46 protein-coding genes (1 of these 46 running past the window's edge) are annotated in these 57671 nt (G+C 45.5%); 9 read left to right on the top strand and 37 right to left on the bottom strand.

Going from position 1 to position 57671, the window contains the following annotated elements; all coding sequences use genetic code 11:
• Positions 1-883 carry the 3' portion of an RluA family pseudouridine synthase gene (locus tag WG8_RS07060; protein ID WP_007429451.1) on the top strand. 131 nt of this gene lie to the left of the window's left edge, so the window shows 883 of its 1014 coding nt (coding positions 132-1014); the start codon falls outside the window, past its left edge; it ends in the stop codon at positions 881-883.
• 79 nt (positions 884-962) lie between these two features.
• Here the strand turns inward: WG8_RS07060 and WG8_RS07055 are convergent, their stop codons facing one another.
• Complete coding sequence (locus WG8_RS07055; protein ID WP_007429450.1) at positions 963-1811, bottom strand: hypothetical protein; 849 nt, start codon at positions 1809-1811, stop codon at positions 963-965.
• Between the two features lie 564 nt (positions 1812-2375).
• Here WG8_RS07055 and speD point away from each other — a divergent pair.
• Both speD and WG8_RS07045 read left to right on the top strand, forming a co-directional pair.
• The gene (gene speD, locus WG8_RS07050) at positions 2376-3182 is read left to right on the top strand and encodes an adenosylmethionine decarboxylase (protein WP_007429449.1); all 807 of its coding nucleotides are present in this window, start codon (positions 2376-2378) and stop codon (positions 3180-3182) included.
• Between the two features lie 224 nt (positions 3183-3406).
• Positions 3407-4825, top strand: a complete 1419-nt coding sequence (locus WG8_RS07045; RefSeq protein ID WP_007429448.1) for an NAD-dependent malic enzyme — start codon at positions 3407-3409, stop codon at positions 4823-4825.
• Between the two features lie 83 nt (positions 4826-4908).
• On the opposite strand, the gene WG8_RS07040 is transcribed toward WG8_RS07045, so the two are convergent.
• Entirely contained in the window at positions 4909-5589 is a 681-nt protein-coding gene (locus WG8_RS07040; protein WP_007429447.1) for a hypothetical protein, read from the bottom strand.
• A 93-nt stretch (positions 5590-5682) separates the two neighbouring features.
• Positions 5683-6432: an HAD family hydrolase gene (locus WG8_RS07035; protein ID WP_007429446.1), complete on the bottom strand. Its 750-nt coding sequence runs from the start codon at positions 6430-6432 to the stop codon at positions 5683-5685.
• Between the two features lie 277 nt (positions 6433-6709).
• Here WG8_RS07035 and WG8_RS07030 point away from each other — a divergent pair, with 277 nt between their 5' ends.
• The 3 genes from WG8_RS07030 to WG8_RS07020 all read left to right on the top strand — a co-directional run bounded on the left by WG8_RS07030 (position 6710) and on the right by WG8_RS07020 (position 8899).
• The gene (locus WG8_RS07030; RefSeq protein WP_007429445.1) at positions 6710-7567 is read left to right on the top strand and encodes a hypothetical protein; all 858 of its coding nucleotides are present in this window, start codon (positions 6710-6712) and stop codon (positions 7565-7567) included.
• 112 nt (positions 7568-7679) lie between these two features.
• Positions 7680-8435 carry a threonine/serine exporter family protein gene (locus tag WG8_RS07025; protein ID WP_007429444.1) on the top strand — a complete coding sequence of 252 codons (756 nt, stop codon included), beginning with the start codon at positions 7680-7682 and terminating at the stop codon, positions 8433-8435.
• Between the two features lie 20 nt (positions 8436-8455).
• The gene (locus WG8_RS07020; protein WP_007429443.1) at positions 8456-8899 is read left to right on the top strand and encodes a threonine/serine exporter family protein; all 444 of its coding nucleotides are present in this window, start codon (positions 8456-8458) and stop codon (positions 8897-8899) included.
• Positions 8900-8996: 97 nt separating this feature from the next.
• Here WG8_RS07020 and WG8_RS07015 read toward each other — a convergent pair whose 3' ends face one another.
• Positions 8997-9518: a GNAT family N-acetyltransferase gene (locus WG8_RS07015; protein ID WP_007429442.1), complete on the bottom strand. Its 522-nt coding sequence runs from the start codon at positions 9516-9518 to the stop codon at positions 8997-8999.
• Positions 9519-9720: 202 nt separating this feature from the next.
• Between WG8_RS07015 and WG8_RS07010 the strand changes: the two genes are divergently transcribed.
• Positions 9721-10449 carry an MBL fold metallo-hydrolase gene (locus WG8_RS07010; RefSeq protein WP_007429441.1) on the top strand — a complete coding sequence of 243 codons (729 nt, stop codon included), beginning with the start codon at positions 9721-9723 and terminating at the stop codon, positions 10447-10449.
• A 68-nt stretch (positions 10450-10517) separates the two neighbouring features.
• Positions 10518-11606 (top strand): M24 family metallopeptidase, encoded by a 1089-nt coding sequence (locus tag WG8_RS07005; RefSeq protein ID WP_007429440.1) that lies wholly within the window; start codon positions 10518-10520, stop codon positions 11604-11606.
• A gap of 144 nt (positions 11607-11750) precedes the next feature.
• Here the strand turns inward: WG8_RS07005 and WG8_RS07000 are convergent, their stop codons facing one another.
• The 30 genes from WG8_RS07000 to WG8_RS06845 all read right to left on the bottom strand — a co-directional run bounded on the left by WG8_RS07000 (position 11751) and on the right by WG8_RS06845 (position 52682).
• On the bottom strand, positions 11751-12773 hold the full coding sequence (locus tag WG8_RS07000) for a sigma-70 family RNA polymerase sigma factor (RefSeq protein WP_083837551.1): 1023 nt from the start codon (positions 12771-12773) through the stop codon (positions 11751-11753).
• A 23-nt stretch (positions 12774-12796) separates the two neighbouring features.
• Positions 12797-13144: a hypothetical protein gene (locus WG8_RS06995; protein WP_007429438.1), complete on the bottom strand. Its 348-nt coding sequence runs from the start codon at positions 13142-13144 to the stop codon at positions 12797-12799.
• Positions 13145-13209: 65 nt separating this feature from the next.
• Positions 13210-13545 carry a hypothetical protein gene (locus WG8_RS06990; RefSeq protein WP_007429437.1) on the bottom strand — a complete coding sequence of 112 codons (336 nt, stop codon included), beginning with the start codon at positions 13543-13545 and terminating at the stop codon, positions 13210-13212.
• Between the two features lie 38 nt (positions 13546-13583).
• Complete coding sequence (locus tag WG8_RS06985) at positions 13584-14036, bottom strand: hypothetical protein (RefSeq protein ID WP_007429436.1); 453 nt, start codon at positions 14034-14036, stop codon at positions 13584-13586.
• A 168-nt stretch (positions 14037-14204) separates the two neighbouring features.
• Entirely contained in the window at positions 14205-14741 is a 537-nt protein-coding gene (locus tag WG8_RS06980) for a sigma-70 family RNA polymerase sigma factor (protein WP_043890851.1), read from the bottom strand.
• Positions 14742-15656: 915 nt separating this feature from the next.
• On the bottom strand, positions 15657-19661 hold the full coding sequence (locus WG8_RS06970) for a DNRLRE domain-containing protein (protein ID WP_007429434.1): 4005 nt from the start codon (positions 19659-19661) through the stop codon (positions 15657-15659).
• Between the two features lie 36 nt (positions 19662-19697).
• Entirely contained in the window at positions 19698-22502 is a 2805-nt protein-coding gene (locus tag WG8_RS06965; protein ID WP_007429433.1) for a GLUG motif-containing protein, read from the bottom strand.
• Positions 22487-23104, bottom strand: coding sequence for a hypothetical protein (locus WG8_RS06960; RefSeq protein WP_007429432.1), 618 nt, complete (start codon positions 23102-23104; stop codon positions 22487-22489). The genes WG8_RS06965 and WG8_RS06960 overlap by 16 nt, the downstream gene beginning before the upstream one ends.
• A gap of 43 nt (positions 23105-23147) precedes the next feature.
• The gene (locus WG8_RS06955; RefSeq protein WP_007429431.1) at positions 23148-23642 is read right to left on the bottom strand and encodes a hypothetical protein; all 495 of its coding nucleotides are present in this window, start codon (positions 23640-23642) and stop codon (positions 23148-23150) included.
• 261 nt (positions 23643-23903) lie between these two features.
• Positions 23904-25124, bottom strand: a complete 1221-nt coding sequence (locus WG8_RS06950; RefSeq protein ID WP_007429430.1) for a hypothetical protein — start codon at positions 25122-25124, stop codon at positions 23904-23906.
• Between the two features lie 132 nt (positions 25125-25256).
• Positions 25257-26090, bottom strand: a complete 834-nt coding sequence (locus tag WG8_RS06945; RefSeq protein WP_007429429.1) for a hypothetical protein — start codon at positions 26088-26090, stop codon at positions 25257-25259.
• Between the two features lie 14 nt (positions 26091-26104).
• A complete protein-coding gene (locus WG8_RS06940; protein ID WP_007429428.1) occupies positions 26105-27190 on the bottom strand; it encodes a hypothetical protein in 1086 nt (361 codons plus the stop codon).
• Positions 27191-27204: 14 nt separating this feature from the next.
• Entirely contained in the window at positions 27205-30765 is a 3561-nt protein-coding gene (locus WG8_RS06935) for a hypothetical protein (protein WP_007429427.1), read from the bottom strand.
• Between the two features lie 30 nt (positions 30766-30795).
• The gene (locus WG8_RS06930; protein ID WP_007429426.1) at positions 30796-32631 is read right to left on the bottom strand and encodes a hypothetical protein; all 1836 of its coding nucleotides are present in this window, start codon (positions 32629-32631) and stop codon (positions 30796-30798) included.
• Positions 32632-32668: 37 nt separating this feature from the next.
• Complete coding sequence (locus WG8_RS06925) at positions 32669-34093, bottom strand: hypothetical protein (protein WP_007429425.1); 1425 nt, start codon at positions 34091-34093, stop codon at positions 32669-32671.
• A 39-nt stretch (positions 34094-34132) separates the two neighbouring features.
• Positions 34133-36451, bottom strand: coding sequence for a PKD domain-containing protein (locus WG8_RS06920; protein ID WP_007429424.1), 2319 nt, complete (start codon positions 36449-36451; stop codon positions 34133-34135).
• A gap of 17 nt (positions 36452-36468) precedes the next feature.
• Complete coding sequence (locus tag WG8_RS06915) at positions 36469-36855, bottom strand: hypothetical protein (RefSeq protein WP_007429423.1); 387 nt, start codon at positions 36853-36855, stop codon at positions 36469-36471.
• 3 nt (positions 36856-36858) lie between these two features.
• The gene (locus WG8_RS06910; protein WP_007429422.1) at positions 36859-37278 is read right to left on the bottom strand and encodes a hypothetical protein; all 420 of its coding nucleotides are present in this window, start codon (positions 37276-37278) and stop codon (positions 36859-36861) included.
• Between the two features lie 114 nt (positions 37279-37392).
• Positions 37393-40878 (bottom strand): peptidoglycan DD-metalloendopeptidase family protein, encoded by a 3486-nt coding sequence (locus WG8_RS06905; RefSeq protein WP_007429421.1) that lies wholly within the window; start codon positions 40876-40878, stop codon positions 37393-37395.
• Positions 40879-40889: 11 nt separating this feature from the next.
• The gene (locus tag WG8_RS06900; protein WP_007429420.1) at positions 40890-41939 is read right to left on the bottom strand and encodes a hypothetical protein; all 1050 of its coding nucleotides are present in this window, start codon (positions 41937-41939) and stop codon (positions 40890-40892) included.
• Position 41940: 1 nt separating this feature from the next.
• Positions 41941-42558 (bottom strand): S-layer homology domain-containing protein, encoded by a 618-nt coding sequence (locus WG8_RS06895; protein ID WP_007429419.1) that lies wholly within the window; start codon positions 42556-42558, stop codon positions 41941-41943.
• A 55-nt stretch (positions 42559-42613) separates the two neighbouring features.
• Positions 42614-43405 carry a hypothetical protein gene (locus WG8_RS06890; RefSeq protein WP_007429418.1) on the bottom strand — a complete coding sequence of 264 codons (792 nt, stop codon included), beginning with the start codon at positions 43403-43405 and terminating at the stop codon, positions 42614-42616.
• 65 nt (positions 43406-43470) lie between these two features.
• A complete protein-coding gene (locus WG8_RS06885; protein WP_007429417.1) occupies positions 43471-43689 on the bottom strand; it encodes a hypothetical protein in 219 nt (72 codons plus the stop codon).
• A gap of 125 nt (positions 43690-43814) precedes the next feature.
• Positions 43815-44249, bottom strand: a complete 435-nt coding sequence (locus WG8_RS06880; protein WP_007429416.1) for a hypothetical protein — start codon at positions 44247-44249, stop codon at positions 43815-43817.
• A gap of 22 nt (positions 44250-44271) precedes the next feature.
• Positions 44272-45324 (bottom strand): hypothetical protein, encoded by a 1053-nt coding sequence (locus tag WG8_RS06875; RefSeq protein ID WP_007429415.1) that lies wholly within the window; start codon positions 45322-45324, stop codon positions 44272-44274.
• A gap of 536 nt (positions 45325-45860) precedes the next feature.
• Complete coding sequence (locus tag WG8_RS06865; RefSeq protein ID WP_007429413.1) at positions 45861-46559, bottom strand: queuosine precursor transporter; 699 nt, start codon at positions 46557-46559, stop codon at positions 45861-45863.
• A gap of 198 nt (positions 46560-46757) precedes the next feature.
• Entirely contained in the window at positions 46758-48155 is a 1398-nt protein-coding gene (locus tag WG8_RS06860; RefSeq protein WP_007429412.1) for an L-cystine transporter, read from the bottom strand.
• Positions 48156-48390: 235 nt separating this feature from the next.
• Positions 48391-50295, bottom strand: coding sequence for a beta-glucoside-specific PTS transporter subunit IIABC (locus WG8_RS06855; protein WP_007429411.1), 1905 nt, complete (start codon positions 50293-50295; stop codon positions 48391-48393).
• 165 nt (positions 50296-50460) lie between these two features.
• Positions 50461-51294: a BglG family transcription antiterminator LicT gene (gene licT / locus WG8_RS06850; protein ID WP_007429410.1), complete on the bottom strand. Its 834-nt coding sequence runs from the start codon at positions 51292-51294 to the stop codon at positions 50461-50463.
• A 221-nt stretch (positions 51295-51515) separates the two neighbouring features.
• Positions 51516-52682: a PTS transporter subunit EIIC gene (locus tag WG8_RS06845; RefSeq protein ID WP_007429409.1), complete on the bottom strand. Its 1167-nt coding sequence runs from the start codon at positions 52680-52682 to the stop codon at positions 51516-51518.
• Positions 52683-53139: 457 nt separating this feature from the next.
• On the opposite strand from WG8_RS06845, the gene WG8_RS06840 reads away from it, so the two are divergent.
• Positions 53140-54840, top strand: a complete 1701-nt coding sequence (locus WG8_RS06840; protein ID WP_007429408.1) for a methyl-accepting chemotaxis protein — start codon at positions 53140-53142, stop codon at positions 54838-54840.
• Positions 54841-54940: 100 nt separating this feature from the next.
• Here WG8_RS06840 and WG8_RS06835 read toward each other — a convergent pair whose 3' ends face one another.
• The 3 genes from WG8_RS06835 to WG8_RS28140 all read right to left on the bottom strand — a co-directional run.
• Positions 54941-56560 carry a cobyric acid synthase gene (locus tag WG8_RS06835; protein WP_007429407.1) on the bottom strand — a complete coding sequence of 540 codons (1620 nt, stop codon included), beginning with the start codon at positions 56558-56560 and terminating at the stop codon, positions 54941-54943.
• A 37-nt stretch (positions 56561-56597) separates the two neighbouring features.
• Positions 56598-57479, bottom strand: coding sequence for an adenosylcobinamide-GDP ribazoletransferase (gene cobS, locus WG8_RS06830; protein ID WP_007429406.1), 882 nt, complete (start codon positions 57477-57479; stop codon positions 56598-56600).
• Positions 57476-57671: bifunctional adenosylcobinamide kinase/adenosylcobinamide-phosphate guanylyltransferase (locus WG8_RS28140; protein ID WP_007429405.1), on the bottom strand; the 196-nt coding region annotated here is incomplete at its 5' end. The genes cobS and WG8_RS28140, both read right to left, overlap by 4 nt.

Genomic DNA, 57671 nt, shown 5'->3' with positions numbered 1-57671 from the left:
TTTTGATAAAACACCTGCAAAAACATACATCGTACAAAAACCTGCCGAGCTGCTGAGCTTTTTGGTAGAGCATGTCACCGGCATGGGACGTAATTCCATCAAATCAGCGCTTGCCCGGGGACAAGTGTCTGTAGACGGCGTGGCACGCACAGTGCACAACTTCCCGCTGGAGCAAGGTCAAACCGTCACACTCTCCAAGGAAAAAATTGCTCCCGAGGTGCCGCTGACCGGGCTGCGTATTTTACATGAGGATGAAGCCATCATCGTCATTCATAAAGATGCCGGGCTTCTGTCCGTCGCCTCTGCGCAGGAAAAGGAAGTGACCGCCTACCGCCAGCTTACGGCCCATGTGCGGCGAGAACATCCGTACAATCGTATTTTTGTGCTGCATCGTTTGGATCGTGATACATCAGGAGTCATGATGTTTGCCAAAAGCGAAGCCGTACAGCAGCAAATGCAGCAAGCATGGAAGGAAGTTGTGTATGAACGAACATATATTGCTCTCGTAGAAGGTCAGATTAAAAAAACGGAGGGCACGATCTCCTCATGGCTGAAGGAAAGCAAAACGCTGAAAATGTACTCCAGTCCTTATCCAAATGACGGGCAACACGCGGTCACTCATTACAAGCTGCTTCAGGCCAATCGGCATTTTTCCTTGCTGGAAGTACGTTTGGAGACCGGACGCAAGAACCAGATTCGCGTACACATGGAGGATATCGGTCATCCGATTGTTGGAGACAAAAAATACGGCTCCAAATCCAAGTCGATTGGCCGCCTTGGTCTGCATGCGCGAGTATTGTCATTTGTTCATCCCGTTACCGGGGTATTGCTGCGTTTTGAATCCGACACGCCTAAGACCTTTTTGAATCTGTTTCGAGATTAAAATTGTACAGGGCATACAGAGATTGGATGGAAATATGAATGGAGAACCAGGGGCTGTGGGCAGCTCCTGGTTTTGAGGATTAAGCGGTATGCTTCCGAACACCGTCAGCCATTTTCATCAGCTCATCCCATATGTAAACGGGAGTATTGCATACTGGACAATTTAGCCAGCCGTTTAAATAGGGCAGATGGCTTGGAAGCTTGTTTTCTTCGATTTTCAGAGCATACTCATGTAGCCATTGTACATCAGAACCTCTGTGATCCAATAAACCGGGGTGAATCGGATGGGGAATCAGGCTGTTTGAATGCACAGGATCTTTATCGTAAACGATCAGGGCATCACTCTGTTCAGCAGGCCAAATATAGAGCGGAATACCGCAATGTGGACAATCCAGCGTATATTCATCACCTGTATCGAAACTTTGAAGCATATAAGCTATACTGCGATAGCCTTGAAAGGCAGCAGCTGCAGCCAAAACATAACGTTTGCCTATATTTCCCTCGTGTTCTTTCGCATAAAGCACCATTTCTTCGGTCATCTGTGCAAGTCGGACAATGGCATGTCGATATTGCTCATAAATATATTCCGCCACACTAGAATCCACTTCTATCTGATCCCTTGCAAATTCCAGTGGAACTTTGGTATGTAAGGGATTGTAATTTTTCGCCTCGAATATTCCGCAAATGTTATATATATCCGCACGAATACCTACATCAGAGCTGTTTAATGCAATGTCTACAAGGTAGGGTACGGCTGCAAATGTACAAGAATACAACGTGTTTTGGTGATACAGTTCCTCCCAATACAAGGTGTCAGCTATCTCGCCGTCATATCCGGCTTGGAGCTGGTTCAACATTTCCGGAACGTATTGAGAAGAACCGTAAGGGCCTTGGAGCAAATTCCAGACCGGATCGGACAAAGCCAGCATCTTGATACTCCTTCCACCGTTTTTCTTACAGTAACATAGGCTAGGGTTGTACAGTTCCTTTTACGATCAACATTCATTTTAACTTCATAATTCTTAGCTTCTTACGTTTATTCCATTATACGCATATGATTAGCTGAAGTTGCTTTTCTTGTTTTATGCAATATACAAAATCACTGTTCCGGTGTCTATAATCATATTCGGTTAAATTTTTAGTATTGTGAAGATGACATATGCTTTTTAAACGTCAAAAAATGAAGTGTGTTTAGAATGAGCGACCACTAACCCGGATTTTCTGTTTTACTACGAGTCCATTGTTTATTCTGTTCCAAAAACAGAGCAATCAATCCTCTAGCGTACCATTTTTCCACACTTGAGCGGAGGCACATATAGCCTTTTTCCTCATGTGCATACTCAACATTATAAATCCTGTTACTTAAAAATCACTGAGGAAGAAATAAAGTATATACATAGCTACATAACTGAACTGATTTGATGAATCGGTATATGAACAGAAACGTTGGGAATATTATGTATGAATACTGCAACCATAAGGGGAAATAGCCTATGACCATCACATCGGAACAGCGGATTACCCTGCACGGATTTAACAATCTGACCAAATCATTAAGCTTCAATATGTATGATATCTGTTACACCAAAACCAAAGAAGAACGTGAAGCCTATATTGAATATATTGATGAACAATACAATTCGGACCGGCTGACAGCTATCCTGAAAAATGTATCCGACATTATCGGCGCCTATGTGCTCAACGTGGCCCAGCAGGACTATGTTCCTCAAGGAGCAAGCGTAACAGTGCTTATATCGGAAGGGCCTATTGTGGAGATGCCAACTGAATCATACGCGGAATCCCCCGGCCCTCTGCCTGACTCTATCGTAATGCAGCTGGATAAGAGTCATATTACTGTCCACACCTACCCGGAGTATCATCCAGACGAGGGGATTAGTACATTCCGAGCAGATATTGATGTCTCTACCTGTGGAGAAATTTCCCCGCTGAAGGCACTCCATTATTTGATCCATTCTTTTGACACGGATATTATGACGATTGATTATCGGGTACGCGGCTTTACGCGTGATACGCATGGACACAAGCTGTTCATTGACCATGACATCGCCTCCATTCAAAACTATATCCCTGACGAAGTGCGCAGTGAGTATGACATGATAGACGTGAACGTGTATCAGGAAAATATTTTTCATACCAAATGCAAGCTAAAGCAATTCGATTTGGACAATTATCTGTTCGGGTATACCAAGGAAAGCCTGAGCGTGAGCGAGCAGCGAAATATATCAACACGCCTCAAAACTGAAATGGACGAAATTTACTACGGTAAAAATATGATGTGACCAAAAAAGGACGATCGCTTGGGCTGGGATATAGCCGGGCTTTTGTCCTTTTTTTGATACAAAGTCATCGATATCTTCCAGCTTTATCTGTACAAGTGGGAGAATGTTCAATATGATAGGGGAAGAAACCACTAATTTGAAATATCAACAGCCAGTTTTAAGCGCACTATCGATTGTAAGCGCAATCAATTGATTTTGTTATGCAACATAAAGGAGGAATTTGTATGCAAGGCGGTATTGGCGGTAAAAACATCATTTTACGACTGGAAATTTCCACCGAGCACATCCAATTTGGTCAATTGATTACGCTGGTAAACGAACATGGCGGAGATGTAATTGCGATTGACGTCATTCGTACCTCTGAGAAAGTCACGGTGAGGGATATTACGGTTACCATGGCCGATCCAGCAGAAATCGACCGAATGATTGCCCGGATCAAAAAGGCACAAGGCGTAAAAGTATTGTCCATCTCTGACCGTACCTTTCTGCTGCACCTTGGGGGTAAAATTGAGATGCAGCCCAAGGTGCCGATTCAGAATCGCGACGATTTATCCAGGGTATATACCCCGGATGTGGCACGTGTATGCATGGCCATTCATGAGGAGCCGGACAAAGCCTTTCGGTTGACGATCAAGCGCAACACGGTTGCTGTCGTCTCTGACGGAAGCGCCGTTCTCGGGCTGGGTAACATTGGTCCCTATGCAGCTATGCCGGTCATGGAAGGCAAAGCCATGCTATTCAAGCAGCTCGGTTCCGTTGATGCCTTTCCGATTTGCCTGGATACGCAGGATACCGAGGAAATCATCAAGGCCATTAAGCAAATGGCCCCAGCTTTTGGCGGCATTAATCTGGAGGATATTTCGTCACCACGTTGCTTTGAGATTGAGCAGCGGCTGCGTAATGAGCTGGACATTCCTGTTTTTCATGACGATCAGCACGGCACAGCTGTCGTTCTATATGCAGGCCTGATCAATGCGCTCAAGGTCGTCGGCAAATCACTGTCCGATGTTAAAATTGTCGTGTGCGGTATCGGGGCGGCAGGTGTGGCTTGCACCAAGATTTTGCTATCGGCGGGAGCTGTCAACATCATCGGCGTAGACCGTCACGGAGCGATTACAGCTGATGAGGCCTATGAGAATTCGATGTGGAACTGGTATGCGCAGCATACCAACCCTGAACGGCTGTCTGGCACGCTATCTGAGGTTCTGAAGGACGCTGACGTGTTTATCGGTCTATCGGCAGGTGGAGTGCTGCGACGAGAAGACGTGAAGCGTATGAACAAGGCTCCTGTGCTCTTCACCATGGCTAACCCGGTGCCCGAGATTGCGCCAGAGGAAGTCGAGGATATTGCAGGTGTCATCGCCACAGGACGTTCTGACTATCCGAATCAGATTAACAATGTGCTTTGTTTCCCCGGTATTTTCCGGGCAGCGCTCGACTGCCGTGCCCGTGAAATTAACGAGGAGATGAAGTTGGCGGCAGCAGAAGCCATCGCAAACACCATCCGTCCCGAGGAATTAAACAAGCTGTATATTATTCCCGGTGTATTCAACGAGACTGCGGTTCAGCGGGTACGGGAAATGGTCATTAAAGCCGCCATTGCGAGCGGTGTTGCCAGAAGAGTGCCCCGAGATTTCAGATAAAAGAAAAGGATTGCTCCCCTATTACGGGTGCAATCCTTTTTTTATGAAAAATTCAGGCGCTAAATGGGTTATCGCAACAGCTGCTATGATCTCCATTTAGAGAACAATTGACTGGCCCGCTGGGCAAACTCCTCCAGATTGAAGCTGGAGTTATCCAGCCTGTAATACCACTTTTTGATCGTATCCAAAATCCAGGACGGGACTTTAACCCCTGATATACCTGAATAAAACGTGTGATACGCCCATACCAGATGCTCCCATCGTTTGTCATCGCCTTCCTTGACATACTCGGATACATCCAATACCTTGGCTCGTCCATCTTGCATCAGCACATTCTTGAGGTGAATATCACGCGGGTTCAATCCCTTGGATCGGACAAATTCCCTCGCCTCTTCCACATCCAGAATGACCTGTTCCGGCACCGGAATCCCTTGCAGCAGACAATCTAGCAGCGTAATGCCGGATTCATAGCTGATAACAATGTATTTATCGCCCTTCCCGTAATAACGAGGAAAAAAATCGGACCCCTGCAAAAGCTCATATACATGGGCCTCCGCATCTTTTTTCTCGATCGCCATGTCTGAGTACACCTTGAACGCGTAGCCGGGTAATGAATCAAGTGTAAATACGGCCGCATCGGTCCCGATGCCAATACAGCGGACGTCCTGAGTGACTGTTTTAATGGTAACCGGGTCATTATCCTCCGTACTGTAAACGGTCACTTGACGTATGATATCGTCTGCTTGTCTCCATTGTTCAACCATGTGCAACCCCTTCCTTCTCTGTTCTATACCACTTCAAATGAGGTTAGACATATGCCGGATAAGTTGTATTACGGGTCATCCTCAGAAACGGATTCACAATGATGCAGGATTGGTTTGGGAACATGGCAGCAGTAATTTCTTTAAATCCGCATAGCTGGACGCTGTTTCATAGGCTCCCAGCACGTCAGATTCCGGGGAAGCATTCCGGTGGTTGAACCAGATCGTCCGCCAATTCGCGGCTGTAGCTCCCGCCACGTCATTCCGCCAGGAATCCCCGATATAGCAGCAATGCTCTGCCAAAGTTCCTGTCCGCTCGTTCACCACTTCAAAAATGCGTGGATCAGGCTTGGCATAGCCAACAGTTCCAGAGACAAAGATATGCTCTGGTGCAACATGATTTTCCAGCGCCATCGCCTTGATTTTGCTCATCTGGTGCTCTTCAAGACCGTTCGTAATCAAGCCGACCAAATATCCAGCCGAGCTCAATGCATCCATTAAGGAAGTTGCTCCTTCAAAAGGCTCTATCCGATACTGACGATCCAGGTATACTTTTTGAACATGTACTGCCTGCTCACGGGTGATATTCACCCCGAATTCCTGTAAAGCCAGGACGAAACGCCCCTCCCTCATATCGTCCAATTCATCCGATCCTGCCTTTCCTTCCAATAGTCCTCCTTGGGCCGACAATAGATCACTATAATAACGGATACGATGATAGGCTTCCTCATAAGGAAAACGCTCATTTAATCCTAATACTGTACGCAGCGCGTCACGTGTAGGGTGCAAATGATCATACATGGTATCATCTACATCAAAAAAGACTGCCTTCTTTTGCAAATCCATATACCCACTTCTTTCTGTAAAATCTTTGGATGATGCTCATCTTCACCTTGTCCTGATATTATACCCGCCCACCTGTTGCGTTGCACCCTGCCCTTTCACATTCTGTCTATCGCATTCACGCTTCACAGCTGCCAACATACACTGAAAAGACCACACACAGGTAAAAGGTCACATTTTTGTTAAAGTTCCATTATACAGGTTTACATTTCGTGTAAAATCACGTACCTTTTAGGGATGAACGCTTTACGGATGTACTTGGAAAAGGGAGGCATACACGATGAATTCCGGTTCTAACTTAGCCTATGGATCAGCTACACCTTTGATTGAGGCACTTATCGAATTTGAACAGGAGCTTGAAGCGAACCGGCATTCTCTGGGTTTTGATTTGGGACTGATTATGGAGCAGGGCCCGGCACCCCGATATATGGCTACACCGCCAGATGTCATTCCTTTTGCCCATGCAGGTGTAGACGGAATACATTATGGATTTTTAACCGATTTTGGACTTGAAAAGGATCTTTTACAGACTCCCATTGTGTGCGTATCCCCTGTTGATTGGACAGGTGTATGGGTGGTTGCCCGCCATTTGCAGGATTTTTTAAGCGTGGTTTACACAGAAAATAGTTCATTAAAACGGTACTTCGCCAATGGTGAGGACTATTCTGGATATGTGGGTCAGCGAGTGCCTCAAGCTACAGATGAACGAACGCAATTTGTACGCGAATGCTTTCGGGAACGCTTCGGGATCCAGCCCATTCGGGATATGGCTGTCTACATCGACCGTTTGCGATTGGAACGGAAGCAAAATGAAGCGGCTCCTACGTTGAACGGCTTGGGCATTCGGAGATTTTCTACTGCAAAGCATCACTCTTTTAATGCAGAAGGCGCCCTTTTGAGCGTGGCAGAGCCCTTCCATTGGGAAGAGCAAGGTGAAGCTGTGCGTGAGTTGTTTCGCAGCGGATCGTATGAAGCCAGGCTGGCTTTTATTCGGGATGCCCAGACACGGCATCTGTTCACCCATTCCGCCCTTCGTGCTTTTGTCGCAGGACAGCTTAAATCTATGGGCCTGTCTAAAGCCGCAGCATATTTGGAAGAGTCCTATTATACAGTTATTCCGGACACGGTGGAATCTTAAACGAATTCTTGAATTTCCCCAGCATCACCGCCTCTGAAAAGGCGGCTTTTTGTGCTACAATAAATGAAAATAATAGGGTCAAACGACCCGGTACGCATGAAAGAGAGCGAGCATGAATAATCATTCCTATCCTACTCCTGAGATCGTCGAGGTTTGTCTGTTGGCCGGCAAACTCATGATGCAAAATGGAGCTGAAACCTATCGCGTCGAAGACACAATGTCCCGCATTGCCTTGGCCTACGGTTTACCGGAGTCCCATAGCTATGTAACACCGACCGGGATTTTTTTTGCCATTAACAACTCGGAGCCTGCCAAACTCATCCGCATCGTAGAGCGGACCACCGATTTGCACAAGGTGACCGAGGTGAATTCCATTTCACGTAAAATCAGCACAGGTAACTTGTCTCCCCGCGATGCCGTAAAGGAGCTTTCGGAGATTGAATGCGGTCCTCTCCGCTATTCCAATCGTGTACAGCTGGTAGCCGCGGCTCTGGCTAGCGGTTGTTTTATGATTATGTTTGGTGGAGTCTGGCGAGACTTCCCCGCAGCCGTGCTGTGCGGCGGTATTGGCTTCGCATCCGTGCAATATTTTCACAGGCTCGTTAGGGTTAAGTTTTTCTCAGAGTTTTCCGCATCTTTTTTGATCGGCTTGCTGGCGGCTCTGCTCACGATAGCAGGCTGGGGACAGATGATGGACAAAATCATTATTGGCTCTGTCATGCCACTGGTGCCAGGCTTGTTAATTACCAATGCCATCCGTGATTTAATGGCCGGACATCTCGTTTCGGGACTTTCCAAGGGTGCTGATGCATGCCTGACGTCTTTTGGCATCGGGGCTGGCGTTGCAGTTATCATTACGTATATGTGATTCGGAGGAGATCCAGGCTTATGCTTGCACAATTATTCACAAGCTTTATTGCCACCGCTGCTTTCGGCATTCTTTTCCACGCTCCCCGGCGCTCGCTGCTGCAATGCGGTTTTGTCGGTATGCTCGGCTGGCTCGTCTATTATTCAACCACGGGTAGTATGGGACCTGTGAGTGCAAACCTTTTGGCAACGGTCCTTATCGGCATTGTCAGTCAAGGCTTTGCGAGACTGTACAAAATGCCCGTGATTATTTTCAGCGTGGCAGGCATAATTCCACTCGTTCCAGGGGGCATGGCCTATAATGCCATGCGTCAGTTTGTACAGCATAATTATCCCCAGGCACTGGAGCTGGCCATAAGCACATTGATGATCGCAGGGGCCATTGCTGTCGGGTTAGTGTTATCCGAAGTAATCAATCAAATTTTTCGCAGCATACGTTTTAGACCTCACATTAAAAAGCAATGAAAATAGGCTGCTTCCAAAATCACGCACCTTTCAGTGTATGAGCCTTGGAGACAGCCTTCTACGTTAACTATCTTTGCACGTTCGTTTGTTGTTCCGGTTATCCCTCAACATCATCCACTCGTCTACCCAATATTGCCAAATCCCGCTCAACGTTATCCAGTATGGCAACACGTGGATAATAACCCCATTGTTCAAATCCAAACTTCCGTAGCAACGCAATACTCGGCTCATTGTGACCAAATACAAATCCCAACAGCGTTGTAACACCAAGTCTTGGGCATTCATGTAGCATATGCTGGACCAGACGACTTCCTGTTCCGGTTCCACGGGAAGTTTCGTGAACATAAATACTGATTTCTGCCGTACCGTTATAAGCTGGACGCCCGTAAAAGGATTGAAGACTGGCCCACCCAGCAATGCCCCCTTTTTGCCTCAAAACCCACAACGGCCGATGGTTTTCCTGATGAGCTTCAAACCACGGAATACGGCTTTCCACCGTCACCGGCTCCAGATCTGCTGTGACCATTCGACTCGCAATCGTAGAATTATAGATGTCCACAATATCGGGAAGGTCCTCCCTGCGTGCAAATTCAATGGAAAAAGATTGTTCCTGATTCATTGTTCATATCCGCCTCCCGTAGTGGTGATTTATTCATTGTACAAGATAAGCGCCGGAACAGCCATATCGAGTTGTTTTTGCGGATTAGATACAAAGGGTCCTATAATAGAATTTAAGATGTACAACAACATAGTCAACCCATTTAACAACATGAGACAAGGAGGTATGCTTCAGAATTCAAAGGATTCTGGGGCAACTTGACATGAATATTGGAACTCAAATCTTGATTCTGGAAGTACCTATGGAATCCTTTTTTGGAAAAACAACCATTTATCCTGTGCTGCTCAAGGATGAGGACGGACTTACGCTGATTGACACAGGGATGCTCGGCCAATTGGAACCATTGCGCAAAGCCATTGCTGATGCGGGGGAAGATATCAACCGCCTGAAGAGAATTATTTTAACACACCAGGATATTGACCATATCGGGAATGTTCACGCATTGCTGGACTTGCTGCCGAATACGGCTCTGCTGGCTCATAAAGATGACGTTCCTTACATGACAGGGGAAAGGCCGTTTGTGAAGCTGACGCCGGAACGGATAAATCTGATGGATATTGCGCTCAAGCAGCAAGCCGAGGATATGATTCGACGCCTGCCAGATTTGCGCTTTGCTCATATTCTTGAAGACGGCGAGCATCTGCCTTATGGTGGAGGAGTACAGATTATTCATACACCAGGCCACACACCAGGGCATATCAGCTTGTATGTACCCGCACAAAAGCTGCTTTTGGCAGCGGATGAGCTGCGTGTAGTCGAGGGTGAACTGGTTGGCCCCGCTGAATCGGCTACGCCGGATATGCCACTGGCCTTGAAGAGTCTAGATAAACTGACTGTATTGGATGCTGAGAAGGTACTCTGCTACCATGGTGGTTTTTATGATCGGAATGTACAGGCTCGCCTCCAAGCATTAAGCCAGGAACGGGGATAAGTGATTCAAAGCTACAAATCGTTATACATGAAGAGCTATAATGAATAAATAGAAAGGAATGAATCTGAATGAATGATAAAATAACCCGGCTGTATAATGAACTAAAGTCACAAGCATGGGACGGCCTACTCGTAACTGATCCCAAGCATATTTACTACCTGACAGGCTTTGCCAGCGAGCCGCATGAACGCTTTCTCGGTCTGGTACTGCTTCGCGATCAAGAGCCTGAACTGATCGTCCCTGCCCTGGATGCAGAGGCCGCCCAAGCGGCTTCTTCCGTAACCCGCATATCCACCCACACCGATACGGACAATCCATATGATCTGCTGCGTCAACGTGCAGGCAGCGGAGTGAAAGCCTTCGCACTGGAAAAGGAACACGTCTCTGTTCTCCGTTACGAACAACTACATACTGCCATTGGTGCCGCTCAATATGTGGATTTGGGTCCTGTGCTTCAAGAAATGCGTGTGCGAAAAACTCCTGAGGAAGTACAACGACTCAAACATGCCGCCCGGTTGGTGGAAGATGCTCTTCGTCACGGCCTAACCCATGTACGTGAAGGCGTGACGGAAGTCGAGCTGGTGGCTGAGATCGAATACCAGATGAAAAAAATCGGAGCAGACGGTCCTTCCTTCGACACCACGGTGCTGTCTGGACCCAAAACAGCTCTCCCCCATGGTGTTCCAGGCACCCGCAAGCTGCAGTACGGCGATCTGCTCATGTTTGATATGGGTGTGTACTCCGATGGATATGCTTCGGATATTACGCGTACTTTTGCTTTTGGAAAGCTGTCGGCTGAGCTGGAAACGATATATAATACGGTTCTCCGCTCGAACGAAGCCGGGATTGCCGCTACTCGCCCAGGAGTAACCTGTGCATCTGTAGACCAGGCCGCAAGGGCTATTGTTGAAGCCGCCGGATACGGTCCTGCCTTTAACCATCGGGTTGGACACGGTCTTGGCATGAGTGTTCATGAATACCCCTCTGTTCACGGTGGCAATAATGACCTGCTTCATGAGGGCTTCGTGTTCACGATAGAACCAGGCATCTACGTGCCAGGTCTCGGCGGTGTGCGGATTGAAGATGACGTTCTGGTTACCTCTGATGGTGTAGAAGTACTGACCTCTTTTCCAAAAGAGCTGACGGTGCTGGGATAAGTTTGATTTCTTTTTTCATATTAAAGCTCATGCTTAAAATGCATGGGCTTTTTCCCCCTTGGTCCCAGTACTCAATGAAAATACACTTTATTTTCCTTATTTTATCCGAGAGCAGTTGTGATTTGTGTGTAACTTTGCTATAATTCAGATAGCTAGTTTTGCTTTTTTACGGATATAGTAAAGAATTCGCTTTGAATACTTTGAAATATCGTAGCCGGATATTTCAAGTGCATCTTGAATGTCTGTAACATTCAACACCTGTTTTTGCTCTTTACTTTTCTCTACAATTAAGTCAATTTCATCTCTGTATTTGGATTGAGTTTCGATTTGGGGATTCTCTGCATCCTGTTTTTGCTTGTCTATTTTGTTCCTGATGCGTGTTAATGTCCTGCTAATTGTCATCGGGTATACGTGGAGTATTTCCGATATCCGGGAGTTATTAGCTCCTTGCATAATTAAGCGCATTACCGTTTTTTCGTGTTCTGTAAATAGAGAACTACATAACAGTTGTTGAACATAAACCCTATTAATCACATGCTCATCGATGTTACTTTGTGAGTTGTCTGTAGCTTCAAAGTTATCTATGGATTCAATATGTTCCATTGCATCACTGAATTGAGCAACTTCTCTGTAACGCTCTATAGGAACTTGAAGAAACTTCGCCATTTTTTGCTCACACGGCCTGTAGCCTAGCGTGTCTTCAATTTCTACCATCCTTCGGATCATATCAATAGCTCCCCGACTAAGTCTTACCTCTTGTGAGTTGCTATATAATAATTGATTAACCTCCCATAAAATAGGCCGTACTACATACGTAGTAAATTTAATTCCTCGATGAATATCAAAATCCTTGAGTGCCGTTAGTAATCCTATACATGCATGCTGGTATAAGTCGTCTTCAGTAACCTTAAATTTCATTTTTAGCTCTTCTATACTTCCCTTATATCGCATAATAATCGAAAACATAAACTTCCGATTCTCTTGCAAAAATTCTCCAAGAAGGTCTTTGTTCTCTTTACAAGCACAGATCAGCTTTATATTATGCATATCCTTCACAGCAGGTTTTCTTAATTGTACATACGTATCACTGAGCAATTCGTTCACCCCGTTTTCTAGCGATATCAGTATAATGAATATCCTTCTACATTGATCACGTTCAAATTTCACTAGCTAGTCTACCTTTTTAAAATTTATTCATCTGAATAGTTAATGAGATACGTATGGCCGGAATCATCCAAGTATAAAAAATTCTTTGAACGCGCCTGATTCGTTTGCATAGAATCCAATACATACTCACGCTGGGTAAGAAGCTGCTGCTCCATTTCCTGAGCTAGAGACATATATTCATTCATTTGTAGTTCAAGCAACTGATGACGGGCTGCAAGTTGTCTATTTTGGGAAATTAAGTGATGATTTTTCCTTTTAAGCTCCTTATTCTCTTTAACAACTCTCTGAATTTTGCTAATAATTTGCATAAATTCTACTGAATCAGAATCTTCCCCATCTGGCTGATACATGTTGTTGTTCATATGGTTCATATCATTTCCTCCACAGTTGATTTAGCTGCATTTTAAAATTTATATGGTGATACAATTAACGCTGTCTACTGTGTTTCTTTAACATCAGTGTAGTGGTAATTCGTAAAATCCTTGAGATGTATTTCCACCCGATTCAGGTTACAGTCAGGTTCATTTGCTAGCGTTTGTTCCAGCTTTTCAAACTTCAGCAGGGTATTCTTGCTCACCGGCGGCTTATATGCATCTTCGCCTGCGTCGTATCTTGCCCACCACCTTCTCAGAGATTCCAGCGTTATGGTCTGATTAATATAATCCCCACAGTGCTTACACCAAAGAACAAGGGATTGATCACATTCCATCTCTTCAGGAACAAAAGAAGATTCCGCCCCACAGAGGGGGCATTTATTCATATAGCCGATCATGTTCTTTAACCTCCCTAGACCACTTTTTTTAGACCCGGTCAGATAGAGAATAGATCATAGCTTTGGTCCGTTAGACCATTCAGATGAAGAACAACCTCCGGGTCTATCAAAAAATAGTAGGATGTTTCTATTCTTTTGCGTTCAGCACTCTCCGTGTAAAATTCAAAACGAAATTCTCGCCCTCCCTTTACAGGATGAGCTACTTGAAAATAGAGGCCTTCACTATAATCTTTACAATAAACGTGGTTAACAATTAGCTTTTCATCAACCACTAGGGACCAGTAATCGGCAGGGGTAATCGTATCTGCCTTTATTGAAATAGCGAAAAATTCCAGATCATTGGATATCTTAAAGGTGTCTGCTACCATCCTTTTACTTTCTAACGCCCTTAAACCATCTATATCAACTCTTCGGCTTGCTATGCAGGGCTTTGTTTTGGTAGGATAGAAAGGTGGATCTAATCTCCCACCAACTATATAGCGACTCAGCATGTAAATTCCCCTCCTCTTTAACAATTTTCATTAAATTTTCAGAATCATTCACTTGCAATGCCTCAGTCAGATATGTATACTAAGAATGTATAGTAAGGGGCAGTGCGTAGTGCCTTTCTATTTTCTTTTGGATTGGATTTTTTTTCTGATAGTCGTATATCAGATTATTTATTTTTCAAGTTCAGTTTTATAGAGTTCTCTTAGTTTTTTCATAGCTCGACAAGCATGGGATTTATGAATATCGAGATAATGGGCGATTTCTGTAGGTTTCATGTCCATTCCCTCTTCAGTGAATAACATAAAATTTAAGATTCGTTGCTCCTGTTTTGTGAATCTGTCACGATTGCTTAAATAGTCTACTTTTACGTCTGTTAATTTAAACCCGTAATCATTCACTTGAACCGAGTAATAATTGGCCATTGAGTCTTCTTCATCTACGCCATCGCAAAAGTTAACGATTGTACTGTATTGTGTAATTTTACGTTTTTTTTTACGATAATAATCAACTACAGAACGTTTAATGACTGTATGTGAAAAAGTAGATATATCCTTTTTTATGTTGCCTTTGTGGATTGCTGTCAGAATTTGAACGATAGAATCCTGTTTCACATCTTCTCGATCCTCCTCGTTAACACCACGAAGTATAAAGTTAAAAATATGATTTAAGGTATCTGGGTTAAATGAACTAACATTTGTCGTTATCATTGCGGCTCTCCTATTTTAGTTTATTTTAATTAAATAGGTTCAATTCACTTTGTTCCCTCCCCAAGAATGTGTATCACGTCTCCTTTCTGGATTTCAACATTCGGCAATTAGTTTCCACTTTTTTCTTTATTATACCTTACTCTTTTTTAATACGTAATACATTTGTATCAGTTCCAATTACCTAAAAAAATTTATAATTTTTAGGATGCTACTCTAATAGTCGTCATATCTCTCAGAAGAGTTGCAATATATCTATTACTTTTTTTAAAAATGCGAACCTTTGTTCTCATTCTAATAGGTATATATAACCTTGTCAATTCCTAGAATTGGTTGATGTTATTTCAATTGGTTATATTGTTCTACTTTTTTTGTGTATACAACCTTTTGAAATAAGTCTTTTGAATCAATCAAAAGAAACGTTTCATGTTTCACAAGACCTGTTTCAATATTTTAATAGAAACAGAGGGGATATATGGATATAACCCTCTATTTCCAGCTGCCAACCTAAAAATCTGCTACCTATCCACCTTCAAGTCTGGCTACCAATGCCTCTACCTTTGCATTCAAGGATCTATTTTCTGCGATCAAGCTTAAATTTTCAGCCTGAAGCACCGCTACCTCTTCTCTTAAGCGATGGATTTCCTCCCTATGGCTCGACAAGGCATCCATTAAGGAAACCCGGAAAGCCTGCTCATCTTTGGACAATAGCTCTCGATCTGTAACCTTATTATTACTACGACCGCTGGCGTAGCCTATGACTCCTGAAATGGCTGTACCGATGACTCCAATAACTGCGGTTATTATATTTATGTCCAGCTCACATCACCTACCTGTTGTCTATTTTCTTCCCGTCAGGATCAATATAAGTAAAAATCGGTAAAAATTAACCCCTACTACGGATAGCAGGGGTTAATTTTACATGATATAGCAGTATCCGTATTCGGTAGCCACTTCTATACTGGATGCTACATCGTCATAAACCTGAATCTGTATAGCTCCAGAAAGCAATGATTTTTGCCATACGGAAATATGACCTTTCATTATAGATCTTTTCCAAATATCCATGGAGCCGTGAAGATCATTTTGTCGATACTGTCTGATCACCACTGAACCAGTGAAAACGGATTTCTCCCACACATTCATACCACTTTGTAAGCTTTTCTGTGCTGTCCTTCTCACAGTAAGATAGCCTGTGATATGACTATGCTCCCTAATCCCTAAATCTGCTGGAAGCTCTGTTTGCTCTGAATGTCGAATGGTAACGTGAGAAATTTGATCATACGCTGCATCCCGTCTAATGCCCACTTCAGAATTCAGATCATGGTGTTCCATAATACGAACCGATAGCTCGCTATCCCAATCCTGCTGATCGGAAAGACGCACCGAGATTCGAAACCATCGATCAGATTCACGGCTTTTCCGTGCACTGATCCTGCCTTTAAGTTCAGATTTCTCCCAAGTTTTTACGTAAAGCTCACTTAAGATATTGTCCAAATGACTACGTCTGATTCGCAGGTGAGAAGGCTGATCCGTATAGCTGTCCACTTGAACCTTTATGTTAGAGCCTAAATTGCCGGATCTTACTCCCACTGCAATTTCCAGATCAGAAATGAGCTTCACTCGCACTGTAATCCGTGACTGCATATCCATTCTTTGATGGTACGGGATGGATATAGAGGCCTGCAAATTTCCTGAAAGTACAGTGAGGCTTGAAGGCACATCTTTTTTCGGCCAAATCGCTATACATGATCTCAAAGAGGCATTCTGCGGTATCGTGATCGTTGAAGGCAGCCCGGAATGTGCTCTTGTTCTAATAGACAAATCGGACATGAGCTGACTACTAAACACAATTTGAAGCCTGCCGTAAAAATCAGGATTGTGGACATTCATATCCGCAGGCATATTTTGTCTATGAAGTATATGCCCCTCCACCATCAGATCCGCCTCACGAGATCTACGGACGGAAATAGAGCTTTTCTTTACTACTCCCTGGAAGACGGTTATGCTCCCCAATATATTAGGGATACTCAGCTTCATACCAGAAGTGATATCCTGATGCGCTGTCCTTCTTACACGGATCGACCCAAGCGTTTCCTTACGGTTGACAAGAATCTTTGCCGGAAGTTCGGGAAACGGAGCTGCCCAGCGGGCAACGCTCAGCCTGGAAGCCATGTTCTCCCTGTAAAAGACATACATATTGGAAGGTATTATTTTCCTACTCACCCATAGAGCGCTGTCTATTGAATGCTCACGTGCAACAGCAACAATAAGCTGAGCCTCTAAAGAATGATTATCCTTACGTCTTACGGACACTTTACCGTTTACGTTAGGTACCGTCACTGTAATATCGGCCAGGATCTCCCTTTGGTTATGGACAAACAGGCTTCCCTTCCAAACCGTTGCTCCATAGGACTGTTTAATGCGTAATGAGCCTTTAAGCTGCGACCCTTTGCTTACACGAGTGGTAAGGGCACCTGCCATACTATTTCTGCCTAAACTATAGATACGAGTATCATAGTAGCTAATCACTAATATAGGACGATACGACTTTTGCTCCTTGGTAAAAAAACGAATACTTCCATGTTCAAATTCATCCAGAGCTTTAAAGATATATCCAAAATTCGCCCTTTTTCCTTCATACCATGCACGAATGGAATCCGTCACATCAAAAGAAATGTACCCTGAATCTCCACCTACATCCTGAACGATGTTTATACCGTTATAGGTTGAATCCGGGTTGCTAAACCCAAACGGAAACGGTTGATTTTGCCATGTAACTCCATATTCTGACCATTCTTTGGATGCTTCAATTAGCTGTATCCCTTTTAGAGGTACGTTGCGGCCATCGAAATACACTTTGAGCTCGGCTGATTTAATCGTCGTATTTTTCTCGGGAATAGAAGCAGTATCCAAATCAAAGCCGACATAAGCTCGATATCTCTCCTGCGCCGATGCAGAATATCCGACATACATTTGTTCCTCAACACCATAGTTTAATCTGGGCTGAGACTCACGAACAAAAGCATCTTTATTAGCATAAATGCTCGTCGTGTACGCCGGAGGCTCAATAACATCATATCTGCCTTTCATCCAGGTATAAGGTGCAACTCCTATGGATGAGGCCATATTCGAAACTTCCCGAACCGTCATTGCAGATGGGAGATCATCATAACTTCGGGAAGTTATCCGGTATCTGCCGGTAGACTGGGTACAGGATGAAACAGATAAGAATGAAGGTAGATTCTCCGTTTTCTTAATTTGCAGACTAGAATCTAAATCTGTAACATGACGCTTATGAATATGGTAGTGCCCCATGATTCGGGTATGAGTGCCTATCTGAATGCTACTGTGTAGTTTGGATATATGGGGTACCGTTAGGAGGGAAGTTAAATCTCCATCCCCAAGTGGCTCTATCCCATATTTCACGACCAGGTGAGTATGCGTTTGTACAGACAATGATGAATGTACTTGATCAATAGACTTAATTTGCAGGTTGGAGCTGAGATTAACAGACTCAATTCTCCGTACCTGATATTTTCCGTTGCCTCTTGCTTGAAAATTGACTATCAAGCTGCCGACGATATCATTCGGCTGTTTGACCTTGATTACAGCTTTGAAGTTTTGCTCCTGAACAGCATGAATCTGATATTGAGCGGCTAATATAGTATTGACTTGCACCAATATCCAGGAATGTAATCCCTGCTGCACAACACTCAGGCTGGATCGTAAATCATCCGGTATGAGCCGCTTCACATCGTACCTGACTATGGCAGTAGCTGTTGAATTAACACTAAGCATAGCAGTGAGATTATCGGACACCATAACTGCCATCCTGCCTTGAACATCACTGTGATCCACAGGCAGGACACCATAACGAGCCTTTACTTTCGTTTTCCCCGATGCACTAACACCCAGCACAGCTACAAGGTTATCCGCTGTCTTTACTTCAATAGCACTCTGTATATCATCCTGATCCACGGGATGGATCGCATAGTGCGCTGTTACGGAAACATGAGTATTGATACGCATATTGCTGACTACATCAATAGGCCTTCTAACTACTATATGTGAAGACATGTCAGCCATGTCGGCAGGAATAATGGTCTGCTTCCCTTGAGCTCCCGAGCTAATTCCCACTTGCAGGGATGCTGTGAGATTCTGCCTTTCTGGTACGCTCGCGTGAATGCGCATGTCAGAATGACTTATCCCCAAAAGGTAACCAGCCATATAGTTTTCAACGATTTCATCCATAGTTAGCGCAACATTGTACAATCGTACAACGGGAATATAGCCACGAAAACCTTGGTTATTTTCTGTATTCTGCTTGCCAATAAAAAGTCCATTGGGCCGTTGGCTATGTTCAGCAAATTGGGCTTGCACAATTCCCTGAGGAGCGCCATTCAGAAAAGTAGCTAGATTGCCTGTAATTTCGTCATATGAGCCAACGATATGATACCATTGATTTCGGGGTAATCTGCCTAAGTTGGCATACGCTTTTCTCGTGTCGGTCGCAATCTGAAGCTCCAATTCCCCTGTAGGATTAAACTTGACCGAGATGCCCTGGGTATCGTTCCCCTCAGTATTATCCAGTTTCCCCCCGGAGGACAAAACAACGTTGCCCCCGATATAATACATCCAAACTTCAAAGGTAACGCTGGTGATCGGCTTAGAGGTATCCGCGCCTGCACATTGGATATATTGACTCGTCCCGTTAAAAAACAGGGCATAGGGCTGGATGGGAGTGTTTTTTCCTACCCAGCCATCATTTTTCGTAAATTGGAAGCCGTTCAGTATGCCGTGATTTCCTTTACCACTCAAATCATGCCATTGCGAAGTGGGTTTTGAGTTGGAGCCAAACTCCAAACCTTGATCTGCAAGGGAAGCGTGAAGGGAAAGGATTAATCCTCTCTTGCTAAACATTAACATCACGCCCTATTCCATTGTATTGGAACATCATTACATGGGGCTTGCTTTCGCCCTTAGATCAAACGTTCCACCCGTCTTCACTGTAATATCCGACTTGATTCGGACATAGAACTTTTCCGCGCCGCCCCTGGCCAAGATGCCATTAAAGGCTAATTCCTGAGCAGGTAAAAACGGAGTATCCGACATGCTTAAATCAATTTCCATCCCTTTAGCTACCGTCGCACTATCCACCCATGCTTTGAGTTGATTCACCGGGAAATCAGCATTGTTTTGCACCCATACCGGTTTGGGAGAAGAGGTTTGGCTGGCGACTAATGTACCGAACTCCAGGTAGCGCAGCCGCTCTCCTGCATTATCCGTATAGTATTTGCCAAATTCATTTCTAAATCCTAAAATAGGGGTATCAACAGGTAAAAGTTTACGTAGAACAGGATATCCATTATTATACTTTTGCTCTAACAGCCATAGGCTCGTAAAATCCCAACCACTAGAATTATTATATGTTCCAAGGAATTTCAGCTCAGCTGTTGTTATTCCTGCTGCTCCAAAACTCGTCGCTGCATTTGAGTTTAGTGTCCTATCCCAAAAATTTTGTGTCCAGGAAGCAGGAGATTCATAAGTCGATTTACTCGCCAAAAAACCTGAAAATCCTTCTGAATAGTATCCTTTACCATAAGCTATACTGCGTCGTACAATAGCTCCTTGTGAATATCTCCCAACATATCCGCCAAAGAGACCTACGCTGGTACCATTTAACTCTGTATTGGTGAAACAGTCTTCAACTAAACAAGTGGAGGAATCTTCAATATTCCCAAAAAAACCAGCTATATATCCACCCGTATTCTCACCTTTACCTGATGCATAGCATCTTCTGATAATAGGATTTCCACCAAGGGATGATACAAACCCGCCGCCATAATTGGTTGTTGAAATGTTCACATTGGAGGAGCAATCCTCAATAATTGCTCCTCCATGTACTTGACCTACTAAACCACCTACAAAAGTCCCTTTTATCATACTTGAAGCAAAGGTGTCTGTATGACAGTTAGAAAGTTTAGCATTACTAACATAACCGAAAGGAGACACATATTGTTTTCCAGTAAGGTTGGGATCTATAATATCCAGGTTTTCAATTAAACCACCACTGATAACTCCAAATAAACCCACATGAGTGTTAGCAGGCCTGTAAATAAACAAATTAGCGATACTGCGATTATTACCATTAATATAAGCCTTTACATACTGCTCTTTACCAACTAAATCAAAGCCAATGGGCATGAAGCCATTATCTGTCTGATGCTCTGTCATCTTAATATCATCTTCAAAACGAAAATAGTAGCCCTGTCGAAACCATCTCATCTGATTGAGATCAAATTCAGTGGTTATAATAAACGGGTTAGCTTCTTCTCCAAGTCCTTGGCTATATCTAATAAATTGTCTATGCTCTGGATAACCCTCATTATAATCTTCACTCATGTACCAATAGATATCAAATGACCAGTTCAAGAAGGAGCTCATATCTTTCATTTCTGACGTAGACAAACCCTTACCCAGTGCGCTATACGTACAGGTTGACTTCTCCATATCCCAAAATCCATTTGTGAAGCTGGAGCCGCTGTTAAAGCCTATTAATCCTCCAATACCAGTTCTTTCTTTAGCTACAGTAATATCCTCGACCAGTCCAGTTGAATACACGTTGGTTATTCCAATATACCCGTTATATCCATTAGTCAAATTCCCGGCAATACCCCCTGCATTGTTTCCTGTAGTCCTAATAACACACTTATAATTATAACAATAGTAAATTTCTGTGTTTGTATTTAAGTAACCTGCTTGTCTTAGATCACTGCTACCGTATCCAACAATGGCACCTACATTGCCCCCGCCGATAATCTCTCCTCCAACTACATTGCAGTTATAAATTTTGGCATTATACGCAGTTCCTATCAATGCCGCAACATTAGATTTAGAAGAAGAGATATTGGGATCTATCAGCCTTAAATTACGAATAAGCCCGCCCCAGCCACAGATACCAAATAATCCAGTTTCAGAGGTAGAAGAGTTAATATAAAGACTCTTTATATAAAAACCACCTCCATCATAAATTCCCGTAAAGCTCTTTATGGGCGTAAAGCCTTCTCCGCTCTGAAAGCTTCCCATCACAATGTCCCTATCCTGCAAATACCAGGCATTAGGTTTTTTACGGACATCGTTCAAGTCCTGCTCAGTAGATACAATATAAGGATCGGCCTGCGTACCTCCGCCGCCTGAGAAGTGATCCACATAGATGTAAGTCTGTCCGTCCTGCTTCTCATAGTAGGGTCTTATTCCTTGGGTTTCTTCTTTTGCCTTCACATAAGTCAGCTCAGCGATCCCATCCTCATCGGCATCACTCACTACATATACATCCGAATAATCATCATATGGCAAAATGATAGTACCACTAAGGTTGGAGGCTCCGTACACATAAGCAAATTCCCGCCCGTAAGGAATATCCTCCCGAGTTTCGGCATCGATTACGTGTTGGACACGATCTCTGCCTACAATTTCAATCCCTGAGGGGTCATCTGTATCAAATATAATCGTGGAAGCTATTTTATTTTCGTAAAAGGAAAGAGCCAATTGCTGATATTGTTGATGCAATAGCTCTTCTTCGGGCGTTAATGTATAGTTGCTATCCTGCGCTTTTTCCTGGAGTCCTTCGAATTCTTCCTGAATATTATCCCACCCATAGGGAGTTAAAATCTCTACAGGATGCGGGTATATGCGGAAAATAGATTTTTTACGAATCTTGTCAACTTCAATAGTATAGTTGCGAATTACTGAACCAGCCAATTCAGCTCACCTCCGATATTGGGTTTTAAAGGGGCCTGAAATTCCTTTGTCACGAATCCATTGACCTTAATCTGCAGCTTGCCATCCAGCTCAGTATCTGATACCACTCGCAAAGCCATGTGCACAGGGGCATGAAATGGAATTTTACAGATTGCTTTGAGATGGAATTGGACACCATGGACTACAAGCTCCGTCTTATAACCAAAATTAAACTGGGTAATTGTATTGCCCATTATGCCTTTTTCCCCAAGTGCAGCAGGGCTGTAATTAGGTAGTCCGATAGCCTCCGCATCTTTATAGGAAATGACATCTGAATAGGACTGAAATATATTGCCGGTCAGGTTATAATCTCTGTCCGGTGTCGAATAGATTAACTCCACCATTCGGCCTGCCAACTTGAAAATGCCATCTCGCTCAAAGTAAAACTTTTGACCATGTCCTATCAAGCCGAATCGAATCAATTTATCCTTTTGAAGCTTGTAAAAGCTGTTTTCATCCTGTGTGTCAAAATCATATTCAGATAGGTGAGTACCATCTGTGTACTCACCCAGCCAAATAAAATCCTGCGATACAGGAGAATATCCATTACATTGTGCAAACATAGATATTCTTCCTCCCATTGTATTGGTTGTTGTTTAAATGTTGTTAGACGTATTGATAGGCTACACGGGTCAGAAAATTAACATTGCCCGCCGTCGCTGTAGCCGGTACGCTAGCTTGCAATGTAACTTGTGTGTAGTTGCCTTTGGAGTTTCCAACTGAGCCATCGTTGATGACACCGAGAATTTCCTTATTTCCAGGAGAAAATGTACCTTTTGCGTTGACTGTATTTCCTCCAGCCTGAATAACTTTGGTTGCTGTACCTCCAATAGATGTAAAGCTAGATTCCCCCATACTATCTACACGTACCTGGATCCAGGTGTTAAGGACTAACTCCCCGCTGTCTCCACCTGAGCTATCCTTGGTTGTAATGGTACAATTGGTCATGGTTGAAAAATCGTTATTTGCATTCCCACGGTTGTTCCAAATAAGTACACCCAAAGATGGGGAAGAAGATCCCGCGTCTATCGTCCCGATCTCCCATTTTGATAGTGTTGTTACGTTGTCTGTTTTAAGCCATGATACAGCTGGTGCTGGCATGTTTTTTCCTCCTTTATTTTAGAAAAGATAAAATAAAACCCTTCGCCACTTTTTTCATGGCATACTCAATATAAGTAACTTGAATCGAAAACTAACATTGTGCGGACTTAAAACCTACAAAATTCTTTGGAGGTGGACACAAGTACACCCCTTAGATGCTGCGAATGAGCATACACTCGATTCAACGCTTCCAAGGGGTGCTGCCATAACTGATATAAAGAGCTATTTTCCAAGAAAATAGGAATTAAAATTGCTTATTGTTTATTCAGCCTTTTGGTACTGAATGAACAGAACATCCGGTACATTTTCGACAACCTTCAACGTATCCGGCGTAAAGTTAAAGCCTGTAATCAATCCGCCTTCATCCTTGATATAGGTAAAGTTAATACCTGGTGTTTGGAGCTGCCCGTTGATGGCCAGACGTACCGTTTTATCTTTGGCTTTTCCCTTTTTTAGCGTGTATTCCGTCTCGCCCCCAACGGCTTCAAATACCTCCTCTTCAGCCGCCGCTTCGATCGTGCCCACTTTCACACTCAATGCTTTGAATGCAGCATCCGCCGCCTTCTCCAAATCAAGAATACGACCTTCTGCATTGCCAAAAGCCCCTGCTTTGAAATAGCCGCTGGCGGAATCCGCGTCCCGATCACTGATCCCATCCATCAAATCCTCAGAAGATTTCAAGCGCTTCGCTAAATTGCTCAGAGCAGCTTGTAAAGTCACTCCGCTATAGTTGGAATCTGTTGCAACCCCGATCAATTGTGCACCGGCAGCAGAAGCCAACCGATCCTGGATCGCCTGATCTGCGTCCTTGCGATCTTGTACCTCCTGGCTAAGCTGGTCTTGAATTGAAACTCCCAGATTCGAATTACCGTCATTGTCAAGCGTGCCTGTCGAGCCATACACATCCTTCATCAACTGAATCAGATTCATATAGGCTTTGGCATCAGTGGCCCCTTCCACGAAACCGCTGCCGCCTCGAATGATTGCATCCGAAGGAATGACAGACAAATTCGTGCGAATGACAAAACGATAATCAATCTTGTCCGCTTTTGCAGCAAATGTGTACGGCTGCTCTTTGCCTCCTTCTACACTATAAAATTTCAGAAGGTAGCTGCCTTTACTTTCTTCAAGACGACCGTATACCACGTCAGAGTCGCTGTCTCCGATCGGGCTATCTGTACCTGTGGCGCGAAGCTGCACCTTTTCGGTCAGCACGACACCCTCCACTTTGTCTCCGGTCGAGACAGTTCTTGTGCCGATATCGCCCGATACATCCAGTTGTGTGCTGCCGGCAACCACTTTTTCATTAACCTGTACAAATACATCGATCTTGGTGTCTTCCAAAATTTCACGGTGATTATGAAACTGGAGGTCAATGTACTTCTCTGCAATTTTATTCGCTTCATCAAAATGTTGATTCCGCAACAGTTTGTTGTTCAACTGCTCACCACGGAATCTGGCAATACCTCTCGTTCCTGCCATAACTCATCTCTCCTTGTCGGGATTTTGCAAAATCCTCTTTTATGTTTTGTTACGAATGCAATATAAGTTTTCTTTATGCATTTCTATCCGATATTGCAGTAATATTTTGTTGTAAATAATTTAATTTCTACCTTATATAATAACGACGATTTCCAGCGTCAAGCCTTTTAATCCTTCACCTACCGCATGAGTGTTAATGCGAAAATGATCGTTCTTGCGAATCACAGGATCAGAAAGAATATAAGGTAAATTGCTCGTATTGCTGGATTTTTCACCTGCCTGGATGGTCAGGTTGCGACTGAGAATATTAGTCCAGCTCGGTAACGTTTCATAGTCGAGCTGTGAGCATTTTTCAATGGAAAATTCACTTTTACTCGTCCCGTATACTCCGCAGGAGGCATATATTTCTTTGATCTTCCCTTCAAACGGGAATCTCATTTCATATTTGCAGGGCCCTAGCGGAACCCGTTCCAGCACAAATACCATCGTTTTGGCCTCTGCCCGCTCCTGAATATAATCCAGCCTGTCATCCAACTGGTGAAACTGAACATCACGCTCCGTGTATTTACGGGCCGAGACGATCTCCTCCTCCAGCCTTTTGAACCTGAGATCATCAATACCACTTCCGCCCCCCTGACGATACTCAGGCTTCCAGGTACGGATGTATATTTCATCATCCATCACAAGCGGAATGTGCTGTCCTGCCAGTGGATGCTCCTGCGGATAAATGCCCAAATCGAGGCGAATCGTGTTTTCGTCTACTTCCTCATATCCGCCCTGAGCCAGCAAATGCTGCCCATTCAAATATACATCCAGCATCCTTGTACCCAATATATAAGGATGTGTCAGACGGATGTACAAGTCTTTATGCTGGTCCAGGTAGGCCTGATCCACAATAATCTCCTGCTCGTCCCAATAGATGATTTCATTTCCATATCTGCGCAACATCATCTTCGTACCTGCCAAAATCCAACACCTCCTTATACATGAGTAATATCCAAAATAAAATGAAGGGGCTTGATGCCAAAGTGCTCATTTTTGCGCTCTACCTTCATCCAGAATTTCATCCTGCCTTCGGGTGGCAGAGTCCCCATAGGGAGCTGCTGCATATAATCCCCTTGCGGATGGTCCGTTCCATCATCATGGCTCAAGTCCGCCCACTCATAACCAAATTTCTCCAGATATTTCAGTATCCCCATCGTAATTTGCTCAGCCTGCTTATTTTTTGAGGGATTATATAGCTCCAATTGCACCTGAATGGTATTGTCATACATCGTGCCCAGGTAGGTTTCCCCGCTTAAGCTAAGCTCTTTATCTTTCCACAGCACACGAAGATCAGTACCATACAGATACAAATCACCACCGTACATATCCATAGCGCCAAGGCTGGATAAAAGAACTCCATTTTCATCATAGACTCTCAGCATTCCGCTAAAGGGCACCGTCGGAAGCTCCAACTGCACCCCTGTCCACGTGGGCTCTACTTTGGAGGAAGCGACGGTATATCCATCGGGATCGCATAAAAATACGGAATAGCCTTCCGGCAAATTTCCCAGCGTTATTTTGTTGCTTTTGCATAGCACAAGCCTGTCTAAACCGAGGTTCTCGTATTCATCACGTTGTGGATTTTTTAAGAGGACACCTATTTTTTCAGCTACCAGATCAGCCGAGTCAAATAGCTCCCACCCCAATCCGCGATTGGCATAAAAGGTCCATCGGTTCCCCTTCTTCTCTGCCCGCCATCGACTATACTCCCGAGTTGTCGTGTCCCTACTCTCCAGGAATTCCAGCCGATGGTAGCCATCCTGCCAGATGACAATCCCGCCCTCGTCGCCGTATGCAATAGGAACATAGTCAGCAGTCACTTCTAACAGCAGGGTAGGCTCATCCTTAGGTGCATCAAACAAAAGCATGGTTTCCTGTTCTGTGTGGGACATGATTAACTGCTGCAAGCCTGTATTCAAGGTACAAGCCGTTGTCGGAGATATTTGGTAGCGGGAGTGGATTTCTCCACTTTGAAATGTGTCATCAAAAATCAATCCACTCCATTTCTTGTAGATCCCCATGAGATTTTTATCACCTACCTTGTCTTCTTCCAGTTCCAGATGTTCCAAGAAGCGATCTTACCCATAATCATCCATATTTTTCGTTTGGACATGGCCGGTATCGATTGATTCGTTGCTTCGGATGGGGCCTCAATCACCGTCTTCAAGGTTTTATGACGCTTGGCCGACTCTGGGGCTTCGATACGAACAGCAGCTATTTTTTTCAAACGAGTACCATCTTCTGCATCTGGAATCTGGGTCTTTATTACCTTTTTCTTTCTGACAGCTTGTTCGTGCTCATCCTCGATATTTGTAGACATGACCTTCTTCTTGCGAGCACCTTCAGATATAGCATGTAGCTCGGTTTCTTCTATTTCAAAAACAGGCTCTGCAGCTGTATGAGCAGGTATCACTGCTGGCAGCGTTTTTTCGATGGCTTGGCCTTGCTCCAGCTCCGGCATATCCACCATTTTGCTGATATCTCCCGGCTGGGCAGTTTCAAGACCATCTCTGACACCGATGTATTCCTTCTCCTCACCACTGGCACGTTCCTGATGAATCCATATTGCTTCAAGCACATTTTCAACCTGGTTACCTATTCCATTCGTCTGCTCAACCACAGTCTCATTCGTTCTCATAATGCTGTCCGCCCGATTGATCTTATCAATAATCGTCTCCTGAACGGATTCCATAGGGACTGCTCGATCTCCGTCAAGGAGGATAGCGTCGGAGATCTGGTTATGCTCCTGATTGTCAGCGTAAGTGCCGCCATTGATAACGCCCTCTTGAATATCCTGATAAATAAGCGCGCGCTCTGATGAAGTAACGTCAGCTTCCTTCGTTTGCTCTAAAAGCTCACCAGCCTTGACCTCATACCGGTCGGCTTCCAGGCTTACGATGCTTACACGTTCAGATGGAGCCAGCGCGACTTCCTCCGCCTCCAGGCTTTCTATACTTGTCCGCTCTGCTGGATGCAACGCTACATTCTTGGCTTCCAATTCGCCAATATACTGTGCGCTTTCCAGTGGTCCTGATTCCGCTGCATCAAAGGTTCCTGTACTCCTAGCTGCCCTCTCCAAATGACTATATTCACCATCAAGAAGGGATTGAGGAAGAATCCCCTGCTCCATAGACTCCGTAACACCTGTAATGCTGGAGAAGGTTCTGCCTGTTTCCATATCCTGTGTTATGGCATTCGTACTATTCGAGCTCATAAGCGCCTTATCCAACGCCTGGATTTCGGCTTCGGCAGACGTGTGTCTTTCTGCATCTCCCATCACATGATATGCACCTTCGTAGGAAGAGAAGGAGTTACCAGCTTCGGAGTTGATAAGCAGCCCCTCTTCAGCAGGAGACTTGCTGCCTTGCTCAGCGCTTGTTTGCAGCGTCCCTTCGGTATGCTCGATATGGGCTTGATCCGAACGAACCTGGATAGCTTCCAGCGAACCACTGGCCAATGACGTCTCCAACTGATGAATGACGCTATCTGTAATTTGATGAATCGAAGTCGGAGTTGTCCCTTCCTTCACAGCCTCTGCCACAATATTTTCAATGCCTGCTTCAATCAGTTCCATCGCCTGCTCACCATACATAATCCGGAGCATTCGAGCCATCTTGCTGATTTCAGGAGAATCTGCAATGATTTCTCTCAGGACATCGGCTGCAAGCAGCTCTTCATACTGCCCCTCGAGCTCCAATCCATTTAAACGTGCAGAACCAAGGTCGTCCAACTCACCTTCTTGGCTGACGAATATCCGCTCTCCACGCTGAGATTCATCTAACGTTGCATGATGCTCAGGGATACCAGAGCTTAGATGCTCATTGTCGGCATCTGCCGAGGAATGGATGTAGGCTGTAATGCTTTGCTCCTCTGGCACCCCTTTAGAGTCATCGTAGTTTGAAGCTACTCTATATTGATCTGGACTAGCAGGACAGACTTGTTCATTATTGTAGCTGGCTACGCTCGTAGATTCGTTCAAGCTGTTCCCGCTTGAAGATGCGAGACCGCTAGTAACCGTTTCAGTCTGTACACCTATCCTGCCATCAGCGAATTCCATGCTGCCTGCTATTGAATGACCTTGAAGCCCTTCAAGTGAGCCGCCGTTCGAAGTCTCCTGCATTCGATGAATCACGCTTTCAATCGAGCTTGGTGTAGCTGGTACATCAACGTGCTGCAAGCCCTCTGGCAGGTTATTTTCCATTCCCGCTTCGGCTATTTCGGCCGCGTACTCGCCATATACAGAGCGGATTCCTTCAGATAACGTGCCCACCTCGGGTGACCCGGTGACCGATCCCATCGTTGGGTCTGCTGTAATGGACGAAGTGTTCTCCGGTTGTATAGAAAATACGCCATGCTCCGCCTTCAGCGTGTCTTGGGGCTCCGAAACATCTGGAAGATATATACGATCACCTGTCCCGGACTCATGAATCATCATGAACTTGTCCTGTTTCAACTCCGTTGCGCGCATTCGTTCATGCCCAGCACCAGTGTCAGAACGCATCGATGCAGCAGTGCCATATTCGTTGGTGGAATCCATAAATTGGCGCTGTTTGACAAGCATCTGCCAATCTATGATGGTATCCACGCTTTTGTCGGCCTTCGCAGTACGTGCTTCCACGGGAGCATTATCATGCTTGGCGCTAGCCTCGGTCTCCAGCAAATCATTAGGCGTAGTCCCGGCTACCCGTTCAAGCTTTCCGGCTCTGGTTAAAGCGTTGATTTCATCCGAATCCAAAATCTGTTCCTTCACACTGGACCGTGATGTCTCAATCAGGGCATCGCGAATATCGGTTCGATAGGGCAAGGCCTCACCTGCCGGCTGGAAAGTAGATTCCATCGCAAAGCTTTCAGCCGCGACTGGCAGTTCTACCACCGCTTCTCGATCCTGAAATATCTGTTGAACAACTGTCTGTTGTTCAGCGGTATCTCCCTGCTTCACAGTTTCTCCGTGAATTGCAGACTCAGAAGAAGGCGATCCGTTACCCTGACGCTGCTCAGATTCAGAGCCTGCATCAAGAAGCCCCTCATAGACAGGCAAAACATTTGCGAATTCGTAAGCATCACTTGAAGCCTCTGCCTGTGGCCTCATCTGGGAAACTGCGTCTTCCTCCTGCACCGCATTCAAAATAAAATCAGCCTGAATAGACTTCTGCTGATCTCCCTGCAGTATAGAATCTGCATGTTCCATGGAATGGATCTTGCCGCCCATTTTCCAACGAGCCTCTGACGCTGTAAAACGTGAAGGCTGCTGCGCCTTCTGTCTGATTTCTCCTCTAAAATGCCTGTGAATATCGGATAAGTAAGATACAATGGTCGAGTGAACGGCTTCCACGGTTTGACCCTCGAATTCACCAGCAATCGCTGCCTCTCTCCAATCTCCCCCGAATAAACTTGTAGCGGAATAAGGAGCTTTGGATGCATTCTTTAACGTATCCTGTCTCAGCGTTCGGTACGTGCTATTCACAGGAGCAGACAGATGGTAACGCGTATCCCGCTGTGTATCCAAGATCATGTCTGTACCAAATGCCAGTTCATAGCCCTTTTTAGAAAAAAGGGCGGTGATACTGATCAGGTAAGATTTTTTACCGTCCAGCATGTCACCGCCGACCTCCTTTAACCCTGTAGGTTAACTGTTCTTAACAAGCGTTTCCTTCAGAATACCCAAGCCGATCGGAGCGAATGGACTAATGGTAGCCAACGTGAACGGACTCACAGGTGTATCCGCCAAGGTGTAACGGTAAATCTGCTTGTATTCGTAGGTGGCCAGAACCTCTTCATCCGCTTTCGGTGCTTTGTCATCCAGGAATGTAATTTGCTTGGTTTCCAAATCCAATGTGTAATCCGTGCCGAATTTGACCTCAACACAATTCACTTTGATTACCAGATTAAATGGTGTACCATCATCTTTTAAGGAAGGCTGATGAGATAAATGGAACACCTTGTTTTTCCCATCACCTGTGCCCAGCATTTCATGATCTGTCGTCTCTACGACCTCCAGCTCATCGAGCTGAGAGATATTTTTCGGATGAACAGCATAGCACTCATCCAGCTTACCGACAAAGCCGTCATTTGGATGAACCACATACATAGGAGAAATATGGTATTTCCCGCTGTAGACCGAAGGATTGAACCGGGACTCACCCGCGTCCACCTGCTTGTCATGTGTAATGAAGGCGAGATAATGCTGCTGATAATACGTTCCGCCAATGGACTGTTGAAGCTGTACCGAGCTGTTACCGTTCGAGGTATTCAGTCCATAGTCTACGTATGTGGCACCTAGCTTCATATCCTTTCTCCATTTCACTTCGTCCTTTTCACGGCATCCGGAGATCAGAACGTGATTTTTTCTTGGCGATTTGCCAAGCGTGGTCATTTTGCCAATATAAAGTGGTGCAAAGTATGTGTTCTCCGGACCCGAGGTAGGATCGGGACGCAGGAACATGACAATACGGTCTTTGTTGAAGTTTCCCCAATAATATATGCTGGAGTCTCGCTGCCAGCCCCGTGTATAATTATCCAGTGAAGTAAAGGACAAGGCTGTTGGCAACGAAGGATAAATATAGTAAATGCAGGAGTATACAGCGTCCATTAAGCTCGCTCCGGAATCCGGGTCAAAGTTCCGGGTAGTCACATCACCGAAATTAATCATTTCTGTGCCCGTACCCGCCAGTACTCTGATGTAGGAAGCGTGAAGCTCACTGCCAGCGTCCGGTGCTTTAACTGTGGTTGGAATTTTAATCGTATTCGTTGCATAGTCAACCGTAAAATCGGTAGGAGAAACCTCTACCTGATTAATATATAGCCGGACGCTTCCTGCCTTGATGGTCGTGTCCGCAGGGATTTTAAATTCCCGACGAGTTCCATCTCCATCAGGAAGAATGGATTCTGGATCGCCTACCCTGATTCCGTTATTTACAGCTTCTACAATTTTTTCCGAGCGTACATCATCAAAGGTAAAGAAAAATAATCGCTTGGGCAGACTCGGAGCATTCGCAGCAGGCGCATAGGATACGGTAAATTGATCGCTTGCCAGTGCTGCTTTATTGAGCTTAAATACGCCACTGTAAGGTTCAAAAGTATATTCCGTTTTTTGGACGAATACACCATTTTTATATAGCATCTCAGAATCCGGCTCTACAGGGCGCACAACGACCTGCAATTGAGTGTCACTGCCTTCTACCCGCTTAGCTTCCCCAAGCACGGAGTTTTGCGAAATGAAATCCATCTCCCCCGGCTGCTTGACCGTCCCGCCGTAACCAAAAGCCATACCGAAGTTACGTATCTGACCGTCACTGCCCGTGGATCTGAACAATCGAACGTCAGCGAATTTTGTCGCCGTATTTCTAGGGTTCCCGGTTACTGCCCGGTATTTAATAAACGTGTTCCAGCCATGAGCATTGAATTGTTTCTCCAATTCCTGCGGAAACAGTTGAAAAGTAGCATCTCCATCAAACCACGACACAATCAATCACCTCTAATATTAGATTAGCCAAGCTACACTACAGGGTAGTTGGTTTTATTTCATTTCCTTCATCATCTACTGTGTTCACATACAAACCAATGCCCGCAGGCCTGAATTGAGTACCTGGTTTTTTGGTCAATGGGGAGACTCCCTCTATCAGGAAGTAACGGTATACATCAAATTCATCGGGACAGTTGGCCCGTTTAACTCTTAATTTGTTGGCATTAAAGGAAAAGGCCGCCAAGGAGATCACATCTTTTAACGTTCCGCGTACACCCTCTTCGGGGTGAATAACGTATACTTTGGAAGTATGCACCTTCCCACTGTAACGAGAAGGATTGAAAGTGTATTTGTACAAAGGGTTTTCAGCATTATTCCAGGCTCGCGGGTAATCCTTCTTGCCGTCAACCGAAGTTCTGGCTGGCGGCATGAGATTGGGTGGCGAATTCCAGGAAAGATAATGGGCTTGATATCTCGCACCCTGCTTGGCACGATTAACCATAATATTATCCAGACCGTTAGCCGGAAAGTTAGGATATGATTTTAATAATGGCATAATATGGGGCTGTCTGGATGTCGTATCGTCAAAGTCATACGTAGCGACTCCATTCACCGTATCCCTGATCGGAACCGTTCCTGCAAATAAAGCATAAACTTTATCGCCTTCCTCGACCGGGTCCAGCTTGCCAAAGTAGAGCGGAATGATCGGAACCAGATTATTTTCTGGAGCCGGTACATTATCACACTGAATGGTAAAAAAGAAATTCGTGTCTGAAAGAGTCCCTTTTACGGAAATTTCAGAATCATTCCACCAGTTTGTATTTTGAACAGGATAGTTAAAAGAGTTGTTGTAGTAAGACTCCATCAGCTTATAACGCAGACCTGCTTGCATAATTGGAGACTGCATTCGTGCACCTTCTGCTTTCGTCACTGTAAACATGGGACCGCTGGTCGTTGTCTTCCAAGTAGATTCCTCTACTTCAATATCTAGCGCTGCTCGAAGCTGTCCGGCTTCAGAATTATCGTTCCAGGCCAGTACAAGATCCGCACCGTCTGGCTTTAATCCTTTCAAATCTTCCAACATATACACATATAAAGTATGGGACAGCCGGTATTTGCGGAATTCATTCGTTGCCCATTCCCCAAACTGCTTGTAGGAATCTTTATCCGGGCGCTTCACATAATCAGCCAACCGAGGGTACCATGTTCCGGCGATGGCGATACCGAAGCTTTGATTTTCCTTATTGGAATATATAAAATGTTCGGCAACCGTGATCCGATAATTGGTATAGTTCCTCACTAAATCCGAGGGATGGGTAATATTGGCATCAAAAATGACCCTTTTGTAATTGGCCGCGACTTTCCAGCCTGCGGTAGCGAGCAGCTCTCCCATACGGGGCTGTAAGTCCGATTCTGTTACTTTTGGAGTAAATGCTGCTGCTGTCGTATCAATGAATGACATTTGTTTCTCCCCTTTCTTTGAATTACGATTTGTTCTTTGCTACTTCACTACGTCGATGTCCGCTGACGCCGTCCCTGTCTGTCCCAATTCATTCGTTAAGGTGAAGGAAACGGTATACTTTCCCTCTTTGTGAAAAGTAAAGCGGGCATTATTCACCGTACGACCTTCTGGATTTACGCCATCTGAAGCCAACCAGTTGGATATAAGTATCGGTGAATGCTTGTTATATGAAGATATCAATTCCGCTCCCTCCCCGACATGGACAGAGATATGGGACGGAGTAAGGGATACAACGAACGGAGGCGGCGAAATAGGCAGCCGTTTTTCCGGCCTTCGAAGATTTCCAGCCTTCAAAATACCGATGCCCGCTGGTCGATAAGGTGTCGCTGCCCGTTTGGTCAACGGTGATATGCCCTCTGTCAGATAATAAGAATACGTCTGATGCTTAGGACCCTTTCCATCGTTGCAGTGCTCATCAACGGCCTCCAGCTCATCCCCGTTCATTATAGTTAAGGGCGACAGTAAAATAACATTTCGTAGTGTTCCATGCGTACCATCTTCCGGATGTATTAATAAGGCTCTCGAAGAATGGACCTGCTCAGTGTAGCGGGATGGATTAAACTCATATTGATAGGCATTGCTCATATCGCTGTTGTTCCAGGCTCGGACATGCTTGGCTCCCGTCGTGTCCTCCCGCATGGGAGGCATCCTGTTCGACGGAACGTTCCAGGCAAAATAGTACGATTGATAACGCGCACCATACTTTGTTCTCTTCACCATGACAGAATCAATACCGTTACTCGGGTGAGCAGGATATTCTTTTAAGATCGGCATAAGCACATCCTGATGCCGCTTTGGATCTGTATCATCATAGTCAAATCGGGCCGATTGACTGAGCGCATTCTCTAAACTCAAGCCGTCTTTTGCAAATGCAGTCCCTGCGAATAGAGCAGCTGTAGCACCCGCGTTTTCTGTGTAGATTTGAAGATCCACCCAGACCCTTGCGGAAACAGGACTAAAACCATTAACTCCGGAAGAAGGAACCACTTCCAAGTCGAATGAATTTTTACCATCCACCCCGTATACAGAGAACTCTCCAAGGTACTCTGCCTGATCTCTGGAATCGACAGGGGTGTGGGCTTCTGTGGTTCGCAGCTTTACAAGCTCCTGACCTGCAATACGCAGAGAAATATAGTCTGACTCCGCAGCCACATCTCCTGATAACCACACCTTCATCGTCGATCCGGTATTAACCATAGGACTCTCCGAGAAAAAGGTTGCTTTGCGAGCTTCCTCACCGCTATTCAGTTCAAATATGCGACTCTCGTTCATTATTGAATTTGCATTGCTCTGGACATCAAAATCGCCCATATAGATCGGGATCGAAGGTACTGCATTACGCTCCCAGGCAGGTGCTGTATCTGCCAGCAAAACCAGCATGGCAGACTTTCCATCCACATAGCCTCTAAGCTGGACCTTGCTGTCCTGCCACCAGTTGGTGAATTTCACATTCATGGAGGCTACCTGTTCATAACGATCCAGTTGCGGAATCCGCGTCCGCGAAGCAACGTAAGGAGATTGGTAGAATTGAGGAAATTGATGCGTGATCCTGAACTGAAGCGCTTGGGTGGCCTCGTGCAGCCCCCACATAGAGGATTGAATCTCTACGTCCAAAGCGAGCCGCTTAAAATCAGCGGGTTGTTCCCAGCCCACAATCATTCTGCTCGTATTCACGAACTTTTCCAATTGATAAAAATACATCGTATGACGCTCAAACAGGTTGTCCTCTTCGACCTTCTGGACAGCCCAAGAGAATATACCATCAGATTGCGGCTCCAGCTGCGTTCCCCAACCGGCATGATTTCTGTGAATAGCGAATGGGATTTTGGAGCCTGTATTGTGCAGCTTTTCCTTCACACTGCCCAGCATGGCCAGACCAAAAAGATGCCCCGATACATTTCGCAAAATATAGTGCTTGGCTACAACAAATTCAAATTCCTCCGAGCCGTTCAGATCACTGTAATAAACAGCGGCCTCTCCTGAAACGCCTGACGCGAAGGTAATGCGTTGTCCGCCATCCTTTTTCTCTTCTGCTGAATAATAGGAAGACGGCATAAGCTCGCCATCCAAATACACATAATAGTCACTCTTATGCGCAAGCTTGGGAATATCTACATAGGAGCTCGCGAGTGGAAGAGAGAAGCGCTGAATTGTGGGTTTGGTCAATCTGCTTGAATACACGACCTTATGAAATTCATCCACCATATCCCATCCATTTTTAGCGCAAAGGGCCACAATCTGGCTCAAAAGCTGGTCTTCGTTAACGAGCATTTCCAGCCAAGGACTATCCTCTGGCATGATGTTTCACCACCTTTCTATTGGAGCATTTGATAGTTCACCCATATATCCTTGTTCCTGCCGCCTTCATTAAAGAACTCAAAACGAAATTCAGTCCCCGTCGGACAAGGAATAACGGCGGTAAAATACATTCCTTCAGGCAGGTCCTTTGTGAAGATCCGTTGGCATACCAGCTTATCTCCCACATATAAATTCCAATAATCGCTGGACTCATAAAAGGACGCTCCCACAGCTACCGCAAGCAGCTCGCAATCATGACTGACTTGCATTGTGCTTTCTACCTTGCCAATTCCTCTCGATTCAATCCGATTGCCCACAATGTACGGTTGGGTCTTCGTTGGCATAAAAGGCGGGTCCAAACGCCCGCCTACCATATAGCTTACAAAATTAGCACCACTGGACAACGATTACACCGCCCTTACATAATCAATCGTCAGATTTTTGAACAAGCCATTTTCCCGGATAATGCTTCCCCGTATAGCGTTTAACGTCAGAATATCAGCTTCTTCTTCCATTTCTGCGTTCAGGGTTGTGGAGGCTTTAAATTCAATAAAAAATCCGGTCACCTGCAGCAGATTGTCTCGATACAGCGTTAGCCGTTCCGACAAACCGTTATCATAGGTGTACAGCACTGACGTTACCAATGCAGGATATTGAGGCATTTCACGGGCCACGTCGATGGTAATGACATTGGGCTCCTCCTGAGCCTTTTTATCCAACAAATCGTCCGCCTGACCTGCATGCACCTTTTCCTTGCGTACTTCACGTCGAATCAGATCAATAATCGGAAATACCTCGTTGGAATTCGTAAAATTCTGGTTTTCCAAAGTTCACACCTCCCCTTCTCCTTCAATATAAGAAAAAGGAAATGACAATTAACGCAGGTTGCGTAATGCCATTTCCTTTACTTGTGCTGTGGATTATAGATTATACCCTCAAAATCAGGATGTTGCAGGAAGAGCGGTCCAGGTCAGCTCCAGATAGTTGACCATGCCGCATTCATTACCGACCAGCCTGTTGCCCTTAATCAGATAGTATCCTCCATTACAGGTATGGTTGTCATACACATAACACCCGTCCAAAAGCTCTATGTTCGGGTTGCCCTGAATGGCAATATTTTTGGTGCGGGCTTGTCTTTTCATATCAAAAAATACTTTATTCGCTATCTGCTGCTTAAGATCGCGCATGGATGCCTCATCCTGCTCTTCAATCCATGGCAGCTGCAATCCCATGGTTCTCATGTTCCCTTTGGTGGCGAGAATCAGGCTTTTATCCAGAAAATGCTCTGTTAACCCCGCAGAACCAGTAATCATCAGATGATTACGAACACGCGAATAGTCGGTAGAAGACGTCATTTCAAGCAAATGATTATCTGTAAATTTCCATTTGGAACGCGCTACCTGATCCCAATCCGGAGTATCCAGAAAATCCATTCGTTTCAAAACAAACGTTCCGTAGCGATCGCATCTGGCATCATAGGGTAAATCCTGTATGAGCGTTTGTATCGCATCTGCTGCCCTTGTCCCCGCCTTGAAGGATACCTTTGCTACGATAGGACTTTTCCAGCCTTCTGCTGTTTTCACACGTTCTTGATCTTGGATCGTCTGAAGTTCTCCTGTCTTGGGGTCAAATTTCATATAGGAATGCTCGCCCTTCTTCACATCAACATACACCGTTTCGTCTATATCCAAATCAGGGTATCGGCAATCTTCTCTGTGCACACGCCATGAATCAAGACCGGCTGCAACCGCAATATCCTTGACAATGCTGGATTTCATCCAGGCAAAGGCGCCGCCGTCCCCGGCATACGCTTCCTCTGAAGGGTAGACCATATCCTTATAAAAAACAAATTCCTCCAGCATGTCATAACGGTCTACACAGTGAAACGTAAGCGTTCTTCTCTTGGCATCCTCCTCAATTTCACCCTTGATCATGCCTGTAAATACACGTACCAGCTCATCGCCATAACCTGCATAAATACGGATGGGTGTCCCTTCACTAATCAGGTGCCGTCTTTCGCCCTCCTCCCAATAGGTAAATTCATTAGACGGCTGCTTCTTTCCATCAGGAAGTGAAGCGTACCGTTCCAAGAATGGGGAATAGATCCCTTTGGCATTATTTAAAGTTACGGTGGCTGAGGTCGAGGACATGTCCATGTGAGAATGAACCTCCCAGTTCATCACATCCCGTTCCAGTGTAGCGGTATCCTCATACTGAAACCCGCCAACGTCATACCATTTCTCCTTATACGTATCTGAGATATGGGTGGCAAACTGCTCAATGGAGTAATTATGAAAGGCATATTTTATCTCTTCAATATATAGGCCGCCACTGGATACGGAAAACCGCAGTCTGTTCGTCGTATCATCGCCGGATACGCCGCGTACCCGGGTATTTTCCCATTGTTCGATACCGCCCGGCAGCATGTTTTTTATATATACATCCATATCTGTTTCGTTATGACAGGTTACAACATAATCGGTGTACTCGCTCACATGGTTATGGCTATAGGAGCCGACATTCGTAGAAATCCCCTGATCTGTAACCTGGATCACAAAGGCTTTGGAGCCATTGGACATCATGATTTTTCCTTGTGTTCCCTGATCGGCCTTGATTCGGAACTGCATCGTAAATGGAAATTTGTTGATCTTCCCAGCCCGTTCAATACCGGCCTCTTCCCGTGCGGTGGATATTTTCTGCTGGTTTCCCAGATCCGTCACCACTACCTGCTGATCGGGAGTCCAATTATTGATTGTGCACATCGGGTCTTCAAACGTCCAGACGGTTTTGGCCGAGATGGATTCCACATCAAATTCTCTGGCTTTCAGCAAAGTGATCCCGAAATTGCCCCTTGACGCCTTGGAAGGATTCGACATGGAAAATTCAATTCTGTGGTGTCCGCCAGTCACTGGGATAGAGGGAGGATAAGCCAATCCGTTTTTGGCATTGATCCCTTCAATGGTCGCAACTACATGGTCGTCCACCTTCACCTCTACTCTGTCCTCGATATCCATATCCGAAACATAGGCCCAGCTCAAACAGCCTGGCTTGAACCAGTCATGAACAAACGTGAATTTCTTCACCTGGCCTGCCCCTTCTGTTCGGTCAAAACCTAAAACATTACGGACCTGATTAGGCGTTTCATTCGTGAAAAATTGTGTAGCACCTGCGATATCCACAAATTTCGAAGGGTCCAGACTCGTTTTTTGAGCCGTAAAATCCTTGAAGTACGATACCTTCTCCGTGGTCCGATTGATCTGGTAGGATACGAGGGCTTGATCTACTTCTGAATTTGCGCTGCGAGTTCTCCCGTCTCCCCACTGCTTGATTTTTGCAATGACAGGTTTTCGCCCAAATTGAAGGCATTTCTCCGCATTTTCCATTAAAATCTCAATGCGTTTGCCCTTCGTGGAGCCAGCCGTATCATCGGCCACATATTCGCCCCAATTTTCCCCCTCTATCCATAGCTCAACCTTGCTTCCCAAAGGAATGACCGAAGGATCGACAGCGATAATTTTGTAGTCCTTCCATTGCCGTACATCCGTTCCGCCTCTGGTAATGCCTTCAGAGTTTGCAGGATTCACATAATAAGCCCACGCTTCCATGCTATATTCGGTGTAGGATTCGGCAGCGCTGGCTTCCAACGATGAAGCGGCCACACCTTTATTCTGAACAGCCGTATCCAGCGTTCGAATGGGCAATTGTATGGCTTTTTCCCCACGCAGGAAAGCTTCGGGGTTCAAATCCTTGCCATCCTTGCGAACCTCAAAATGAAGATGTGCTCCATCTCCGTCTCCACTACTATTCTTGTGACCCGAGTTCCATCCTATAGCAATCGGGTCTCCAGCCTTCACATGATCTCCAACCTTGACCATCATGGCACCCGGTTTCAAATGAGCATAACGGGTCGTCCAGCCATTGCCGTGATCAATATATACAGCGTGACCGTAACCCTTTACGGCACCTGTGGCAGTAATTCTTCCGTCCCATACAGCATGGATGGTGTCACCCTTGTTACAATCCATGTCCAATCCTTTGTGGAGAGGACGCTTGGGATTCACTGACCAGTGGCGGCTGGTGACCAGCATGCCCTGAATGTGATTCGAATCGGTAACATGTTCACGCAATTTTGCACTTGAAAGGATAGGCATGGACATCGGCAAATTGGAGAGACGTGCTATCTCGCTAATCTTTATTGCTTCCTTTTCACTTGTTAGTTGGGTCACACCATCAATGGATAAAAAGTCTTTAACGGACGTATCTTTTACATATTGAACGACGTCTTGGTTTGGCCGCGATCCGCGGACATAGGACATTTTGTCCAGCTCTACAATGACGCGTGGCTGACGGCCTAGAGCCTGTACACGCTTCATCGTGGATTCAAGCAATTGGTTAGAGGGATTACGTACATCGGATACAAAAGTCATTTTTTCATCTCCTATCTAAATTTTTCCAAGGCCCATTCTATGAATCGGTTTAAAAATACAACGGCTTCCGCACGTGTAATACACTTTTCAGGCTCCAGCATATTGTTTTCATAAAGTGGAAATACGCAGCTTCCATCTAGAAACTGCTCACTTATCAAGTCCATAACATCCTGCTCATACCATTGGCCTGATAAGGAGCTTCGATCCTGTATGGTTCTCTGTGGATACGTACTGCTCTCCAATCCACGGTCGGTATATCTGTTATAGATATCCACCCGCATCTGTTGAAGAAGCACAAGAAATTGTGCTCGTTTCATACGAACATTCGGAAAGAACCGATCATGATAGCGGGCATGTGCAGTGCTTACAACAATGGTCTCCTGTTTGAATTGCACCCTTCCGGCATTACGATAGTTATATCCGACAATTGCGGTAAATCCGTTATAGTTGAAGGGGAGATATACAATTCCTTGATGAATCGCAAATACATCCTGTCTGAACCCGAATGCCTTCTTTATAGCTTCACTCGGAACTTCTTCCGATAAAATCTTCACAGACAGCCGCTTGAGCTTGGTTCCCAGAACTGTGACCGTCTCCGCCTGATATTTCGTTTGGTCCTGATAATCAGCCGCCATGGACAAGGTCGCAGAAGGCAGGAAAATCGCACTTTCGTCCGTCTCAACATAAGGCCCTTGAATACAGCCATCCTCCCGATAAGCAGGCCTGCCATATGCGATGCATAGCACCTCAAGTCCGCCAGATAAAGGATTGGGCATCGTTATCTTTTCGTTCTCCACTTTTTCAGGCTGTACCTGAACTCCATCGATGAGAACAAAAACCGGATTTTCAATATGCACCTGATAGCCGGGAATAGCAAACTCCTGTTGACCATCGAACGTGACATAGCGCTTGATCATGCGTTCATGTCCTTGTTCAAAAGTGTCGTAGGCCATTCCCTCTATAAAGCTGTGCTCGCTTGGAGCATCCAGACCTGATCGTGCCATATCCAGCATATCTCTATAAAACCAATCCAGTGGATCTGCATCAATCCAGCGTTTCATCTCAATACCCCCTTAGAATCCGGTCCACATACCTGTAGGACCTCATCAAAAAGGTGATTCCCTCTGCCCGGGTACAGCTCTCGTCCGGCCTGAAATAAGGGCTAACCTCCCCTTCATCTGCAGGGATGGTGACCATACCACGCTGCTCCATTTCCTCGATATAGCTGGATGCCCAATGGCCTTTGAGGTCGATGAATTGGCTTTTGCAGTGGGAATCATCGCTTTGCTTGCGAATAAGCGACATTTGGACTTTGATGATATATTTCGTCTCCATCTCCGCCGTTTGAATATCTGGTTTACCTGTCACAATCCCCAGGTAAATTGCGCCTTTTTCATCATAATATTTGTGCTCTGAGCCTATAAAAGATAGCCAGTCCGCGTATTCCTTTTTACTGTAAAATAAAAGTGTCAGGGTAGCTGTATAATGTGAGGTTCCACGATTGACCAATCCTGCCGAGTAGGAAAACGCCTCATGAACATATGATTTCAGATTCGGAGCCGGTGGCTTGTACTCGTTGATTAGCTTAGCCTTGACCTCGACAAAACGAATTCCATTATCGTAAAAAAGTCGCTTTTTGTAGATCATATCTTCCGATTTATTGGGACTTTGCTGAGTCAAATGTATACCTCCTGTCATTAAAAATGATGTTTACTCCGCTACGACGGGTGATGGATTAATAGGATGTACTGCTACGATAAGCAGTGGTCGGATTCATAAGAAGCTGATCGCGCAAGCTTCCCACTCTACCGTTTTTAAGACCTCTTCCCAGCCTGTTACCAATCGTCTCCAGTTGGGTCGGACTTACGTTATTCGTAACATTAGGCAATGTCACATGGACAACAACATCACCGGAGTTGATCGTATACGATGGCTGCACGTTTGTACGTGTCAGATATTCATTTTGGGTCAGCTCCGTAACGCCCCCTGGCATATGAAACGTTCCCGCTAATGACTCCATCCCAGCCCAAATCCCCAATTGGGTTTGCAGGGACTGCCCTCTCCATTCGCTGTACTGCTCCTGGAAGTTCCATGAAGCTTCCGGCTTCATATGAAATGTGCGCTGTTGACTGAGTACACTTTGCAAGCCCTGAGCTTGATGCTTTCGTATACGGATGTACTCCATTGCGTCTGTTCGTACAGCTGCTATTTCAGCGTTTTGCATCTTCCTGCTTTGAGCCCTCTGCATTTTGCTCACATATTCATGCATGGGGAGGGTCGGCGACTCCGTTGTACCATTCATCTCATATTGCATACTCTGACTCGGATCTGCTGGTGCCTGATCTAGTTCTTGCTGGTTTGCTTCTGGCCTTGTCCTAAAATTTAAAAAGGTACTTAACGTACGCTTATGTTCCTCCAAACGCTCAAAGCGTAAATCCAACCCCTGCCTCTCCTCACAAGAAGAATGCTTTAGTGTCTGAATAAATGCCTGCAGCTCCACAAGCACGTCAGTCTCTATATTGCCCATACATTCACCACCTTTTATAAATTGAAACTCCCGCCCCTCCATATGGAGCAGAGCAGGAGTGTCCTTCAACCAAGCATATTGGCCAGAAATGCCATATCTTCTTCGTCCGCTATCTTATAGCTGCCCATATATGAGCCGTCTTCCCTGACTTCTTCACGGCCTGTATGGCGGGTATCCGAACGATCCATTTGATCAGCCCCGCTCCATAGCCCAAAGGCAGACATAGAGGATACTTTAATTGTAAATTCGATATGATCATGACACTGCTCCAGATAGTAGCCCAACTGAGGGAGGGTAAGGTCCCAAACCTGATGCTTGTCCAGGTGACAATAATGGGCCAGCTTAAAAAAAAGATTCGCCCAGTCAATGGGAGCTTGCCGATCATACTCCAGCTCCTCATCCTCAGTGGCTACATGGACTTTTTTATTCCATTCAGTCCGATCATGGCATCAATAATTTGCTTGGCCGTTTCGAGGTCAACATACTCTTCCAAATGTTCAGGAGTCATCCAGCTGTAATAAGGCTTGAAACCCATCATCAGCACATCTATCAGCTCATGATAACGATCCGTACCTTCGGGATCATCCGGGATCAGATTTGCAATAATAATACCGGAATCAATAGCATTCAGCTTCTTAATCAGCTTGCGCGCATCCTTTAACCCAAGCGGGGGCAAATAATACGTTTTACCGTCACGTAGACGCACCTGTTCATCTTCTTCAAAGAATGCTTTTTCTCTGATCTGAGCTTCCTCTTCTGTCAGAATCTTCTTTGTATCTTCCGCAACTTCCACTGCTTTGGGAAGCTCATTTTTAGATGGAATGGTGAGCTCTCTTTCGTTCATTTTGAACACACATCCTTACGTATCAGTTGTTAGCAGATGCTGCTGCAACCTCATAACGCTTGATCGTACCTAGCTTGTTATCAAAGCGTTCCGGATCAATGACCGTCAAGGTTACACTATGCGTAGACGCCTGCTGGCGCTGAGCATCAATCGTGAAATTGGATTTCACGCGACATTGATACAATTCCGTTTGGTATCCCTGTACAGAACCGTCCTTTTGCTCAAAACGGCCATCATGAACCAGATGAACCGTCAATGGTAAATCCCTGCTCGAAATATCCAGAACATCCACCACTTCATTGCGTTTATAGTTTACATAGATGGCTACATCCTTCAAAGCCGCATTGAAAATCAGCTTGCCCCCTTCAACAAGGTACTGCTCCTCGGTAGGGGTTCCGTTGGACAATTGTTTGAGAAGCTTGTTTCCTGTTAACGTACGCACTGAAATTTCAGGCGTAGTGTACAGCGAGGTGCCAAAGACAAGCTCTGCCTCACACTTCCCGTTCACTTCCTGAATCACGTGCTTCTCTTCCAGTTCCCACACAAATCCATCGTCATCCTGCTGAACTCCACTCAAAGCAACAGGATAAACAATCACTACTTTTTTCCCGGCCAAGGCTGCCTCGAACACTGCCTTATTACCTGTCACGGTAACTCCTGTGGTTACATCTGTGCCAGTAATCACATCCTCGTAGGCCTTAATAGCAGGACTTGTCGCTGCGGCTTCTGTGAGCAGCACCTGGTATGGGGATTCCCCCGGAACCGTCACCGTTTCCGTTACCAGTCGGTAAGACGCTCCGCTAACACCTTCACGCAGCTTGGAACCAAGGACGAGACGGACCAGATTTAAGTCAAATTTGGCATCTTGAGCCGTAATATCAATCGTCTTTTTACGAAGCAAAGCATCCAGGGGCACACTGGAATCTCCACCCTCAATATCCTGCATATCAAGCTGGATGTCCAGAAGCATGTTGTTCAGTGTTCCGATCGTGATGAGTTCATCTCGATTCGGAATTTTAGCCATGAACTTGCCCGCGCCTTTAATCAACATTTTTTTGTTCTTCGTTATCCCCATCTTTAAAACCTCCAGTTTATTATTCCATTCCAATGGCATCCCGATTGAGCAAACCACCTTCCTGACGATATCAATATAAGTGAAGCATTCGAGGTTTTAACTGTATCGGCGTACTTGATCCCCTTCATTTCCTACGTTTCTTCATACAGGGTCTGCAGCCCTTAATAGACGACCTTGGAATATGCTGCTGCCGGCTAGACGCTTCGACCTCATGAGGATAAACAAGACTCCCGGACTGATCTATTACTTTACCTGTGAGTTCGGCGATACAATGCAGGCACAGCAAGGCTTCACCTGCCATTTTCTCCTGTGTAAAACTTTCTCTGGCCTTCTGCGTCACATAGCGAAATTTACATTGGGTACATAGGGTAAACTGCTTCATTCCGATGGCCTCCTTCTTGGCAAAAGTTTGATTAGACGAGCCACATACTTCAATATAAGCAACTGTAAGCTTCATTGAACAATTCATCTATACACAATTTCGAAAGCGATTACATAATTATGCAAAAAAAAAGGAGGGGAGCCCCCCAAGCCAATTATGGCTTGAGAGTCTGCCCCTCCTCTTCTATAAAGCGGAAGTTGCGCGCGATATACAAAATCGGTGTACCTGCCGCAGTCAGTACGAATTTCAAAATATAGGTCGTGAACAACAGCTCCAGCCATATTCCCCATGCATAACCGTAAAATGCAATACTACAGAAAATAAGCGTATCTATAAACGAGCTGATCATCGTACTGCCATTGCCGCGAATCCAGAGCTGATGACGCTCCGGGAAAAATTTGCGAATCCAGACGTACAGACGCACATCCAGCAATTGACTGACCGCATAGGCTGTCAAGCTGGCAAGTGCAAGTCTAGGCAGCAATCCGAACAGCTGTTGCATCGGCGTCTGGGCAAAATCCGTTGCAGTCGGCTGGAACAGCAGTACCATCTGCATCGTGATCGTCGTCATAATCAGTGTAAAAAAGCCAAACCATACTGCTTTGCGCGCCTCTTTAGGCCCGTATTTTTCATTCAGCAAATCGCTGGCCATATACATAGAAACATACATCGTATTGCCCAAGGTTGTGGTAATGCCGAGCAAATCAATGGTTTTGGTAACCTGAATGTTGGCCAGTACGGTAGCGACACCAATCCAGGCGTACAATCCTTTTTTACCGAACAAACGATAGCATAACAAAAAGAACATAAAATTGACGAGGACAAAGGCTGCCCCCCATAACAGATTAAACATGAAATCCTCCTAGTTTTGATAGCGCGGGATGGTTGCGAACCGCGGTTCATCCGAAGCAAGCCGGAAAAACATTATTTTAATGTATCATAGATCAGGATTGGTGAACAGCTATAATTACATTGCGATAAAACCACAACAAAGAGCCGGCCTGCTGGCCGAATCTGAACATTGAGATGCACGATACGTTTTAACGTTTACTTAAGAGCGTGCCGTTGCATCTAAATCCAGACCACGGTCGTTGAACACGTCGTGATCATTCTCCTTGAGCACCTTGCCGGAAATGAGCCCTGCCGTAATCGAATCATTCACATTCAGCGCTGTACGTCCCATGTCAATCAAAGGTTCGACTGAAATGAGCAGACCCGCCAAAGCCACTGGAAGATTCATCGTAGAAAGCACGATCAGGGAAGCGAAGGTGGCACCACCACCTACCCCGGCCACGCCAAACGAACTGACCGTAACGACCAGAATGAGCGTGAGGATAAAATCCCAACTCGTCGGATCAATGCCCACGGTTGGAGCAATCATAACCGCCAGCATCGCCGGATAAATCCCCGCACAGCCGTTTTGCCCAATGGTCGCTCCCAAAGTCGCAGATAGATTCGCGATGCCATCAGACACACCGAGCTTTTTCGTTTGTGTTTCAACATTTAACGGAATAGTCGCTGCACTGGAACGGGAAGTAAAGGCAAAAACCAATGTAGGCAATACCTTTTTCACATAGGTCACCGGATTGTAGCCGAACAAGGCCAGCAAAATAAGATGAATGACGAACATAACCAGCAAAGCCACATAGGAAGCGAGTACAAACTTGATCAGCTTCAAGATTTCATCTGGATTGGTCGTAGCTACAACTTTGGTGATCAATGCCAAAATGCCGTAAGGCGTCAATCTTAGCACCAGAGCCACAATCCGCATCACCACTGCGTATACGGCGTCGATGAATTTGCGGAAGGTTTGCGCCTGCTCCGGTTTTTTGCGATCCAGTCCAAGCACAGCCACCCCGATAAAGGCCGAGAAAATAACCACTGCCAGCGTCGAAGTACGACGCGCGCCCGTCATATCCTCAAAAGGATTGGAAGGGATAAATTCCAGCACCTGCTGTGGAATGGTCATATCCTGAACCGTTCCAAGAAGCTCTTCCATCTTCAGGCCCTGCGCCTGCTCCTTTTCCCCGCTTTGAATCTCAATCGCTTTTAGATCGAACGACAGGCTGGTTACAATACTGACGGAAGCAGCAATCGCCGTTGTAATCAGCAGTACAGCAATAATGGACACGCTTATTTTGCCAAGGTTTTGTCTTCCCTTCAAATTCATAATAGCCGAAATAATCGACACCATGATGAGCGGAATAACTACCATTTGTAGCAAACGGACATAACCATTGCCTGCAATGTTGAACCAATCAACCGATTTCGTAATCACCTCGGAACCAGAGCCATAGGCGTACTGAAGAATAGCCCCGTAAACCAGACCGAAGCCCAGCCCGGCAAATACCCTTTTAGTAAAGGAGATATGCTTCTTCTGCATCCAGACCAACACGCCGAGCAGTGCAAGCAGCACAAGCACATTCAAAATAATAAAGAAGGTATCCATATATTTTTCCTCCAGACAGATGATGTTGTGTAAGATGACCCTCAAATCCGTTAATTACTATATCACAAAGCCAACTATTTTTGTAGGTTTTATTTCAATAAATGAATTGAAGCCAGCTCAGCTTCTTCGGGTTACATTGTAAACGCAAAAAGACAAGCCTTCCTGTATCGAAGACTTGTCTTTTCTTGAATCCAACGCTTAATGTTCAGCTTTTACGTAAAGCCTTTTGTTGTCGTTAGACAATCACGGTATATAAAAGCTCCTGTTCCTTAACCACCTTATGCTGATTTCCGGCAGGCTCCAGCTCGCTAAACTGAGCTACATTCGTAACAATAACAGGTGTAATCGTTTCGTAGCCAGCCTTGCGGATTTCTACCAGATCAAACTCCAGCATGAGGTCGCCTACCTTCACTCGATCCCCCGCTTTCACATGAGCCGTAAAATGAAGGCCTTTCAGCTTAACCGTATCCATCCCAACATGTATGAGCATTTCAACTCCTGAATCACTCACTAAACCTACGGCATGTCCACTTTTGGAAATAGAGAATACGGTGCCTTCAACTGGAGAAACAACGCGGCCTTCAGATGGCTCGATAGCCCACCCTCTGCCCATGATTTCTTGGGAAAACGCAGGGTCATTGACTTCGCTGAGCGGCTTGACTTCACCCATAATCGGGCTGTATACCGAAATTTTATCGCCTTTCGGCAATGAAGCTACAGCAGATTGTGCTGCTTCATCAGCAGCGGTGTCCCTGGCAGCATCTGTTGTTGCTTGTGGTGCCTCTTCGTTCTTTTCATCTGTAAAGCCGATCAAATAGGTAACCACCGCAGCAACCACAAATGCAATAATGAGACCCAGGATTGCGTACAAGAAAGTTGGTCCAATAAACATTGCCAGACCAGGCAAACCAACCAATCCACCTATAACATACGCTTTTGTACCAAACAAGCTCATGAAGCCCCCGCCGACGGCTCCGCCGATCAACGCTGCAGTAAATGGCTTTTTAAACCGCATGTTTACACCATACATTGCAGGCTCGGTTACACCCATAATAGCTGTCAAGCTCGTGGAGAAAGCCACTGTTTTAACTTTGTCATTTTTGGATTTCAAAAATACACCCAGTGCAGCCCCGGCCTGAGCCAGGTTAGCTGCGCCCATAATCGGAATCATGTAGTCAAAGCCCAACGTTGCAATCGAACCAATCATAATCGGAACCAACGCATAATGCATGCCTGTCATGATAATCAGGGAGAAGGTACCACCAAGCAGCAGACCTGCAAGCGCACCTGTATTTTCAAACAGCCAGGAAATCCCTCCCGACAGGCCATTCCCAATAATGGAGCCCAGTGGCCCTACTGCAATCAACGTCAAGGGTACAATAATCAATAGAGTCAGTGTCGGAACAACAAGCAGCTTCAGTGAGGCATGTGTATACTTATCAATGAATTTTTCAACATAGGACGCCAGCCAGATCGCGATAACGATTGGGATAACGGTCGAAGAATAAGTGGCCGCCGTCACCGGCAGACCGATAAAGCTAACCTTCACATTGGATGCCAGCAAGGCCGTAATCGTCGGATGCAAAATAGAGGCACCTATCGCTGCTGCGATAAACAGATTGCTTCCCAGTTTTCTAGCAGCACTCACAGCCAGAATAATCGGCAGGAAGTAGAATGCACCGTCACCTATGGCCGCCAAAATCGTATAGGTCTGGCTCTTGTCGGACATCCAGTGCATAGCCACCAAGAGGGCAATAATCCCTTTGATCATACCTGCGCCGGTGATCGCCGGCAAAATCGGTGTAAACATACCAGCTATAAAGTCAAACAGACTGCTGATCGGGTTTTGCTTTTTCTTCGATACATCGCTTGAGCCCGCTTCACTTTGTGGCGCCTTGGACATGTTGCTCACCAACGATTTGTACACATTAGCTACATCATTACCAATAATGATCTGGAACTGGCCGCCGCTTTCCATGATTCCCATGACGCCATCCGTTTTTTGCAGCTGCTCCTTCTGAGCTTTCTTATCATCATGAAGGTTGAAGCGCAGGCGGGTCATGCAGTGAACTACCTGCTCAACGTTTTCTTCACCACCGACCAGTGTAAGTATCTCTTTGGATAATTGATTTCGATCCATGAAGTGTTCCTCTTTTCTATTTAAGGTATATAACACGAGAATTGACAATAAAAAAAACCTGAATACAGAAAGCAGTCAGCTTTATAGAAAGCCAATCTTCTTTCAGCATTCAGGTTTTGCCTTCCGGTTAGAAGTAGCAATCCTAAATCCCTGATTATCGATACATCATTGATTTTTAACGATACGTTCGATATGAATGGTGAGATATAACATCTCATCCTGGGACAAACTTCGACCATAGATTTTAGTTGTATAATCCCTTATTTTCTCCGCACAGGCATAAGCATCCTTATATTGGACCTTAACCATATCATGAAGGGAATTATCTGCATGTTGTACAGGGGTCCCGTTCATTACCCGTTGAGCGAAAAATTTGAGATGTGTAATAAAGCGGTAGTAGCTTAGCGACTCTTCATCCAGCTCCATCACAAAAAAGCGGCTTACAATGTTCATAATGTCCTTGACGATGTTCGTCAGGGCAATCGTTTCACGCATTTCACTGTTGAGCTGTGCATTCACCAAGTGCAGAGCAATAAACGCTCCTTCATCATCCGGAAGTGTAACTCCCAGCTTGTCCTGAATCATGTGTAGTGCTTTGGTCCCGATCGAAAATTCCTTGCGGTACATGCGTTTGATTTCCCAGTAAAGAGCATTTTTGATATCCATACCCAAACGATAACGCTCAATGGCAAAATGGATATGATCCGTCAGCGAAATATAGATGCTGTCATGCAACTGTACACCAAGTATCGTTTTGGCATATTGGATGATTTCATCAGAAATTTCAACGTATTCAATAGGGATATCAGACATCAGGCTCATCAGCTTGCGGGAAACCTCGGTGCTTTCAAGCTTGAAAATTTTCTCGATTTGCGCTTCATCGATCTCATCGCCTGTGCTTTTCTTAAAAGCAATTCCTCTCCCCATGATGACCAGTTCTTTCTGATGCTCATCAATCACCGTCACGACGTTATTATTCAGCACCTTTTCTATCTTCATTCCATCACCTTAAGCCACTTGGAGTAGTAAAAAAAGGCAATACCAAAACTGACACTCAGTGCCTGCTTATGGTTTTGCCCGATATGCTCAGTAACAACCCACGATTGTGCAGTTTTGAAAAGCTGTCACCATAATATCACATAAAAACACAGCCTACAACATTTTTTTGTAAACACTTTCATGTGATTTCTGGCATGTGGTTTCCGGACGATTGGTGCACTTTAGCTGTTTATGTTCTTATCCACGAAGCCCATAAAATACGTAATTACGCCTGCACTAACAAACGAAATTAACATCCCCCAAATGGCATATACCCATGTGGATCCGAGAATTAGTCCCAGGCTGGGCAGACCTGATACACCACCAATAGCAATTGACTTGGTTTCAAATAGAATCATAAAAGCGCCACCGAGCGCCCCGCCGATCAACACCGCAGCAAAAGGCTTTTTAAAACGCATGTTGATTCCATACATCGCTGGCTCAGTCACCCCCAGCAGGGCAAGCAAGCCTGTCCAAAAGGCCAACGTTTTCACTTTGCCATTTTTGGATTTAAAAAGCACACCAAATGCTGCACCCGCCTGAGCAAGTGCCGCTGCCACTACCACAGGGAATATTTGATCATAACCCAAGGCTGCAAGCGAGCTAACCATAATCGGCATCATGATATATTGCATGCCTGCAATAATCAGCACAGACATTATGCCCCCGAGCAACAGCCCTGCAAGCACTCCTGCATTGTCAAACAACCAGCCAAATCCATCGGATATATGTTGACCAAGATAAGTCCAAAGTGGTCCAAAAACGAACATCATCAAAGATATAGTGATCACCAGTGTCAAAGTCGGAACAGCCATCAATTTAAGCCAACAAGGAATATACCTGTCTAACCATTTTTCCAGATACGATGCCATCCAGACGACAACAAGTATTAGTATTATGGAAGAAGCAGCTTGCGGCTCAATAACTGACAGACCTGCAAAACGGACCTCCTCACCCGACTGGAGCAAAGCTGTTAGTTGGGGATGGAATACGGATGCTCCGACGGCTGCCGCAACAAACACATTGCTGCCCAGTCTTCTTGCCGCACTTGCCGCCACAAAAATGGGCAGGAAATAAAATATCCCATCGCTGATGGCCAATAAAATAGTATACATCTGTGGATCAGACAACAAAAAACCGAAGGACATTAAAACATATATAACTGCCTTGATCATTCCTGCGCCAATCATTGCTGGCAAGATCGGAGTGAATGCGCCTGATATAAAATCCAACAGGCGACTTATCGGATTTCCTTCTGCGGCAGCTTTAGGGCTACCGGAAGTCGGCTCCTGTCTATCTTCTCCTTCTACCTGTGAAATTATTCTTTTGGAAAGTAGTTCCTGATTCATAGATGCCTTTTTCCCCTTTTATATGTATATTGAAGACCATACTCGAACTTACTAAAGCAAGCTTAAAAGAAGCCCTATAAAAAGTTCTATTCCTTATACTACTTATATTACTTCTTTTTTACAATAGTTTTTAAGAAAGAGTGAAATTACCCAAGACCATAGTTATATGTTTTTTGTTTGTTTTTGGGCAAATTTTACTATTCAACCGCTTGTTAATTAGGTAAAATAGGTCTATCCTACTTTTTAGTAAATCATGGATTACTTCCCTTTCTCATTCTTGTCTCTTGAATATAGCTGAAATATACATAGAACCCGAACATTTTCAGTTTCTTCTTCAAGCAAAGAAAGGAAAACAGTAGATCATGGCATGTCCAGTATTGCTAATGGACAAGCAGACTACATCAAGCAGGGGAATTCGTCTGTTTTTTTACTACCATTATGTGAGAGGAGATTTTTCATGAAGCGTTTTAATCGTTCCATTGGTGCGAGATTGCGAGTTATGTTTTTATTGATTCAAATCTTTGCATCCCTTCTGTTCAGCATCAGTTTCTATGCAGTATCCATGAATATCATTAATAATAGTGTCTTGCCTCAGGTAGATCAAATGCTGGAAACCGGAGCCAAAAATGTGTATCAGGATCTCAATATTTCTTTAGCTGTTCAGGCTGGGCAAGGAAGCGGTTCTGATTCAGGCTCCGTTATACAGATGGAATCTTATCTTCAGGAGAAGGTCGATACCCTCAAGTTAGAATCGGCATATCTTGCGGCGGAGAAGGATGGCAAGGCCGAAATTGTCGCACGTAATGTCAAATCAGCCTATAAGATCAAGGATGCTCTCGTTCCTGTAGAGGATATTAAAAAGGCCAAACAAGGCGAGATGAATGTCAGTGACATTTACAGCGACGCATACGGGGTACACAAAACCGCCTTCTTTGCTATATCGGGCAGTAATCTGATTCTTGGTGTGAACGAAGATGTCGGTTTTGTACAGGAAAAATCCCAACAAATTTTATGGATATGCATAGGTATTACCATCGCAACGCTCCTGCTGAGCGGAATTATTTCTACCCTCATCGTGCGTAATGTGGTGGGGCCCATTGCCGAATTGGTTCGTCATAGTGAAAAAATCGCTCAAGGAGACCTTTCACAGGAAGCGAAGGTTCATGGCGACAACGAAATTGCTCAGCTTGCCCGCAGCTTCCAATCCATGTCTTATAACCTCAAGGAGATGATCGGTCATGTGCTTTCTACATCCGGTGCGGTTGTAGAAGGCTCCAACGAGTTGCTTCGTCGAACTGAGGTTATGAGTGTTAAAGTGCAGGATTCAACAGTTGCTGCAGAGGAAGTGGCCAAGGGAAGTACCAGCATTGCTTCGGCTGCTGCCGAAAATGCACAAGCCATGGAGGAAATCGCTCAAGGAGTGCAGCATATTGCCTCCTCTGCCAATGATGTATCCGATCAAATCAGTGAAGCGACCCAGGAAACGGTTAACGGTAATACGCTCGCTCAAAATGCGGTAGCCCAAATGACACAGGTAGGACGAGCCGCCGATGAATCGCTGCGATACATTCATAGTATGAATGAGCGCTCCGAAGCCATTGGCAGCATCGTTTCAGCTATTTTCGATATTACGAAACAGATTCAAATGCTGTCCCTGAATGCCTCGATTGAGGCTGCACGTGCGGGTGAGCATGGCCGCGGCTTCGCCGTAGTAGCCGGAGAAGTACGCAAGCTCGCCGAGCAATCCAAGGAAGCAACACAGGAGATTTCTGACTATTTGGTTACCATTCAGGAAGTATCGCAGCAATCCGTGGATTCCGTAACCCGAGTCAGTCGTGAAATTCATTCGGGCACGGAAATGGTTCAGCAAGCCAGTTCAGCTTTTAACCAGCTCAGCGAGCTTATGCAAGAAATCAATGCTACGATTCAAACAGTGTCAGCAGCAACGGAGCAAGTATCCGCCAGCTCGGAAGAGGTGTCGGCATCCGTAGAGGAGACGGCCCTTATCGCTGCCAATGCACAAAACATGATCCAGGAAATCGGTTTAAATGCAGATGAGCAACTGAATGAAATGGAAAGTCACAGCGAAATAGTACGTCAACTAAGCAAGCAAGCGACTGAACTACAAGCAGCCGTGCAAAAATTCAAAATTGTGTAAGCAGGCAACCTAAAAAGAGGTGTCTCTTAGTCATGAATACAATGGCTATAGAGATACCTCTTTATTTTTTTAAGCATATTCTTTGGAGCACGTATAGCGTCTAAGAGTTCATCCCCATAATGCGATAAATTTGATCCATATCCAAATGAGCCCGTACCACCTCTGCAACACGGTCAAACTCCTGTTCCTTGGCTTCACGCACGGTGAAGGTGCTATCAAGCGGTGTCAAGCCCTTGGCCTGTCTCAACCCATCCAGCCAGGAACGGCGAAAACAGTCATTATCAAACACACCATGCAAATAGGTTCCCCATACTTTACCATCTGTCGTACCCCAGCCTTCCTCAAAGCCTGTTCCATCCCCACGCCGGATATGGAATAGCGAACGCATTTTCTCCATACCTGGAGTTCCCTCTGTAGATGATTGCGGTCCCGTAACACATTCTGTAACACCCATATGTATTTCATAGCCTTCAATATTGGGCTTGGGATCAAACGCTGAATCAGATGCAGTGCTTAACAACAGCGGGCAATGAATAGACAGGGTTCCTTGTACGCGCACGGTTTGTTTTTCCTTTAAAAAGGTCGTGGATAAAGCCAGCCACCCCAAGCCTCTGGCCTGCTGTGGCAACCCGGATTCTACTGCTTGGGGATCATATAAAGCCGTGCCCAGCATCTGATAGCCTCCACAAATACCGACCAGCTGTGTGCGTCCGGCCTTCATGGCCTGTCTTATGTCTTCCTCCAGACCTCTTGCGCGCAATTCAAGCAGATCGCCGATCGTGTCTTTGGTCCCGGGTAAAATAATGGCGTCTGGCACGCCCAATTCCCCGGCTTCGGTGACATAACGTACGCTCACATCAGGCTCAGCAGCCAAAGCATCCGTGTCCGTAAAATTGGAAATACGCGGATATCGAATGACCGCAATGTCCAGTTCCTTATCCTTTGCAGACAGACGGGGCTTCTTGTCCAGTACCACGGAATCCTCTGCCTCAATGCGAATGTTCGGCAGATAAGGCAGTACACCGAGTACCGGAATATCGGTTCGTTTCTCCAGCCAGTCCAGTCCCGGTTGAAGCAGAGACAGATCGCCTCTAAATTTGTTAATAATGAATCCCCGGATACGCTGCACTTCATGCGGTTCCAGCAGCTCGATCGTTCCTACCAGCGAAGCGAAAACGCCGCCCCGGTCGATATCCGAAATAAGTAATACGGGAGCATCTGCCCAGCCCGCAAGATTCATATTTACAATATCGCGATCCTTTAAATTAATCTCTGCCGGGCTGCCCGCCCCTTCCATAAGCACGATATCATAGGTATCACGCAGCCGATTCAGAGCATCCATGACCGTCTGCTTGGCTTGTGGCAAAAAGTCCTTCCGATAATCAGAGGCGCTCATATAGGCATAAGGTACACCGTGTACAACAATTTGTGAGTGCATATCCTTGACTGGCTTAATCAAAATCGGATTCATGTCGGTGGTCGCTTCAATACCGCAGGCCTCAGCCTGCACCCCCTGAGCGCGTCCAATTTCCTTGCCGTCCTCTGTGACATAAGAATTGAGCGCCATATTCTGTGACTTAAATGGTGCGGGACGATAGCCGTCCTGTACAAATATACGGCACAGGGCAGTCGTCACTACGCTTTTGCCCACATCCGATGCAGTTCCTTGAAGCATCAACACGGCTGCCGGGTTTGTGCAGGACGGTTCGAAAGTTGACAATGGCCTCTCCCCTTTAATCAATTCATTTTAAAACGGATCACAGCCCGTACAAAATTACAATAAGCAGCAATAAAACAGTCTCCAGCAATTCGTTCAAGGCTCCATAAATATCGCCCGTCAGCCCGCCCAAACGGCGGTTAATACGATTGGCCACGAAGGTTCCAACACCGTAAGCCAACCAGGGCAGCAGCACAAAGCCTATCCAGATTGGAAGGTTCTCTGAATACAAAAGGAACGTCCGCAGATACGCTCCTGCCATTGACAAATTCCCGATGCCGCCTGTTCCTACGGGCAACGCTGCAAGAAAATACTGTCCTGCGGCCGCTCCCAGAGTCACCAGAACAGCCCAAAATACAGCCAATCCGACACGTCCACCGCTCATATCGGCAAAACGTGCTGCCAGTCCGTCATCGTTGCGTGCTTTGGGCCAGCGCTTCATCGCATGTACCATAAACCAGCGGCTCCAAACCATCGGAAGCAGCAGCAAGCCGGGCAGATTCCCTTCATTCAGCGTGGTATCCAGCACAATATACAGTAAGGAAGCCTTAAGCATGAGCAGCAGCACACAAGCAATGACGCCCATCGCTCCTACACGGCTATCCTTCATAATCTCCAGCATCCGCTCACGGGATCGGTAGCTGAACAAAGCATCAGCCGCATCCATCCAGCCATCCAAATGCAGTCCACCCGTCAGCCAAACCCACACGACGAGCGTAAGAACCGCAGATGGCAACGGCGGTAGCACCAAAGAAACGAGCGCTGCAAAGCACCAGACGATGAGGCCAATCACTGCTCCAACCAGTGGATAATAGCTTGCACTACGCTTAAGCAATTCCGGGGAAAAGTCCAGCTCCGCCTTGACCGGAAGACGGGACAAAAATTGAAAGGCCGCAGCGACAGCTTGACGTTCGCGGCTCATAGCTTATATTCCAACTGTTTAAGTTCTATGGGAATGCCCGCCGTCACCAAAAATACTTCATCGCACAGACGGGCGATTCGCTGATTCATGATTCCGCCCAAATCCCGATACAGTCGTCCTAGCGGATATTCGGGCACGATCCCGTCACCGACCTCATTGGTCACGATGACGAGCGGACCCGGATACCGCTCG

The organism is Paenibacillus sp. Aloe-11 (genome assembly GCF_000245715.1).
GTDB classification, from domain to species: domain Bacteria; phylum Bacillota; class Bacilli; order Paenibacillales; family Paenibacillaceae; genus Paenibacillus; species Paenibacillus kribbensis.
The sequence above is the reverse complement of the archived record's forward strand: the minus strand, read 5'-3'. Positions and strand labels throughout refer to the sequence as shown.

Excerpts from the sequence above, each read along its gene's own strand:
- licT (WP_007429410.1), bottom strand. The coding sequence starts at position 51,294 with ATGAAGATAGAAAAGGTGCTGAATAATAACGTCGTGACGGTGATTGAT.
- speD (WP_007429449.1), top strand. The coding sequence starts at position 2,376 with ATGACCATCACATCGGAACAGCGGATTACCCTGCACGGATTTAACAAT.
- WG8_RS06950 (WP_007429430.1), bottom strand. The coding sequence starts at position 25,124 with ATGGCAGGAACGAGAGGTATTGCCAGATTCCGTGGTGAGCAGTTGAAC.
- WG8_RS06905 (WP_007429421.1), bottom strand. The coding sequence starts at position 40,878 with ATGACTTTTGTATCCGATGTACGTAATCCCTCTAACCAATTGCTTGAA.
- WG8_RS06980 (WP_043890851.1), bottom strand. The coding sequence starts at position 14,741 with ATGATAACGACAAATGTTAGTTCATTTAACCCAGATACCTTAAATCAT.
- WG8_RS06875 (WP_007429415.1), bottom strand. The coding sequence starts at position 45,324 with ATGGGGATAACGAAGAACAAAAAAATGTTGATTAAAGGCGCGGGCAAG.
- WG8_RS06860 (WP_007429412.1), bottom strand. The coding sequence starts at position 48,155 with ATGGATACCTTCTTTATTATTTTGAATGTGCTTGTGCTGCTTGCACTG.
- WG8_RS06940 (WP_007429428.1), bottom strand. The coding sequence starts at position 27,190 with ATGGGGATCTACAAGAAATGGAGTGGATTGATTTTTGATGACACATTT.
- WG8_RS07005 (WP_007429440.1), top strand. The coding sequence starts at position 10,518 with ATGAATGATAAAATAACCCGGCTGTATAATGAACTAAAGTCACAAGCA.
- WG8_RS07025 (WP_007429444.1), top strand. The coding sequence starts at position 7,680 with ATGAATAATCATTCCTATCCTACTCCTGAGATCGTCGAGGTTTGTCTG.
- WG8_RS06960 (WP_007429432.1), bottom strand. The coding sequence starts at position 23,104 with ATGTTTGCACAATGTAATGGATATTCTCCTGTATCGCAGGATTTTATT.
- WG8_RS06855 (WP_007429411.1), bottom strand. The coding sequence starts at position 50,295 with ATGGATCGAAATCAATTATCCAAAGAGATACTTACACTGGTCGGTGGT.
- WG8_RS06920 (WP_007429424.1), bottom strand. The coding sequence starts at position 36,451 with ATGCCAGAGGATAGTCCTTGGCTGGAAATGCTCGTTAACGAAGACCAG.
- WG8_RS07015 (WP_007429442.1), bottom strand. The coding sequence starts at position 9,518 with ATGAATCAGGAACAATCTTTTTCCATTGAATTTGCACGCAGGGAGGAC.
- WG8_RS07020 (WP_007429443.1), top strand. The coding sequence starts at position 8,456 with ATGCTTGCACAATTATTCACAAGCTTTATTGCCACCGCTGCTTTCGGC.
- WG8_RS07045 (WP_007429448.1), top strand. The coding sequence starts at position 3,407 with ATGCAAGGCGGTATTGGCGGTAAAAACATCATTTTACGACTGGAAATT.
- cobS (WP_007429406.1), bottom strand. The coding sequence starts at position 57,479 with ATGAGCCGCGAACGTCAAGCTGTCGCTGCGGCCTTTCAATTTTTGTCC.
- WG8_RS07035 (WP_007429446.1), bottom strand. The coding sequence starts at position 6,432 with ATGGATTTGCAAAAGAAGGCAGTCTTTTTTGATGTAGATGATACCATG.
- WG8_RS06925 (WP_007429425.1), bottom strand. The coding sequence starts at position 34,093 with ATGTCATTCATTGATACGACAGCAGCAGCATTTACTCCAAAAGTAACA.
- WG8_RS06990 (WP_007429437.1), bottom strand. The coding sequence starts at position 13,545 with ATGATCGGCTATATGAATAAATGCCCCCTCTGTGGGGCGGAATCTTCT.
- WG8_RS06955 (WP_007429431.1), bottom strand. The coding sequence starts at position 23,642 with ATGCCAGCACCAGCTGTATCATGGCTTAAAACAGACAACGTAACAACA.
- WG8_RS07055 (WP_007429450.1), bottom strand. The coding sequence starts at position 1,811 with ATGCTGGCTTTGTCCGATCCGGTCTGGAATTTGCTCCAAGGCCCTTAC.
- WG8_RS06865 (WP_007429413.1), bottom strand. The coding sequence starts at position 46,559 with ATGTTTAATCTGTTATGGGGGGCAGCCTTTGTCCTCGTCAATTTTATG.
- WG8_RS06995 (WP_007429438.1), bottom strand. The coding sequence starts at position 13,144 with ATGAACCATATGAACAACAACATGTATCAGCCAGATGGGGAAGATTCT.
- WG8_RS06900 (WP_007429420.1), bottom strand. The coding sequence starts at position 41,939 with ATGAAACGCTGGATTGATGCAGATCCACTGGATTGGTTTTATAGAGAT.
- WG8_RS06840 (WP_007429408.1), top strand. The coding sequence starts at position 53,140 with ATGAAGCGTTTTAATCGTTCCATTGGTGCGAGATTGCGAGTTATGTTT.
- WG8_RS06935 (WP_007429427.1), bottom strand. The coding sequence starts at position 30,765 with ATGCTGGACGGTAAAAAATCTTACCTGATCAGTATCACCGCCCTTTTT.
- WG8_RS06845 (WP_007429409.1), bottom strand. The coding sequence starts at position 52,682 with ATGAATCAGGAACTACTTTCCAAAAGAATAATTTCACAGGTAGAAGGA.
- WG8_RS07010 (WP_007429441.1), top strand. The coding sequence starts at position 9,721 with ATGAATATTGGAACTCAAATCTTGATTCTGGAAGTACCTATGGAATCC.
- WG8_RS06970 (WP_007429434.1), bottom strand. The coding sequence starts at position 19,661 with ATGTTTAGCAAGAGAGGATTAATCCTTTCCCTTCACGCTTCCCTTGCA.
- WG8_RS07040 (WP_007429447.1), bottom strand. The coding sequence starts at position 5,589 with ATGGTTGAACAATGGAGACAAGCAGACGATATCATACGTCAAGTGACC.
- WG8_RS06985 (WP_007429436.1), bottom strand. The coding sequence starts at position 14,036 with ATGCTGAGTCGCTATATAGTTGGTGGGAGATTAGATCCACCTTTCTAT.
- WG8_RS07030 (WP_007429445.1), top strand. The coding sequence starts at position 6,710 with ATGAATTCCGGTTCTAACTTAGCCTATGGATCAGCTACACCTTTGATT.
- WG8_RS06890 (WP_007429418.1), bottom strand. The coding sequence starts at position 43,405 with ATGGGCAATATAGAGACTGACGTGCTTGTGGAGCTGCAGGCATTTATT.
- WG8_RS06880 (WP_007429416.1), bottom strand. The coding sequence starts at position 44,249 with ATGAACGAAAGAGAGCTCACCATTCCATCTAAAAATGAGCTTCCCAAA.